49 protein-coding genes and 1 pseudogene (1 of these 50 cut by a window edge) are annotated in these 56,434 nt (G+C 71.1%); 30 read left to right on the plus strand and 20 right to left on the minus strand.

What is annotated here, in order from left to right:
• A pseudogene (locus AC067Z_RS24040) lies at positions 1-157 on the minus strand (sugar isomerase); the annotation flags it as partial.
• 286 nt (positions 158-443) lie between these two features.
• On the opposite strand from AC067Z_RS24040, the gene AC067Z_RS24045 reads away from it, so the two are divergent.
• Positions 444-1,244, plus strand: coding sequence for a DeoR/GlpR family DNA-binding transcription regulator (locus AC067Z_RS24045; protein WP_478791641.1), 801 nt, complete (start codon positions 444-446; stop codon positions 1,242-1,244).
• 58 nt (positions 1,245-1,302) lie between these two features.
• On the opposite strand, the gene AC067Z_RS24050 is transcribed toward AC067Z_RS24045, so the two are convergent.
• The 4 genes from AC067Z_RS24050 to AC067Z_RS24065 form a co-directional block, all read right to left on the minus strand.
• A complete protein-coding gene (locus tag AC067Z_RS24050; RefSeq protein WP_478791642.1) occupies positions 1,303-2,304 on the minus strand; it encodes an NEW3 domain-containing protein in 1,002 nt (333 codons plus the stop codon).
• A 49-nt stretch (positions 2,305-2,353) separates the two neighbouring features.
• Positions 2,354-3,799 carry a Gfo/Idh/MocA family protein gene (locus AC067Z_RS24055; protein ID WP_478791643.1) on the minus strand — a complete coding sequence of 482 codons (1,446 nt, stop codon included), beginning with the start codon at positions 3,797-3,799 and terminating at the stop codon, positions 2,354-2,356.
• Between the two features lie 267 nt (positions 3,800-4,066).
• Positions 4,067-6,280 (minus strand): alpha-N-acetylglucosaminidase, encoded by a 2,214-nt coding sequence (locus tag AC067Z_RS24060; RefSeq protein WP_478791644.1) that lies wholly within the window; start codon positions 6,278-6,280, stop codon positions 4,067-4,069.
• 134 nt (positions 6,281-6,414) lie between these two features.
• On the minus strand, positions 6,415-6,858 hold the full coding sequence (locus tag AC067Z_RS24065) for an SRPBCC family protein (protein WP_478791645.1): 444 nt from the start codon (positions 6,856-6,858) through the stop codon (positions 6,415-6,417).
• Between the two features lie 203 nt (positions 6,859-7,061).
• Here AC067Z_RS24065 and AC067Z_RS24070 point away from each other — a divergent pair, with 203 nt between their 5' ends.
• Positions 7,062-7,544, plus strand: coding sequence for an Lrp/AsnC family transcriptional regulator (locus tag AC067Z_RS24070; protein ID WP_478791837.1), 483 nt, complete (start codon positions 7,062-7,064; stop codon positions 7,542-7,544).
• Positions 7,545-7,569: 25 nt separating this feature from the next.
• Positions 7,570-8,265: an HAD family hydrolase gene (locus tag AC067Z_RS24075; protein ID WP_478791646.1), complete on the plus strand. Its 696-nt coding sequence runs from the start codon at positions 7,570-7,572 to the stop codon at positions 8,263-8,265.
• Positions 8,266-8,356: 91 nt separating this feature from the next.
• Here AC067Z_RS24075 and AC067Z_RS24080 read toward each other — a convergent pair whose 3' ends face one another.
• Both AC067Z_RS24080 and AC067Z_RS24085 read right to left on the minus strand, forming a co-directional pair.
• Entirely contained in the window at positions 8,357-9,586 is a 1,230-nt protein-coding gene (locus AC067Z_RS24080; RefSeq protein ID WP_478791647.1) for a PucR-like N-terminal domain-containing protein, read from the minus strand.
• A complete protein-coding gene (locus AC067Z_RS24085) occupies positions 9,583-9,735 on the minus strand; it encodes a hypothetical protein (RefSeq protein WP_478791648.1) in 153 nt (50 codons plus the stop codon). Before AC067Z_RS24085 ends, AC067Z_RS24080 begins: the two co-directional genes overlap by 4 nt.
• Before the next feature lie 185 nt (positions 9,736-9,920).
• Between AC067Z_RS24085 and pgfA the strand changes: the two genes are divergently transcribed.
• The 9 genes from pgfA (at position 9,921) to AC067Z_RS24130 (ending at position 21,214) form a co-directional block, all read left to right on the plus strand.
• Positions 9,921-10,904: a cell envelope lipid trafficking protein PgfA gene (gene pgfA, locus AC067Z_RS24090; RefSeq protein ID WP_478791649.1), complete on the plus strand. Its 984-nt coding sequence runs from the start codon at positions 9,921-9,923 to the stop codon at positions 10,902-10,904.
• Between the two features lie 190 nt (positions 10,905-11,094).
• The gene (locus AC067Z_RS24095; RefSeq protein WP_478791650.1) at positions 11,095-12,324 is read left to right on the plus strand and encodes a glycosyltransferase family 4 protein; all 1,230 of its coding nucleotides are present in this window, start codon (positions 11,095-11,097) and stop codon (positions 12,322-12,324) included.
• Positions 12,321-13,040 (plus strand): class I SAM-dependent methyltransferase, encoded by a 720-nt coding sequence (locus AC067Z_RS24100; protein WP_478791651.1) that lies wholly within the window; start codon positions 12,321-12,323, stop codon positions 13,038-13,040. Before AC067Z_RS24095 ends, AC067Z_RS24100 begins: the two co-directional genes overlap by 4 nt.
• Positions 13,037-17,281: an alpha-(1->3)-arabinofuranosyltransferase domain-containing protein gene (locus AC067Z_RS24105; protein ID WP_478791652.1), complete on the plus strand. Its 4,245-nt coding sequence runs from the start codon at positions 13,037-13,039 to the stop codon at positions 17,279-17,281. Before AC067Z_RS24100 ends, AC067Z_RS24105 begins: the two co-directional genes overlap by 4 nt.
• Complete coding sequence (locus AC067Z_RS24110; RefSeq protein WP_478791653.1) at positions 17,278-18,588, plus strand: condensation protein; 1,311 nt, start codon at positions 17,278-17,280, stop codon at positions 18,586-18,588. The genes AC067Z_RS24105 and AC067Z_RS24110 overlap by 4 nt, the downstream gene beginning before the upstream one ends.
• The gene (locus AC067Z_RS24115) at positions 18,585-19,304 is read left to right on the plus strand and encodes a class I SAM-dependent methyltransferase (RefSeq protein ID WP_478791654.1); all 720 of its coding nucleotides are present in this window, start codon (positions 18,585-18,587) and stop codon (positions 19,302-19,304) included. Before AC067Z_RS24110 ends, AC067Z_RS24115 begins: the two co-directional genes overlap by 4 nt.
• A gap of 4 nt (positions 19,305-19,308) precedes the next feature.
• Positions 19,309-20,217, plus strand: coding sequence for a hypothetical protein (locus AC067Z_RS24120; protein ID WP_478791655.1), 909 nt, complete (start codon positions 19,309-19,311; stop codon positions 20,215-20,217).
• Entirely contained in the window at positions 20,214-20,423 is a 210-nt protein-coding gene (locus AC067Z_RS24125; protein WP_478791656.1) for a Trm112 family protein, read from the plus strand. The genes AC067Z_RS24120 and AC067Z_RS24125 overlap by 4 nt, the downstream gene beginning before the upstream one ends.
• A complete protein-coding gene (locus AC067Z_RS24130; RefSeq protein ID WP_478791657.1) occupies positions 20,420-21,214 on the plus strand; it encodes an FkbM family methyltransferase in 795 nt (264 codons plus the stop codon). The genes AC067Z_RS24125 and AC067Z_RS24130 overlap by 4 nt, the downstream gene beginning before the upstream one ends.
• A 262-nt stretch (positions 21,215-21,476) precedes the next feature.
• Here AC067Z_RS24130 and AC067Z_RS24135 read toward each other — a convergent pair whose 3' ends face one another.
• Entirely contained in the window at positions 21,477-22,529 is a 1,053-nt protein-coding gene (locus AC067Z_RS24135; protein ID WP_478791658.1) for a zinc-binding dehydrogenase, read from the minus strand.
• A 187-nt stretch (positions 22,530-22,716) separates the two neighbouring features.
• Between AC067Z_RS24135 and AC067Z_RS24140 the strand changes: the two genes are divergently transcribed.
• From AC067Z_RS24140 to AC067Z_RS24150, 3 genes are all read left to right on the plus strand, one after another.
• Positions 22,717-23,427, plus strand: coding sequence for a TetR/AcrR family transcriptional regulator (locus AC067Z_RS24140; protein ID WP_478791659.1), 711 nt, complete (start codon positions 22,717-22,719; stop codon positions 23,425-23,427).
• A gap of 370 nt (positions 23,428-23,797) precedes the next feature.
• Positions 23,798-24,679, plus strand: a complete 882-nt coding sequence (locus AC067Z_RS24145; RefSeq protein WP_478791660.1) for an alpha/beta fold hydrolase — start codon at positions 23,798-23,800, stop codon at positions 24,677-24,679.
• A gap of 3 nt (positions 24,680-24,682) precedes the next feature.
• Positions 24,683-25,504 (plus strand): SCO6745 family protein, encoded by an 822-nt coding sequence (locus tag AC067Z_RS24150; protein ID WP_478791661.1) that lies wholly within the window; start codon positions 24,683-24,685, stop codon positions 25,502-25,504.
• 295 nt (positions 25,505-25,799) lie between these two features.
• Here the strand turns inward: AC067Z_RS24150 and AC067Z_RS24155 are convergent, their stop codons facing one another.
• On the minus strand, positions 25,800-26,093 hold the full coding sequence (locus tag AC067Z_RS24155) for a transposase family protein (protein WP_478791662.1): 294 nt from the start codon (positions 26,091-26,093) through the stop codon (positions 25,800-25,802).
• A 505-nt stretch (positions 26,094-26,598) separates the two neighbouring features.
• On the opposite strand from AC067Z_RS24155, the gene AC067Z_RS24160 reads away from it, so the two are divergent.
• On the plus strand, positions 26,599-27,783 hold the full coding sequence (locus AC067Z_RS24160; RefSeq protein ID WP_478791663.1) for a beta-ketoacyl-[acyl-carrier-protein] synthase family protein: 1,185 nt from the start codon (positions 26,599-26,601) through the stop codon (positions 27,781-27,783).
• A 165-nt stretch (positions 27,784-27,948) separates the two neighbouring features.
• On the opposite strand, the gene AC067Z_RS24165 is transcribed toward AC067Z_RS24160, so the two are convergent.
• Together AC067Z_RS24165 and AC067Z_RS24170 are read right to left on the minus strand one after the other, a co-directional pair.
• Positions 27,949-30,111: an ATP-binding SpoIIE family protein phosphatase gene (locus AC067Z_RS24165; RefSeq protein ID WP_478791664.1), complete on the minus strand. Its 2,163-nt coding sequence runs from the start codon at positions 30,109-30,111 to the stop codon at positions 27,949-27,951.
• A 272-nt stretch (positions 30,112-30,383) separates the two neighbouring features.
• Entirely contained in the window at positions 30,384-30,806 is a 423-nt protein-coding gene (locus AC067Z_RS24170; RefSeq protein WP_478791665.1) for a secondary thiamine-phosphate synthase enzyme YjbQ, read from the minus strand.
• A 97-nt stretch (positions 30,807-30,903) separates the two neighbouring features.
• Here AC067Z_RS24170 and AC067Z_RS24175 point away from each other — a divergent pair, with 97 nt between their 5' ends.
• Positions 30,904-32,022: an NAD(P)-binding domain-containing protein gene (locus AC067Z_RS24175; RefSeq protein ID WP_478791666.1), complete on the plus strand. Its 1,119-nt coding sequence runs from the start codon at positions 30,904-30,906 to the stop codon at positions 32,020-32,022.
• Between the two features lie 17 nt (positions 32,023-32,039).
• Here the strand turns inward: AC067Z_RS24175 and mltG are convergent, their stop codons facing one another.
• The 3 genes from mltG to AC067Z_RS24190 form a co-directional block, all read right to left on the minus strand.
• Positions 32,040-32,900 carry an endolytic transglycosylase MltG gene (gene mltG, locus AC067Z_RS24180; protein ID WP_478791667.1) on the minus strand — a complete coding sequence of 287 codons (861 nt, stop codon included), beginning with the start codon at positions 32,898-32,900 and terminating at the stop codon, positions 32,040-32,042.
• 382 nt (positions 32,901-33,282) lie between these two features.
• On the minus strand, positions 33,283-33,876 hold the full coding sequence (locus AC067Z_RS24185) for a hypothetical protein (RefSeq protein WP_478791668.1): 594 nt from the start codon (positions 33,874-33,876) through the stop codon (positions 33,283-33,285).
• Positions 33,877-33,946: 70 nt separating this feature from the next.
• Positions 33,947-35,773 carry an ABC transporter ATP-binding protein gene (locus tag AC067Z_RS24190; protein WP_478791669.1) on the minus strand — a complete coding sequence of 609 codons (1,827 nt, stop codon included), beginning with the start codon at positions 35,771-35,773 and terminating at the stop codon, positions 33,947-33,949.
• A gap of 92 nt (positions 35,774-35,865) precedes the next feature.
• Here AC067Z_RS24190 and AC067Z_RS24195 point away from each other — a divergent pair, with 92 nt between their 5' ends.
• From AC067Z_RS24195 to AC067Z_RS24205, 3 genes are all read left to right on the plus strand, one after another.
• Positions 35,866-36,312, plus strand: coding sequence for a MarR family winged helix-turn-helix transcriptional regulator (locus AC067Z_RS24195; RefSeq protein ID WP_478791670.1), 447 nt, complete (start codon positions 35,866-35,868; stop codon positions 36,310-36,312).
• A 152-nt stretch (positions 36,313-36,464) separates the two neighbouring features.
• Positions 36,465-38,267, plus strand: a complete 1,803-nt coding sequence (locus AC067Z_RS24200) for an ABC transporter transmembrane domain-containing protein (protein ID WP_478791671.1) — start codon at positions 36,465-36,467, stop codon at positions 38,265-38,267.
• Positions 38,264-40,045, plus strand: a complete 1,782-nt coding sequence (locus AC067Z_RS24205; RefSeq protein ID WP_478791672.1) for an ABC transporter ATP-binding protein — start codon at positions 38,264-38,266, stop codon at positions 40,043-40,045. Before AC067Z_RS24200 ends, AC067Z_RS24205 begins: the two co-directional genes overlap by 4 nt.
• Before the next feature lie 72 nt (positions 40,046-40,117).
• Here the strand turns inward: AC067Z_RS24205 and AC067Z_RS24210 are convergent, their stop codons facing one another.
• On the minus strand, positions 40,118-40,909 hold the full coding sequence (locus AC067Z_RS24210) for a metal-dependent hydrolase (RefSeq protein WP_478791673.1): 792 nt from the start codon (positions 40,907-40,909) through the stop codon (positions 40,118-40,120).
• Between the two features lie 121 nt (positions 40,910-41,030).
• Between AC067Z_RS24210 and AC067Z_RS24215 the strand changes: the two genes are divergently transcribed.
• From AC067Z_RS24215 to AC067Z_RS24225, 3 genes are all read left to right on the plus strand, one after another.
• A complete protein-coding gene (locus AC067Z_RS24215) occupies positions 41,031-43,544 on the plus strand; it encodes a DEAD/DEAH box helicase (RefSeq protein ID WP_478791674.1) in 2,514 nt (837 codons plus the stop codon).
• A gap of 26 nt (positions 43,545-43,570) precedes the next feature.
• Positions 43,571-44,443 carry an acyl-CoA thioesterase gene (locus AC067Z_RS24220; RefSeq protein WP_478791675.1) on the plus strand — a complete coding sequence of 291 codons (873 nt, stop codon included), beginning with the start codon at positions 43,571-43,573 and terminating at the stop codon, positions 44,441-44,443.
• Between the two features lie 86 nt (positions 44,444-44,529).
• Positions 44,530-45,015 (plus strand): glutathione peroxidase, encoded by a 486-nt coding sequence (locus tag AC067Z_RS24225; RefSeq protein WP_478791676.1) that lies wholly within the window; start codon positions 44,530-44,532, stop codon positions 45,013-45,015.
• A gap of 51 nt (positions 45,016-45,066) precedes the next feature.
• On the opposite strand, the gene AC067Z_RS24230 is transcribed toward AC067Z_RS24225, so the two are convergent.
• Complete coding sequence (locus AC067Z_RS24230) at positions 45,067-46,296, minus strand: acyl-CoA dehydrogenase family protein (RefSeq protein ID WP_478791677.1); 1,230 nt, start codon at positions 46,294-46,296, stop codon at positions 45,067-45,069.
• Positions 46,297-46,457: 161 nt separating this feature from the next.
• On the opposite strand from AC067Z_RS24230, the gene AC067Z_RS24235 reads away from it, so the two are divergent.
• The gene (locus AC067Z_RS24235) at positions 46,458-47,090 is read left to right on the plus strand and encodes a TetR/AcrR family transcriptional regulator (protein ID WP_478791678.1); all 633 of its coding nucleotides are present in this window, start codon (positions 46,458-46,460) and stop codon (positions 47,088-47,090) included.
• Between the two features lie 58 nt (positions 47,091-47,148).
• Here AC067Z_RS24235 and def read toward each other — a convergent pair whose 3' ends face one another.
• Positions 47,149-47,712: a peptide deformylase gene (gene def, locus AC067Z_RS24240; RefSeq protein ID WP_478791679.1), complete on the minus strand. Its 564-nt coding sequence runs from the start codon at positions 47,710-47,712 to the stop codon at positions 47,149-47,151.
• Between the two features lie 115 nt (positions 47,713-47,827).
• Here def and AC067Z_RS24245 point away from each other — a divergent pair, with 115 nt between their 5' ends.
• The 5 genes from AC067Z_RS24245 (at position 47,828) to AC067Z_RS24265 (ending at position 52,414) form a co-directional block, all read left to right on the plus strand.
• Positions 47,828-49,066: a MurT ligase domain-containing protein gene (locus AC067Z_RS24245; protein ID WP_478791680.1), complete on the plus strand. Its 1,239-nt coding sequence runs from the start codon at positions 47,828-47,830 to the stop codon at positions 49,064-49,066.
• Between the two features lie 30 nt (positions 49,067-49,096).
• Positions 49,097-49,828, plus strand: coding sequence for a type 1 glutamine amidotransferase (locus tag AC067Z_RS24250; RefSeq protein WP_478791681.1), 732 nt, complete (start codon positions 49,097-49,099; stop codon positions 49,826-49,828).
• 187 nt (positions 49,829-50,015) lie between these two features.
• The gene (locus AC067Z_RS24255; RefSeq protein ID WP_478791682.1) at positions 50,016-51,041 is read left to right on the plus strand and encodes a 6-phosphofructokinase; all 1,026 of its coding nucleotides are present in this window, start codon (positions 50,016-50,018) and stop codon (positions 51,039-51,041) included.
• A gap of 129 nt (positions 51,042-51,170) precedes the next feature.
• Entirely contained in the window at positions 51,171-52,121 is a 951-nt protein-coding gene (locus AC067Z_RS24260; RefSeq protein WP_478791683.1) for a cytochrome c oxidase assembly protein, read from the plus strand.
• Between the two features lie 134 nt (positions 52,122-52,255).
• A complete protein-coding gene (locus AC067Z_RS24265) occupies positions 52,256-52,414 on the plus strand; it encodes a hypothetical protein (RefSeq protein WP_478791684.1) in 159 nt (52 codons plus the stop codon).
• Between the two features lie 32 nt (positions 52,415-52,446).
• Here AC067Z_RS24265 and AC067Z_RS24270 read toward each other — a convergent pair whose 3' ends face one another.
• Positions 52,447-52,869, minus strand: a complete 423-nt coding sequence (locus AC067Z_RS24270; RefSeq protein ID WP_478791685.1) for an SSI family serine proteinase inhibitor — start codon at positions 52,867-52,869, stop codon at positions 52,447-52,449.
• Positions 52,870-53,045: 176 nt separating this feature from the next.
• Positions 53,046-53,396 carry a PRC-barrel domain containing protein gene (locus AC067Z_RS24275; RefSeq protein WP_478791686.1) on the minus strand — a complete coding sequence of 117 codons (351 nt, stop codon included), beginning with the start codon at positions 53,394-53,396 and terminating at the stop codon, positions 53,046-53,048.
• A gap of 186 nt (positions 53,397-53,582) precedes the next feature.
• On the opposite strand from AC067Z_RS24275, the gene AC067Z_RS24280 reads away from it, so the two are divergent.
• Positions 53,583-55,811 (plus strand): FUSC family protein, encoded by a 2,229-nt coding sequence (locus tag AC067Z_RS24280; RefSeq protein ID WP_478791687.1) that lies wholly within the window; start codon positions 53,583-53,585, stop codon positions 55,809-55,811.
• On the opposite strand, the gene AC067Z_RS24285 is transcribed toward AC067Z_RS24280, so the two are convergent.
• Positions 55,744-56,434 carry the 3' portion of a hypothetical protein gene (locus AC067Z_RS24285; protein WP_478791688.1) on the minus strand. 266 nt of this gene lie beyond the right edge of the window, so the window shows 691 of its 957 coding nt (coding positions 267-957); its start codon lies off the right edge, out of view; it ends in the stop codon at positions 55,744-55,746. The genes AC067Z_RS24280 and AC067Z_RS24285 overlap by 68 nt on opposite strands.

Below are 56,434 nucleotides of genomic sequence, written 5' to 3' on the forward strand. Positions count from 1 at the left end.
CCGCGTAGGACTGGGCCATGAACCAGGAAGTGCCGCAGCCGACGACCGCGACCCGCTCGCCCCGGCGGGGCAGAGCAGCAGTGTGCTGCGGAAGCGTCCTCGCAGCCTGCCGCCAGGAGGCGGGCTGCGAGGCGATCTCGGCCGCTGTGCGGGACATACCGGTGGTGGACATGGCTCGTACTCCTCGGGAAGGGTTCGGGCGGTGGGCCGTTGGCCGGCGGACGCTCCACATGAACGGCGACCGGAGCTCTCATTATGCTTGAATATGCTTGCACAGCGACATGTTCAAGCAGCTTTGAACATCACATTGTTTGTTCCCCGGGTACCCACGAGCGAAAACGGCCGGTCCGGGCACCGATCCGTGCCGCCACGTACGTGCTCCCGGTCGCGCAGCTATAGCGTGTCGCCAGTGCAGTGAACGATCCCCAAGAGGAGTGCGACGCATGTCGAAACATGAGCGGTGGAGCACGCTTTTGGAGCTGCTGGCCGCCGAGGGCCGGCTGGAGGTGGAGGAGGCCGCGGCGACGCTGCAGGTCTCGGCCGCCACGATCCGCAGGGACCTCGACGAGCTCGCCGAGCAGCAGATGCTCGTACGGACACGTGGTGGCGCGATCGCGCAAGGGGTCTCCTACGAGCTGCCGCTGCGGTACAAGTCCGCCCGGCACGCCTCCGAGAAGCAGCGGATCGCGGCGGCCGTGGCCGATCTGATCGGCGACGGGGAGGTGGTCGGGCTCAACGGGGGCACGACCACGACGGAGGTGGCACGCGCGCTGGCACTGCGGGCGGGCGGCGCACGCCGCGACGCGCCGGCCGGCGCCACCGCGCCCGTCCTGACCGTGGTCACCAACGCCCTCAACATCGCCGGAGAGCTTGCCGTACGGCCCCAGATCAAGATCGTGGTCACCGGGGGTGTCGCACGCCCGCAGACGTACGAACTGGTCGGGCCACTGACCATCGGCGTGCTGAACGAGGTGGTGCTCGACGTGGTCGTCCTGGGTGTCGACGGGATCGACCCGGATCTGGGGATCATGACGCACCAGGAGGACGAGGCCAGCATCAGCCGGCTGTTCACCGAGCGCGCGCGCCGTGTCGTCGTGGTCTCCGACTCGTCCAAGATGGGCAAACGGGCCTTCGCCAGGATCTGCGGTCTGGACCGGATCGACGTGCTCGTGACCGACTCGGCCATCTCCTCGGAGGACGTCGGCCGGCTCACCGACGCCGGCATCAAGGTGCACGCCGTCTGAAGCGGGCCGCCCCGGACCCATGGGAGTGTCCGGGGCGGCGGCGGGGTGTTGCGGCTGGTCAGGGGGCGACGGCCAGGCCGAAGAGGTGGATGTTGCCGTTGGACGGCAGCACCACGAAGTCGATCTGCCGGGCCGGATCGATGGGGACGGAGTGGGCGAAGACGCGGTAGGCGATGCCCGCGTTGCCGTACCCGCTCGGCCTGTTGCGTCCGTCGGTGGACTTCACCAGCGTCGCCCCGTGGGCATCGGCCGGATCGAACGACCAGTTGGGGAAGCCGATGGTTCCGATGGTGCTGGTGCCGTCCTTGTAGTACACGGTGGCGTTGCCCACGGCTCCGCTCGTGACGCCCGAACCGAGGAAGACCAGCTTGCTGCCCGAACCCGCGAGCGTGATCGCCTGGCCGCTGCCGGTCGCGTTGTCCTTGGTTCCTGCCGCGACGTCGGGCCAGGTCAGTTCCGCGCCGAGGGCGGTCACGCGCGCGCCGGGAGTGAGCCCGACGGCGGCGAGTTTCTGCGCGGAGAAGCTGTTGCCCTCGCCATCGTAGTCGCCCGGTGCGGTGTCGGACTCGTCGGTGATGGCCACGTTGTTGTAGGCGGCGGCCAGATTCGGCAGCGGGGTGCCGCTGCGCTCGGACCGGGTGCCCACGGCCGAGCCCTGGCCGTCCCCACCGCTGTAGGTCGCGGTCGCCGTGAACGTGCGCACCGTGAAGCCGCCGCGCCGTTCGGGCACCTGGATCCGGAACTCGGCTTCCGCGGCAGCGCCCTTGGCGAGGGAGCCGTCCACACTCCGGACGGAGGGCTGCACGGCCCATCCGACCGGTCCGGCGAAGGCGACCTTCAGTGAACGCATGCGCTCCGGGCCGGCGTTCCTGACGGTGACCTTCACCGTCGAGATGGCGGGGCCGTCGAGGTCGACGGCGGAGATGCTCACCTCGGTTCTCGCCGCGGGCTCGTCCGGGACGCCCGCCGGCGTTCCCGCGACCGCCTGCCCGGAGGCGAGAACGACCGCCACCGCCACGGCCATGGCTCTGAGAGAGGTGATCAGTCCGATGGGTCTCACTGTCCGCTCCTTCAAAAGAGATGCTGAACGGGGAAGTCCGCGGACGTCGTCAGGCGACCGGGGGCATGTCGGTCATGCGCGAGTCCAGGCCCATCCGCAGATTGACCCAGGAACCCCGCGTGAAGTCGGGTACGGCTACCGGACGACCGCCGACCGCCAGGGACTTGACGCTCAGCGGAACGGGCGCGCACCACGAGGCCGAGTCGTAGACGTCGATGTCCGGGACGAGCCCTGCGCGCATCAACTGGACGGTGCGCCACTGCAGGACGTAGTCCATGCCGCCGTGACCGCCGTTGTTCGCAGCGTCGTCACCGATCTTCTTCCACAGCCAGTGGTCGAACTCCTTGCGATAGGTGTCGAAGTCCCGCCAGGAGTGGCCGCCGTGGTCCGGTTCCACATAGATGCGTCCGCCGGTCGTCGAGGTGCCCGCGTAGTCCTCGAAGATGCCGCGGCTGCCGGCCAGGCTGTTGATCCGGCTGTACGGGCGGGGCGAACTCACGTCGTGCTCGGCCCTGATGACGCGGCCCTTGGCCGTGTCGATCAGGCAGGTGACGAGGTCACCGTTGATGTAGGTCTCCTGCCAGGACGGATGCGACTTCGGGACGAAACGCTCCCGGTAGTCGGCCAGCCCCTTGGGCTCGGTGGCGGTGGCACGCAGCACGGTCATCCGGTCGCCGCGGTTGATGTCCATGGCGGCGGCGACCGGCGCGAGACCGTGCATGGCGTAGAAGGACGCCGTGCTGCGGGTGTGCCACTTCCGTCGCCAGGCATCGGTGTAGTACGTGTCGGAGAACAGCAGTGCGCGCAGGTCGTGCAGGTAGCCGCCGTGGCCGTTGGTGACATCGCCGAAGAGTCCCTCGTGCGCCATCTTGAGCATGGCGAGCTCGTTGCGGCCGTAGCTGCAGTTCTCCGAGAGCATCAGATGACGGCGGGTCCGCTCGCAGGTGTCGACGAGGTCCCAGAGCTCGTCGAGCCCGGTGGCGATGGGCAGTTCGACGACGACGTGCTTGCCGGCGAGCAGGGCGGCCTTCCCCTGCTGGTAGTGGAACTCCCAGGGCGTGGCGATGTAGACGAGGTCGATGTCGTCGCGCTTCAGCATCTGCGCGAAGGAGTCGTCCGAGCCGCCGTACTCGGCGGGTCGCGGTTTGCCGATGGCGACCAGCCGGTCCGCGGTGCGCTTGGCACGATCGGCGCGGATGTCGCAGACGGCGGTGACGGTACAGCCCGGCACGACGGCCCAGCCCTCGCTCATGCCGTGGCCCCGGTTGCCCAGGCCGATGACGCCGACGCGAACCGTCCGGTGGACGTCGTACGGGACACCGATCATGGACTTCTGGCCCGGCCCGCGCCGGGGCTCGGCGGCCTCCGGCACGGCGGAGGCGCCGGCCGTCGCTGCGACGGCGCTCCCGGCGGCACCCATCCCGGCCGCGGCTGCGCCCGTGGCGAGGGCTCCGCCCAGGAGCAGGCGACGTGAGACTGCGGGCAATTCAGGCATGGGGCATCGCTCCTCGTACGTGTTCGGCATCCGGCGGGGACGACTCTGGCGGGACTGTCATGAGGATGTCAATAGGTGTTCGTAAGGGCCGGATTACAAACACAAACAAGCATTCCGCTGGCACAGATGAGCGCGGTGGGTGCGGTGGCACCGGAACGGCTCAGGCATCGCGGCGCGGATCGTGGCCGAGCGGCCGACACCTGCGGACACGCCAGGGCGGCGCGTCCGACAGATCAATGGCTCCGCCACGATGCGCTCGGACAGGGCCTAGGAAGCGTCCAGGGCGTCGCGCACCGCGACCGCCATTGCCACCGGATCCCCGGAAGCCGTCAGCGGATAGCCGGTGCGCTGCTGGTTCCAGGCGTTCTCGACCTCGAACCAGTCGATCGGCGCGGGCTCCTGCCCGGTGACAAGCGCCCTGTCCAGGGAGTCGAGGTACCTCGTCCAGCGCATGGCGTAGAAGTCCGAGACCAGCCCCGACCACTCGCGGTTCGCGTAGTCCCGCAGGCCGGCCTCGGAGCCCGGCCGGTGTCCCCATGTGGTCAGGATCGACCGGGCGTCGAACTCCGCCGCGGCCCTCTCCGCGTCCGTCGTCCCCCAGGACTTCGCGTCCTCGAGCCAGGGACCGAGCAGGAAGCGCGTGTCGGTGGCCAGCAGCCGGTCCAGCAGGGCGAGGGCGTCCTTCCATTCGGCGGCGCGCGTACGGAAGAGGGACAGGTCCTCGGCGTCGTAGGCCGCCTTGATCTGCGGGAGAAGGGCGCGGCTGCGGTTGGCGAGGGCCTGCCGAGCGATGTCCACCACGTCGAACCGGTAGGCGTCGGTGTTCCGCAGTGCCGGTGCGACCTGCAGCAGTTCGACGAGCGCCTGCTGCACGGTGGCGGCGTCGTAGCGCATCCCGCCGGGGCTCCAGCTCGCCGCCGACTTCGCCGACAGCTGCGGACGGGCGGTGAAGAGGCTGTCCTGCGGCTCGCTGTACCGGCCCGACGGGGTGCTGTACGGGCCGGTCCGCAGCAACTCCCACGCGCGGGCGGCGTGCGGGTCGGCGCCGCCGTAGCGCCGTTGCGCGAAGGCGGCGAACCATGACCGGTGGTCCAACGGGCCGGTGCGCCATGCCAGTTCGGTGAACAGCTCGTAGGCCGCCGGGTTGCCGCCGGTCCCCTCCGGCAGGTACGCGATGCCCTTGAGCGCGCTGCCCGGTCTGCTGCGCCACTGGTCGAACCGGTCCGCCCAGACGGCGGTGTTGGCCCCGACGGAGGTGTGTCCGCCGAAGTTGGGAATCGTGCCGAACGCGTAGGGCGTACCGTGCCAGGCCGTTTCGCGGTCCAGTCCGTCGTAGCGGTCGGACAGGCCGTCCACGATGAGAAGTCTGTTCTTGTCGACGGCGTCGATGAGCTGGGTGGAGGGGTTGTTCTGCCAGCCGAGCAGGGCCCAGACAGCGCCGGGGTGCGCCTCCTGCAGGGCGCTCATGACACCTTGCGCGGCATCACCGATGGGCACGTCGCCGGGTTTTCCGCCTTCGTGGAGCAGGTCCATCTTGTACATGGTGGAGCTGCCGAAGATCCTGCGCTGGTGACGGTAGAACGACTCGGCGACCTTCGGGAACATCTCGTTGCGCGGGTCGAGCCAGTCGGGCCGGGCGAAGCCGACCCAGTTGCCCTGCGGGATCACCCGGCCCCGGGGGTTCCTGGCGGTGAACTCCGGCGGGACGGTGCCGAAGTAGCCGGGGAGCACCGGGGTCATGCCGAGCAGGCGCAGCCGGTCGGCGATCCTGCGGCCGAGCGCCGCGCGTTCCTCGAGCAGCTGCCGGGACACCGGGCCGGCGAAGCCGGACATGTTCTGCATCAGCCACCACGGCTGGTGGGCGGGGCCGGGGATCCAGGAGCGCAGCTCCTGCTCGGTGTGGCCGAACTCCTGGAAGGTCTCGTAGTAGACGGCGTCAGCGCCCATCTGTACGAACACCTCGTTGACGCCGTGCAGGGCGAGGAGGTCGATCTGCTTCTCGTACGAGGCCCAGTCGCGGTAGGCGCCGGAGTAGCCGTCGTCGGTGTCGTTGAGGGCGAAACGGTGCGGTACGGAGGCGCTCCTGCGGACGGCGGCCGCGGGGGCGGGGAGCGTTCGGGGCAGCTTCGCGGTGCTGTCGCCGGGCCAGCCGATGTCGACCTCGGCCGTGTACTTCAGGTACCAGTTCACGCCGCTGAGGAGGACGGCCGGGCTGGTGCCCTCGACGCGTAACCTGCCCGCGCGGCCGGAGACGGTGAAGTAGTCGCCCGATGCGGGGCGGCTCACCGGGACGAGGGTGAACTGGGCCGCGTGGCGCGGCAGCAGTCTGGCGAGAGCGGCCTTCGCCGGTCCGGGGGCGAAGGCGGGCGAGCGGCCCGCGGGGGCCGCGGCGGCCGGCGGGGAGGGTAGGCCCAGGGCCGCGACGAGCACGGCGAGGGCGGTGGCGGCGCAGGCCGCGGCCATCGATCTGAGGCTTCTCATCGGCTACCTCGTCCGGGGAGGGATGCGTCAACGGAGCGTCCGTTGATGTGTTCCCCGTCAGGAGCATGCCAAGTAACTGTCCGCGCCGGGCGTCCCGCCGGCCCCCGGTGCCGGGGCGGCGTCGCCCCCAGGGGTCAGGAAGCCTCCACCGCGGTCTTGATCCGACCGCCGAAGGCAGGAGCGTCCTTGCGTGCGGCACCGAGGGCGAGCGGGGTGAGCAGCTTGCCCACGCCGTGTCCCTCCAGATTGTTGAACACCCTCAGCCGTGTCCTGCCCCCGCCCACGGGTTCGAGGTCGTAGCCTCCCTCGGTCGCCGTCACCAGGTTCTTGGACTGTTCCGTCCAGCGGATCTGCCGGGGCGGATCGAAGGCGCTGATCCGAAACTCCCGGCTGGTCGTCATCCCCGCGTCCTTGACCTTGCTTCGGTAGACGGTGCCGACGCCGGTGGGGCCGTCGGTGGTCTTCGCCATCTCCTGCACGCGCGGGCTGAACTTCCGGTCGTTGGTCCCGTCGGCGAGGAAGGCAAAGACCTCGTCGACCGGGCGGTCGATCTCCACCGTCGCCTCGAAAAGCCCCATGTTCGCTCCTCAGTGTCCGGGTCGCTCCGGCGCCGTGGCGCGCGGCATACCTTCAGGATCCCCGACGCACGTGCGGCGCACCTGTCGGAACCGGGCGCTGCTTCGGCCGCACAAAGCGGTCACCTGCCCACCCGTCGCGCCTTGCAGTGGGCCATTGGTACCGTCGCGGGGACCGATCGAGGACCACGGAGGGCGTGGCGACCATGGCGGTGGACGAGCTCGACACCCGGATCCTGAGGCTGCTGATCGAGCAGCCGCGTACATCCGTGCGCGAGTACGCCCGGATTCTCGGGATCGCGCGCGGCACACTGCAGGCGAGGATCGACCGCCTCGAGCGGGACGGGGTGATCACCGGGACCGGCCCCTACCTCTCCCCCGCGGCACTCGGTCATCCTGTGCTCGCCTTCGTCCACATCGAGGTCACCCAGGGGCATCTGGACGAGGTGGGCGACGCCCTCGCGGCAGTGCCCGAGATCGTCGAGGCGTTCTCGATCACCGGTGGCGGGGATCTGCTGACGAGGGTGGTGGCGCGGGACAACGGTCATCTGGAGGACGTCATCCAGCGGCTGATCAATCTGCCCGGTGTGGTGCGCACCCGCACGGAAATGGCGCTGCGCGAGCGGGTGCCGCACCGGCTGCTGCCACTGGTGGAGTCGGTGGGCAGGGCGGCCGGTTCCTCGCGCTGACCGCGGGCTTGGCATCCTGGACGCCATGAGCACAGCACACACCCCCGCGGTCGTCTTCGACCTCGACGGCACCCTCGTGGACAGCGAACCGAACTACTACGAGGCGGGGCGCAGGCTGTTGGCCTCGCACGGCGTGACCGGTTTCGGCTGGGACGCGCACACCGAGTTCATCGGCATCGGCACCCGCGAGACGCTGGAGATCCTGCGCGCCCGCTACGGCCTCGACGCACCGCTGGACGTGCTGCTGGCGGCCAACAACCACCTCTATCTCGAGCTGGCGCGCCGGTCGACCGACGTCTTTCCCGAGATGCGGAAGTTCGTGGAGCGCCTGGCCGCGGACGGAGTGCCGATGGCGGTGGCGTCGGGCTCGTCCCGGGCGGCGATCGAGGCGATCCTCGCGGGAACCGGCCTGGACTCCCACTTCCCGGTGACCGTCTCCGCGGAGGAGGTCGGCCGGGGCAAGCCGGAGCCGGACGTCTTCCTGGAGGCGGCCCGGCGGCTGGGCGCCGAACCCTCCGACTGCGTCGTCCTCGAGGACGCCGCCCCGGGAGCGGCCGCCGCCCGGGCGGCGGGCATGCGGTGCATCGCTGTCCCGTACGTAGCGGACACGGCGGACGACCCCGCGTTCCTGGCCGCGGAGCTGCTGTTCGCCGACGGGCAGCGGGAGTTCACGGCGCAGGCGGCGTACGAGTGGCTCATGAGCCGGCAGGGCCTGAGCTGACGTCGACGGGCACCGGACGAGCGGTCGAAGTCCCGGCGCCAAGCCGGGAGTTGCCCTCTGCCCCTGGTCCTCTCGACCGGTTCGCACCGCGTCACGTTCCCCCGTGCTGCGGTGGCTCGGTGCCGTCCGCGAGCAGGCCGCGGAGCCGCTGGGCGCGCAGCACCAACAGCATCTCGAAGCGGCGGTCGGGTTCGTCGATGGCGTTTCCCCACAGTTCTCGGATCTGACGCAAGCGGTAGCGGGCCGTCTGCGGATGGATGCCCAGGCGCTGGGCGACCTCCGGGGCGCCGCCGGAGGTCTCCATCCAGGCGAGCAGGGTCTCCGCGAGGCGGCGCGCCTGGGTGGGGCTCGCTCCGTCCAGGGGGGCAAGACAGCGGGGTGCCGCCGCGTCGATCAGCTCCTGGGACGGGAGCAGGACGAGCTCCTCGGTGCGTTCGCTGCAGTGCAGTACTTCGCCGCGGGGCAGCAGATCGCTCTCGATGAGGCGGACGGCCGTCTCCGCCCAGCGCAGGGATGTCGCGGCGGCTGCCAGCGGTACGGAGGGGCCGATCGCCCCGGACCACCCGGTGGTGGCGCGGCGCACCAGCTCGGAGCGGCCCGAGGTGTCCGGTTCGGGGATGACGATGCGGGGCTGCTCGCTCTCCATGTCGAGGAGGATGCCCTGTCCCACCGCGGGGGCGACGGCTTCTCTGGCCGGGCGTATGAGCACGCCCACGGCGATCGTCCGCGGAAGGTCCCAGCCGATGCGGGCGGCTCGTTCGCCGAGGGCGCCGACCGGGTCAGCACGGTGTTCCACCAGTAATCGGTCGATCAACTGGCGCTGCAGGCGCAGGCGTTCGCTCGCACGGCGGGCCGCCGCCTCGGCGTATCCCAGTACCGACTGCTCCACGAGCCCGTCCAGATACTCGAAGCCCGATTCGGCCAGTTCGTACATGGCGGGTGCGGCGATCTCGACCTGCTGACCGATCTCGGCGAACCGCCGCCAGGCGAGTCGGACACCGAGCCGATAGATCGCCTGCAGCGAGTCGAGGCTGCGCCCGTTCAGCCCCTCGCCCCGGCCGAACTCCTGGAACACCTCGGGGGGCACACGCGGATTGCCCGCCTTCGACGCGAGGTTGTGGACGAATCCCTCGATGGCGCGCCGGATGCCGACCAGCGCGATCGGTTCGCCGGACTCGTTCTCCACCAGCTTGAGGTGCGGGAAGTCGTGGCGTATCTGGCGGAGGATCGCCTGCGCCAGATCGCCGGCCTCCGACAGGGCGATGGCGGCGAACCGGTCCACCTGCCGCTGCGGGACCTCGCTCCACGCGGGGCTCGTCATCGTCGGGGCTGGGCGGTGTCGTAGCTGATCAGCGGGACGTTGGGCTGGTCTGGCGTGGCGTTGAGCAGTGCCACGATCCCGAAGGCCGTGCCCGCGGCGAGCGCGGCGGCAATCACCGCGGTGACGGCGGCGGCGAGAAGTCTGCGCATAGTCGGGTCAGCTCCTAGCTGGAGACGATCCCCACCCCTTGCCACCGGCCCCCACCGGTTGAACGCACAGTGTTGACAGGACATTGACAATCCGTCAAGAGGCCGCCTACTGTCGTGGCCCTCAAGGGCTGACCGGCCCGGGTCCGTGCATCTCCGTACGAGTCTGATGACACAGGAGTGCCCGGATGCGCCGCACCGCTTCACCCATGTCCCTCGCCCTCCTGGGCGTCGGCGTCTTTCTGCTCGTCCTCGCCCCACTGCTGGTCATGTACGTCGAACCGCAGGCCAAGCGCACCCCGATCGACGTCGACACCACCACCGTCTTCACCGGTACCGGGAGCTACTTCGACACGTCGAAGCTGAGGACCGTGCACGGGCAGACGCTCACGATCACCCGCCAGGTCCGCGGCGACGTCGCGGACAGTGTGAAGAGCGGCAGTGCGGTCTGGGACGTGTCCACCTCCGTCGACACCGACCGCACCCTGCCCGCGTCCGACACCCGGGACTCCCTGCAGTGGACGCTGGAACGCTGGGTGACGGACCGTGCCACGAACGAGCCTGTGCATTGCTGCCGTGAGTCGCCCGTCTTCGACGGCGAGGCGTACCTGAAGTTCCCCTTCGACGTCGAGCGGCGCGCCTATCGCTGGTGGGACGGCACGCTCGGGGCCGTCGTCCGGCTCCGCTACGCGGGCACGGCGACGGTCCAGGGGTACGAGGGGCTGCGGTTCACCGGCAGCGTGCCGCCGACGAGGACCGGGGTGCGCCAGGTACCGGGACGGCTCGTGGGGCGACCGAAGTCGCCGCAGGTGCTCGCCGAGGAGTGGTACGCCAACAGCGCGATCGAACTCGTGGTGGACCGGCGCACCGGCCGGATCGTCAACGCGGCCATCGGCCCGCGCAAGACGCTGCGCGCACCCGGTGCGGACAAGGACGCGGTCGTCCTGCTGGCGAGCGAGAAAATCGCCTTCACGCCACGTACTCAACGTCAGCAGGTGGCGCTGGCTTCGTCGGACAGCGACAAGCTCGCGCTGCTGGGGACCACCCTGCCCGCCGGCGCGGCCGTGTTCGGAGGGGTGCTCGCCCTCGCGGGCGGAGTGCTGGTCGCGCGGGGCCGCGAGAAGGAACCACTCCTTCCGGATGCTCACCCGATGACGAATCAGCCCGCCTGAGGCACGCAGAAGTTGTCAAACCGGTGAGTAGCCGTGTGTCGAACATGTGCCCAAACTGGCTGTCCCCACCAGAGCACGGCCCCTCCGGTCACCTTCCCCCGCACTTTCCCCCACCCCCCACATCACCCCCCCTTCCTCCCCCACATCTCGCCCGTCGACCTCCCGCACCCCGACACGAGTTGGAGCACGCATGCCCCAGCACGTACCTCCCCCACTGCTCGAAGCGGAACAGCACGCCCGTCAGCGGACGAGCCGCCCCGCCGCAGCCGCCCCGCACCGCGCCGGCCCGCCGCGGCGCATCGTCTTCCTCGCCCACCGCGACCTCGGCAACCCGGCCGCGGGCGGCTCCGAGCTCCTCATCGACCAACTGGCCCAGGGCCTCACCGCCGAAGGTCACGAGGTCACCCTGCTCTGCGGCGGCCCCGCCGCGCACCGGCCCTACCGGGTCGTGTCGGCGGGCGGCGCGCTGGGGCACTACGTCAGCGCCCGATCGGCCTTCGCCAGGCAGGTCGGCGAGTGCGACCTGCTCGTCGAGGTCTGCAACGGAATGCCCTACCTGGCCCCGCTGTGGCACCGCGGCACCACCCTGTGCCTGGTCAACCATGTGCACACCGAGCTGTGGGACATGCGCTTCCCGGCTCCGGTGGCACGGGCGGGGCGGTTGCTCGAACACTGGGCCCTGGCCCGGGCGCACCGCGGCAATCTGCTGGTCGCCGTCTCCCCGTCCACGGCAGGTGCCCTGCGGTCGATCGGCGTACCTGACCATCGGATCCGCGTGGTGCACAATGGAGTCCACGAACCGGGCCTGAAGAGCCCGCGTTCCGCGACGCCCCTGTTCCTGGCCCTGGGCCGGCTGGTCGACTACAAGCGCATCGACCTCCTGCTGCGGCTGTGGGAGCGGGTACGGCCCGTCACCGGCGGCCGACTCGTCATCGTCGGCGACGGTCCCGAACGGGAGCGGCTCGAACAACTCGCCGGCCCCGGCGTCGAGTTCACCGGCCATGTCGACGAAGCGGAGAAGCACCGGCTGCTGTGCGAGTCCTGGCTGCTGCTGCACCCCGCCGCCGTCGAGGGGTGGGGACTCGTCGTCACGGAGGCCGGGGCGCGGGGCACTCCCACGCTGGGCTTCGACGTACCCGGTCTGCGCGATTCCGTCGAGGACGGTGTGACCGGAGTACTCGCGCGCGGCGAGTCGTCGTTCGCGGCGGCCTGGTGCACGCTGGCGCTGGCCGGCGACCGGCGCGAGACGATGGGCAAGGCGGCGGCCGAACGGGCGGCGGCCTTCCACTGGAGCAGCACCGTACGGCAGTTCACGGCCGTGGCGGCCGAGGCGGTGGGCGGCGCCCCGGCGAGGGCCGAGGCCGATCGGGCCGACGGCATGCGGGCCGACGGCTCACGGACGAACGGCGCGCGCACGTGAAGGATCCCTCGTTCCGCCGCTCCCTGGCACTCTTCCGGGCGTTCGTGCACGAACAGGACGACCCCCACGCCGCCTACGGACTGCTGGCCCGCGACGCGGCCGACCAGGTGGAGCGGCATGTCGGGCTGAAGGGCCGCGTCGTCGTCGATGTCGGAGGTGGCCGCGGGTACTTCACCCGTGAGTTCCGCCGGCGCGGCGCCCATGGCTATCTGTTCGAGCCCGACCCTGCCGAGCTCGCCCCCCGACCGTCCGCGGGAACGGTCGTCGCCGACGGCTATCTGCTGCCCCTCGCCGAGGGCACCGCCGACGTGTGCTTCTCCTCCAACGTCCTGGAGCACGTCGCCGATCCGCGGACCTTCCTCAGCGAGATGGTGCGCGTCACCCGGCCCGGCGGTCTGATCTACGTGTCGTTCACCAACTGGCTCTCGCCGTGGGGCGGTCACGAGTGGGCGCCCTGGCACTACCTGGGCGCCGAGCGGGCCCGCGCGCGCTTCGAGCGCCGCACGGGGCGGCCCGCCAAGCACCGCCTCGGCGAGAACCTCTTCGCCGTGGGTGTCGGAGCGACCCTGCGCCACGTCAAGGGCCGCGGCGATGTGGAGATCGTGTCCGCGCGCTCGCGGTACTGGCCCGTCCTCCCGGAGATCGTCCCGCGCGTGCCGGGGCTGCGTGAGTTCGCCACGTGGAATCTCCTCCTCATCCTCCGGCGGTGTTCATGACCAGCGCTGTCCACGCACGACCGCCCGCGTCCCCCGCCCCGGCGGGCCCGGCGCCCGCCCAGCCGCCGCCACGGCGGTCCCGGCGGTGGCTGCTCGGCTTCTGGGCGGCGGTCTTCGTCGCATTCTGCGCGGTGTCGCCGGGGCGCATGACGTTCGAGACGAAGCTGGGCGTCGTCGCCGACCCCTGGCAGTTCATCCGTGATCTGGGCCGGTTGTGGCACGACAGGGCCGGCTTCGGCGGCATCGCCGACCAGTACGTGGGCTACGCCGTTCCGATGCTGCCCTTCCACGCCGTTGCCGATCTGGTGAGGCTGCCCGTGTGGCTCGCCGAACGGCTGTGGCTCTCGCTCGTGGTGAGCTGTGCGTTCTGGGGCGCGCTGCGGCTCGCCGAGAGGCTCGGCACCGGCCGCTCCCCGACCCGGCTGCTCGGCGCGGCCGGCTACGCCCTGTGGCCCACGTACACCATCGTCGTCGGCTCGACATCAGCCGCCGCCGTGCCGGGTGCCCTGCTGCCCTGGGTGCTGCTGCCGCTGACCGATCCGCGCACGAGCCCCCGGCTCGCCGCGGCGCGCTCCGCGCTGCTCGTCCCGCTGATGGGCGGCGTGAACGCCGCATCCACCCTCGCCTCGCTGCTGCCCGTCGGGCTGTATCTGCTGTCCCGGCCCGGCGGCCCCCGCAAGCGGGCACTCATCGCCTGGTGGACGCCGTGCGTGATCCTCGCGACGTCGTGGTGGATCGTCCCGCTGCTGCTGCTCGGCATCCACGGCGAGAACTTCATGCCGTACGTGGAGTCCTCGGCGACCACCACGGCCACCATGTCGGCGACCGAGGTACTGCGCGGCGCCGGGAACTGGGTGGGCTATCTGCATTTCGGCGAGGCCTGGCTGCCCGCCGGCTGGACCGTCGTGACGTCGGGCGTCGTGATCGTGGGTTCGGCGCTCGCCGCCGCCCTCGGTCTCGCCGGACTCGCACACCGCGATCTGCCCGAGCGGCGCTGGCTGGTGCTCACGGTGCTCACGGCCGCGCTCATCACGCTCGCCGGATACGGCGGCGCACTGGGCGGCCCCTTCCACTCCGTCGTACAGGACTGGCTGAACGGCCCCCTGGTGCCGTTCCGCAACATCTACAAGTTCCAGACGGGACTGGCCCTGGCCCTCGCCCTGGGCCTGATGCACGTCACCGCCGTGCTGCCCCGCCGCCTCCCGGCGCGTGCGCGCCGGTTCGCCCCGGCCGTGGCCGCCGCGCTCGTCCTGCCCGGACTGATGTGGCCGTACGTCAACGGCTCCGTCCTGCAGCCCGGTTCGTTCCGGAAGCTGCCCGCCTACTGGGAGACGACCGCGGACTGGCTGGCGGAGCACTCCCCCGACGACCGTGCGCTGGTCGTCCCCGCGACCGCGCACGGGATCTACACCTGGGGCTCCCCGATCGACCAGCCGCTGGACGTCCTCGCGCGGTCCCCCTGGGCGCAGCGCGACTACGTCCCGTTCGGCACGCCCGGAAACCGCCGCGCGATGGACGCGGTCGAGCAGGCGCTGACATCCGGCGGTGAGGTGCCCGGGCTGAGCGCGTACCTGCAACGCGCCGGACTGCACTACGTGGTGGTGCGCAACGACCTCGATCCGGACCAGCTGGGCCATGTCCCGACGACGACGGTCAAGCGCTCCCTCGAGGCATCGGGGTACCGGCGGGTCACCGGCTTCGGGCCGGTGCTGACCGGCGGGCGGATCGCGGACGACACCCCGGTGCAGGTCGAGGGTCTCTTCCCGCGCCAGCGCGCGGTGGAGATCTACCGGCCGCCCGCCGGAACCACCCGCCCCGGAAAGGCGCGTCTGACGCCCGTCTCGTCGACGGCGATGGTCAGCGGCGGGCCCGAGGCGCTGCTGCCCCTGTCCGCCGGCGGGGCACTGGCCGGGCGGGCCGCCGTGCTCGCGGGCGACGCCCGCCCCGGCGGGGATGCACCGTCGCTCTATGCGGCCGGGGACGGGATGCGCCGGGCCGACACCCGCTTCGGCCTGGTCCACTCCGGCACCTCGCACACCTACACGCGCGACGAGCGCAACGCGGCGGAGTCGGTGCAGGATCCGGGGGCCGAGCCGCGCCAGATCCTGCCCACGACGGGCAAGGAACACCAGACCACGGCAGTGCTGCGGGGCGCCGCCTCCGTCACCGCCTCCTCCATCGGGAACTGGCTGTTCCAACTGCCTCAGTACGAGCCCGTCAACGCCTTCGACGGCAACCCCGACACCGGCTGGGCGGAGGGCTCCCCCGGCTCGCCGAAGGGCGAATGGCTGCGGATCGGCTTCACCGGACCGACCCGGATCCCGGCGACGCTTCAGGTGACACCGCTGCCCAGCGCCGACGTCCGGGCGGCGCCGACGGTGGTGCGCGTCGAGACCGACCGCGGCAGCCGCGTGAGCCCGCTGCGACCGGACGGCACCGTCCAGCCCGTCGCAGCCCCCGAGGGGGACGCGGAGTGGCTGAAGGTGACGATCCTCGACGCGCAGCAGGGCCGACCCGGTCTGACCGGTGCCGGGTTCACCGAGATCTCGATCCCCGGGGTGCAGGTCACCCGGATGCTGGAACTTCCCGCCGACACGCCCCGGGACGGTGCCGACTCCGCCATGTACGCGCTGCGGCGGGGCAGCGACCCGGGCGGCCTGTCCGCAGTGCCCGCCGAGGTGGGGCTGCACCGGCAGTTCGACGCCGCCCGGTCCGGTGAGTACACGCTTCGTGCCACCGCCCGCCCCGTACCGGGCGAGGCGCTCGACGAGCTCCTGTTCGCCCTCACGGGCAAGCGCGAGAAGATCCTGGTGAGCGCGGACTCCACGGCGCGGCTGGGCACGAACCTGAGCCCGCGCAATCTGACCGACGGCGACCTGACGACCGCCTGGGTCGCCGGTGACCGGCCCGTACTGCACCTGACGTGGCCGAAGAGGACCGCAGTCGGCGAGATGGTGTTCGCGGCGGCCGGTGGCCTGTCGACGCGGCCGGAGCAGGTGCAGATCACCTCTCCCGACGGGACCGCGGTGGCGTCGGTGGACGAGAACGGCATGGCACGGTTCTCCCCCATCACCACCGACCGGATGGACATCACGATCTCCCGCGCCGCGGCGCTGACGCTCCACAACCCGGTCGCCGACGACCAGTTGCAGCTGCCCGTCGGGCTGAGCGAGGTGCACATCCCGGCGCTGGAGAAGTTCCGCGCCCCGCAGCCGGACCCCGGCAAGGAATTCACCCTGCCCTGCGGCAAGGGTCCCGTCGTGTCGGTCGACGGACAGTTCCTGGAGACCCGGGCCGAGGGGAAGGTCCGTGATCTGACCGAGCGGCGGCCCGTCGAGGTGTCGCTGTGCACGGACGGGAGCCGCGTTTCCCTCGACCGGACGACGCACACGGTCGAGGCGGGTGACACCGGTCCGCTGGCGGTGGACGGCATCACGCTGAGCACCGGCCCGACCCGGCCCGACACCGGCTCACCGCGCGAGGCCGGGGCCCTCTCGGGCGACGGCGACCGGCGGACGCTGCGGGTCGGCGCGGGAGAGGCGTCGTACCTGCAGATCCACGAGAACCACAACGCAGGCTGGAAAGCCGTGCTGAACGGCAGGGAACTGACACCGCTGCGGATCGACGGCTGGCAGCAGGCCTGGCTCGTCCCCGCGGGCGAAGGCGGCACAGTCACGCTGGAGTACGCGCCCTCGCACGTCTACCGGGCCGGCCTCGTCGGATCGGCGGCGCTGCTGGTCGTACTGGCGGGGCTCGCCCTCTTCCGGCGTCGCACGCTTCCTCCCGCGCCGGCCGGACCCGGTGCCCTGGGGGCCGCACAGGCCCTCGCCCCGCCCGGCCCGGGTCTGCTGCTGGGCACAGTGGCTCTGACGCTGGTGGGTGTCGTGGTCGCCGGGCCGGTGGCCGCCGTGATTCCCGTTCTCGCCGTGGTGGCGCACCTGCGCCCGGCCCTCCTCGGTCCGATCGCCTTCACGGCGATGGCCGGCGCCGGTGCCGCCGCGCTCGCCGGCAGCGGCGAGGCGGCGGCGCTGGGCAAGGGTGCGTACGGACCGGTGGCCCAATTCCTGGCGCTGACCGCGCTGTTCGCCGCGCTGGTGACGATCCGCCGCAAGCGCCGCGGCGCCACGCACCGGGCAGGCCCTCCCGCGCCCGGACCCCACCCGTCGGCCGACACGACCACCCGGGCAGCCGGGCAGCCGGAGCCGTATCCACCGCGCAGTATCGGAGGGAGTTCCCGATGACGACGACGGAGCAGCCGTCCTCGAACGGCACGAAGGTCCCGGGGACGCTGCCCCGGGTGGCGTTCCCGGTCGTCGACGAGGTGGCGCGGCACTGCACGGAGCCGGCCGAACCCAACACGGTGCATATCGAGATCCATCTGCCGGGCCGCATCGAACCGGCCAGGCTGGGCGAGGCGTTCACACGGGCACTCACGCAGTTCCCGAGGGCGCTGGTGCGCGAGAGCGCACGCGGCTGGTTCGCCCGGCGCTACGAGTGGGAGCTGACCGGCACGCCGGACACCGACGTCGTCACGTTCCCCCCGTGCGCGGCCGGGGCGCTCGCCCGTGCGCGTGAGCGTGCCCTCGCCGAGGCGCCGCCGCTGACGTCCTCCCCGCCGCTGCGGCTGGAGGTGGTCGAGGAACCCGGAGCCGACGGCTGTGTCCTGCTGTTCACCGTCAACCACACAGCGATGGACGGCCCGGCCTGTCTGCGGCTGGCGGCGACCGCCGCGGAGATCTACGGCGGACACAAGGCGCCGGCAGTTGCCGCGCCGGTCCGTCCGGTGGCCGATCCGGCTCCCCGGCCCGCCCGCACCTCCACGCTCGCCCGGCCGGCTCGGGTCGCGACGGGCACCCCGGGTCCGACCCCGGGCAATGCCATGCTCGTCGCCGAACTGCCCGTGCCCCGGCGGGACTCCACCGCCCCGTTCACCGTCAACGACCAGCTGATGGTGGCCACGGCACTGACCGTCGCCGACTGGAACCGGGCGCACGGCGCGCCCGACCGACCGCTGCGCATCACGATGCCCGTGGACGACCGCAGCCGCGGCCCCGAGATGCCGATGGGCAACGGGACCCGGCTGGTCGAGGTCGGGTTCACGGCCGCCGAGGCCGCGGGCGACACCGACCTGGCGGCGCTGCTGCGGCGTACGGCGGAACGCACCCGCGCCCTCAAGGCGCAGAGCCGGCCGCAACTCGGCCGTGGCGCTTCGCTGTTGACCGCGCCGGTGCTGCCCGTCGCGGTCAGGGCCGGGGTCACCCGGGGGCTGCGGCTGCTCGCCGCGCCGTGGACGTCGACGACACTGCTCAGCAACATCGGGCGGGTCCCCTATCCGCTGGACTTCGGCGAAGCGGGTCGCGCGTCCGCCGTCTGGTTCTCGGCGCCCGCGCGGATGCCGCGCGGGCTGACCGTCACCACGGCGTCGACGGGCGGGCGGCTGCATCTGGTGCTGCGCTGGTCACGCACCCTGCTCGGCGAGGACGACGGTGCCCGGCTGCAGGAGCTGTTCGCGGCACGGCTGGCCGCGACGGACGCGGATGCCCTGTGAGCGGCGTCGCGTCGCCGGGACTGCGCGACTTCTACGAGAACCCGGATGTGCCGGTGGCGTCGGGCGACGCACGTACCGTGCGTCAGGCGCGGCTGCTGGCCTCGGCGCTGGGCGCGCAGGGCGGGCTCGTGGTCGACGTCGGCTGCGGCGACGGCAGTGCGGCGGCGACGGCGGGGCCGATCCTCGCGGGGCACCGGATCGTCGGTGTCGACTGGTCCCAGGACGCCCTGCGCCGGGCACGTCCCCGTCTCACCGGGGTGGTGCGCGGCGAACTCGGTCAGGGCGGGCTGCCGTTCGCCGACGGCTGCGCCGATGCAGTGCTGTTCAGCGAGGTCATCGAGCATCTCGTCGACCCCGACGCCGCCCTGGACGAACTGCGGCGGATCCTGCGGCCGGGCGGCCATCTCATGCTGTCCACGCCGAATCTGGCCGCCTGGTACAACCGCGGTCTGCTGCTGGCCGGGCAGCAGCCGGTGTTCTCGGAGGTCAGTCTGCGGGGCATCCACGGACGGCCCGGTACACAGGTCGTCGGTCATCTGCGGCTCTACACGGCCCGTGCGCTGCGTTCCTTCCTTTCCTCCGCCGGATTCGCGGCGGTGAGGATCACGGGCGCGCCGTTCCACGGGGTACCTCGGGGGCTGCGGCTGCTGGACCGTGCGGCGTGCGCCGTGCCGTCCGCCGCGTCCATCCTGCTGGCCCACGGACGGCGGAGGTAGCGGTATGTGGTGGGGTGTCGGCGCCGCGCTGCTGGCCAACGCGCTGTACAGCGTGGGCTTCGTCCTGGAGAAACGGGCGTTGGGGAGGCTGCCGTCCCTGTCCGCCCGGCGGCCGCTGCGCGTGGTCGCGGTGCTGGTGACCAGTCCGCTGTGGATCGCCGGGTCGCTGGCGCTCGCCGCAGGCTTCGTCGCCCAACTGGTGGTCTACCGGGCGCTGCCGATCGCCGCGGCCCAGGGCATCTTCGTGTCCGGTCTCGTTCTGCTCCTGCTGCTGTCGTCAGCCGTCCTCGGCGAACAGCCCTCCGGACGCGAGCGGTACGCCCTCGGGGCCGTCCTCCTCGCCCTCCTGATGGTCGTCGCTTCGGTGCGCGAGGGTGAGGACGCAGTGAGTACCGGGGCCCCGTGGACGCTGGTCCTCCTCGTGTGCGTCCCGACGCTCGGTGCGGGGGTGTGGCTGTACGGCCGTGTCGAGCAGCTGGCGAAGAAGCGCCACCGGGTGCCGACGAACGGCATCGGCTACGGCGTTGCGGTCGGGCTGCTCTACGGCGTCAGCTCGCTGGCGATCAAGGGCGCGTCCGGCCGGCTGACCACCACGGGCGTCGGTGCGGCGGCCCGCTCGCTGTTCGGTTCGCCGTATCCGTATCTCCTGCTGTTCACTGCGGCAGCCGGTCTTGTCATGTCGCAGGCCGCGCTGCAGCGGTGCCGGGCGTCCCTCATCGTGCCCGTGTGCACGACCGTGACCTGCCTGTTCACGGCGGTGCTCGGGACGCTCACGTTCGGCGAGAGCCTGCCGGACGATCCACTGCTGCTGACCCTGCGGGTGGCCGGTACGGCGCTGGCGCTGTCCGTGCTGCTGGCCATGCCGCGCCACGACGCCCGACCCTCCGCAACCACACAGGGAGTTCCCTCATGAAGCCCGACGACCCGCTGCTCAGGATCCTGGCCTGCCCGCTCGACAAGGGGCCGTTGACCCTCCCGGCCGGGGAGGACGTCCTGTACAACCCCCGTCTGCAGCTGAGCTATCCCATTGTGGACGGCATACCGCAGCTGCTGCCCTCGTCGGGATGCAAGGTGTCGGCGGACGATCACGAGAGGTACCTGGGGACGGGCGGCGAGTGACCACGCTCGCGGCGGCGGTGGCCGCCCGGCTGCCCTCCCGGTGGGTCGGCTCCGCCGCCTGTGCCCTCTATCCGCGCTTCGAACCGGAGTTGGGCCGCCTGGCCGACTTCTGCCCGCCGGGCGGCACCGCCGTGGACATCGGCGGCTGGTACGGCCCCTGGTCGCGCCGTCTCGCGGCCCGCTGCGACCGTGTGGTCACGGTGGAGCCGGTGCCGCACCTGGCCGCACACCTGCGGGCGACGCTGCCGGGCAATGCCCGGGTGGTGCAGGCGGCGGCCTCGGACCGCGACGGCTCGGCCCGGCTGTGGTTCCCGGCGGGCGACCGCGGGGACCGCGGGGTCTCATCCCTGGCCCGCCGGGACATCCACGCACACGGTCTCGAGGTGCCGACACTCACCGTCGACGGCCTCGGCCTCGGCGAGGTCGCGTTCATGAAGGTGGACGTGGACGGCGCGGAGTTGGCTGCTCTGCTCGGCGCCGCGAGACTGCTGGCACGGGACCGTCCGGCATTGCTGATCGAGCTGGAGACCCGTATCCGCCCCATCGCCCCGGTCGTCGATCTGCTGGCCGGTCTCGGCTATCGGGGCTGGGTGCTGGACACCGGCGGATGGACCCCGCTGGACGGCTTCGACCTGCCTGCCCACCAGTCGAGGACGGAGCATTTCGTGCACCGTAGTGTGCTCCGCCGGGCCTTCGTGCCGCGCAGCGGCCGGTACATCAACTCGGTGCTGTTCCTGGGGCGGGGGCGGATACCCGGCAGCGTGCCACGGTGGTCCGGCGGGGTCCGCTGACGGTCGGGGCCCGCCAAGCCGTCCACGCCGCCCCAGACCACCCGGCACACAGCCGTACGCCGTGCACTCGCAGCAAGGTCGATCCCGACCGTCACCGCCTGTCGTTGCCTCATGCCGCGATCCTTCCGCCGACGCCCGTGGGCCACCGCACCCCCGCGCATCATCGATCGGAGGACCTCGGTGAAGATGTCCTCACCTGGGAGGAGACCCACCTCCCGCAGCGCCGACTGCCCCCTGCCATCCGCGGCAGAACCGAGGTGGGTCAACGGGCAGGGTCGAGGAGGATCTTGCGGACGCCGTCGGCGCGGCTGTTGAAGAGTTCGTAGGCCGTGGGGCCCTCGGAGAGGGCGAAGCGGTGGGAGACCACGACCCCCGGTGTGATCCGGCCGGCCTGGGTGAGGGCGATCAGGGCGGGAAGTTCGTAATGGGTCGAGCACAGCCCGATGGCGAACTCCAGCTCTTTGACCTGGGCCATTCCCATGTGGAAGGGAAAGGCCTTGCTGTTGCTGACCCCGATGACGCTGACCCGGCCGGCCTGCCGGACGGCTTTGAGGGCGAGTTCGATGGTGGCATCCGAGCCCACGGCCTCCACGACAGCATCCGGTCCGCGTCCTGCGGTCATCTCCCGTATGGCCGTCCGTGCATCCTCGCCCTCGACCGGTTCGACGCCCAGGGTGGCGGCGAAGGCACGACGCTCCGCGACCAGGTCCGCGCCCAGCACCCGGGCGGCGCCCATGGCGAAGGCCGATTGCGCGGCCATGAGACCGACCGGTCCGAGGCCGATGACCAGGACCGTTTCGCCGGGCTGGATGCGGGCGCGGCGGCAGCCGTACCAGGCCGTGGGGGCGTTGTCCGTCAGGACGATGGCGGCCTCGTCGGAGATGCCTTCGGGCAGGTGCACCAGGTTGGCCTCGGCATGGGGCACGCCCAGGGCTTGGGCCTGGCTACCCGGGAGCTTGGGGCTCACTCCGTAGCAGAGGTCCGTCGAGGATCGGGCGCGCTCGCACCTGGCGGTGAGCCCGGTCGCGCAGGTTCTGCACAGGGTGCAGCCGACTGAGGCGGGAACCAGGACTCGGTCGCCGGGCTTGAAGCCGGTGACCTGGTCGCCGGTGTCGAGGACCACCCCGACGCACTCGTGTCCCGGGGTGTAGCCGATCTCCGGGCTGAACCCGTTGCCGCCGTAGATGTGCAGGTCGCTGCCGCAGATACCGGCCGTGGTGACCTGAACGACGGCGTCGGTGGGGCTGGTGACGGCCGGGTCGGGGACGTCCCCGTAACGGATGTCGTGGCGGCCGTGGTAGGTCAGTGCCTTCATGGAATTCCTCCGTCCAGGCGCAGGGCGGCGCCGGTCCAGCACGAGCACGCCGGAGCGGTGAAGTACAGAGCATGGGGATCGGCCTCGAAATCGCAGGACACGGCACCCCCCTCCCACCCTAAGGCGCTTGGATCAATAATTAATGCGACCGTATCACTTTGCCAGGAGCCCACTACAATGAGCGTCTGTGACAGCACAAGAGACGCCCGACCAGGCCACATCGCCCGGGAGTCGGAGCCCCCGTGACACCCGTGGCACTCTCATCCGGGCCGCCGAGCGGTTGTTCGCGGCGAAGGGGGTCGACGGCGTCTCGCTCAGCGAGATCAAACGGGCCGCGGGCCAGCGCAACGCGATGGCCCTGCAGTACCACTTCGGCGACCGTGCGGGCCTGCTGCGGGCCGTGCTCGACAAGCACCTCCCTGCGGTGGACGCCGGCCGGGAGGTACTGCTGCAGCAGTACGAGGACAGCGGGAGCGCCGATCTTCGCTCCCTCGCGGGCGCACTGGTGCTGCCCGCCGCCGCGAAACTCGGCGATCCCGACGGCGGCCGCGAGTTCCTGCAGATCGTGGCCGAATTGCTCAACCGCCCCGAACCCCTGGTCGAGCTCGTCGTGACGGAGGGATCGAGCATCTACCCCTGGCGGCGCCTGGTGGAGGCTCTACTGCCACCCGAGTCGACCACGGTGCTCCACACCCGCTTCACCGCAATGCGCTTCTGCCACGCCGAACTCGCCACCCGTGCCGCCGCCCGCCCTCGCAGGGACGACCGGTTGTTCACCAGCCGGCTGGTCGACCTGGTCACCGCACTGCTGGCCGCACCGGTGTCCGAGCAGACCGCACGACTGCTGCACGAACGAGACCGGAGGGACCAGACCGGTCAGAAAGCCCCGGCTCGCTGACGGCCCGGTCGCTACGTGCGGCAAGCAAGTCCAGGGCCTGGAACCAGCGGTCCGGGCCATCGGGAGACAGCGTCAGTTCCAGGCGCCGGCCTGCGCGGGCCGACGTCGTTGCGGAACCGGCATCCCGCTCGCCGGGAGGCGGTCAAGGGTCGGCGCCGAGGATGCCGGGATCACCCCGCCGCTGAGGGCCTTGCTCGGGGCACGACCCGCAAGGGCGGGCCCCACGGGCCGGAATCCGCCACGCCTGGCGCGGCGCCAGGCCAAAGGTGCGCCGCGCGGCCGCAGTTGCGGGAAGGCGCGTGCCCTCGACCTTGACAATCCATGTCCACGACTGGAGGGTGACCGACCAGTCGGTATGAAGGAGGGGATCGTGACCGAGCTGAGGATCTCCACTGCTGCGGGCGTGTTCGACGCGATCACGGAGGGTCCACCCGAGGGCCGTCCGGTGCTGTTGCTGCACGGCTTCCCGCAGACGGGGCTGGTGTGGCAACGACAGATCGCGGCGTTGGCCACGCACGGCTACCGGGTGGTGGCACCCGACCAGCGCGGGTACTCCCCCGGGGCCCGCCCCGAGCGGCCCGCGGACTACCGCATGAACGTCCTGGTCGACGATGTGGTCGCGATCACGGAAGAACTGGGCTGGGGGTCGTTCGACCTGGTCGGCCATGACTGGGGAGGCGCGGTGGCGTGGTGGACCGCCGATGCCCACCCCGATCGCGTACGTACCCTGACAGTTGTCTCGACCCCGCACCCCGGCGCTCTGGCCACCACCCTGCGCACCGACCAGGACCAGCGCGAACGATCGCAGTACATGATCGCCTGGCGTGAAACGCCTGCGACCGAAGAGCGCATGCTCGCAGGAGATGCCGAGGCGCTTCGCGCCACTTACGCCGGAAAGGTCCCGCAGGGCAGTGCTGAGGCCTACGTGCGGCACCTGTCCCAGCCGGGTGCTCTCACCGCGGCGCTGAACTGGTACCGGGCCGGCCGCCCCGACGGTGTGATCGGCGTCATCGAGGTGCCCACGCTGTACGTCTGGAGCACGCGGGACAGCGCGTTCGGCCCGGCGGCCGCGCGGGAGACCGGGCAGTGGGTCAACGGACCGTACCGGTTCGAGACCCTCCAGGGCGTCAGCCACTGGGTCCCCGAGGAGGCGCCCGAGACGCTGAGCCGCCTGCTGCTCGAACATCTGCGAGCGCACGGCGAGCCCGGAACCACAGCCAATACCCCCTCTGTCGACTCTCAGAAGAGGTGACCCATGAAAGCAGCGCGAGCAGCCTGGCGCCGACTCGAGCCCGTACACGGCATGATCTACTTCGTCCCCGAGGCAGGGCGACGGTACGCGGACCTCGGACTGAGCGGACGCGCCGGGTACTTCGCCTCCCGGAGCGCCGCCTTCGGCCAGGCATCCGCTGAGCTGGTCATCTCGACCTTCTACAACTTCAACCCCGGTCGCGTACGGAAAGCGGTCGACGGGGTCTGGGACTCGACGACGCCGCAGCAGGTGCTGGACGCACGGCACGCCGCCGCGAGCGAGGCCCTGCGACGGGCCGGGATCCACGAACTCCCCGCTCTGGACGAGGCCCTGGCGCTGACCCGCAGGGCCGCCGAGGCAGCCTGCGAACACGCCCAGGGCCGCCCGCTGTTCGCCGCGCATGCCGCGCTGCCCTGGCCGCAGGAACCGGTCCTGCAGCTGTGGCACGCCCAGACGCTGCTCCGGGAGTTCCGTGGAGACGGCCATGTCGCGTGCTTGCTGAGCGAGGGCGTCGGGGGCTTGGAATCCCTGATTCTGCATGCTGCCACCGGTGAGGTTCCCGTCGACTTCCTCAAGGGAAGCCGCGCATGGCCCGAGGAGGAATGGGCCGACACCGAACAGCGCCTGCGCACGCGAGGTCTCCTCGACGGCGACTCCCTGAGCCCGGAAGGCGTACGCCTGCGCCGGCACATCGAGGACCGCACCGACCGCCTGGCCGTTCCCGCCTACGCTGCCCTGGGTGACGCCGGCTGCGAACGGCTCGCCGAACTCGCGAGCCCCTTCGGCCGCGCGGTCGTCGATGCCGGCCTCCTCGAACTCGGCTGACCTCCGCCCTTCACGCCCCCTCCGCATCGCGCCTGATCTGCTTGAACCGGGCGTCCATGACCTCGGAGAGGGCCTTGCCGCTCCCGCTGTTCGTCTTCCTTTTCTGACCAACCGCTCGGTTGCGGATCTCCCGGCGGTGGGGCGGTATTGCTTCCTGGCGTAGCGGGTTTCAGGGGTCGGCGCGGAATTCATCGGCGCCGGTTCAACTCATCCGACGCCGCCGAGGAGTCCGCTCCGACCAGGGCCAGAGCGAGTGGGCAGACGCCCCGGCTGTAGCCGGGCCCTGCCCCGCCAGTTACTCGCTGGGCCGCTCAGAGTGACGCGGCCGAGGACCTGCACGTTCGCGAATCCGGGGCCGCAACTGACCGCGACCGCCACGCAAGAGCAGCAGGCCGGGCTCGCGGTCGGCGAGCAGGCCGATAACCGCGGTCGTGCAGGTGTGTGCGGTGCAGACGGAGATGCCGAAGCCGGCCGCGATATGCGCGAGTTTGTCGTGCCGGCGCAGGTACACCACCCCGACCAGAGCACTCTGGTGCGGCAGGACAGGAAACCAACGATGCTCCTGTGCCGATGGGTTGAGACGACGCACACCTCCCTCGACGCACGGGAGCCCGTGCGTTGCGGACCCCTACTCGTCACCCGATCAGTGGCCACACTGAAAGAGCTCAGTGACTGCACCACTCGGCGAGAGCCATCCGCTGTCGCCCATCACATCGGAGAGCCTGCCGCTCGCGGCGAACCTCTTCCCTGTCGCGGAGCGTCTCTGCGGTCGAGTGGCCCATGCCGCCAGGTGGCGCCCCGCTCCGCCGGCAGTGGCCAGGCAGCCGTCCCGGTTGACGGTAGGTCAAGCAAGGCTTGCGGAACCGCTCTGAGCGCCCCTGTTTTTTCAGCGGTGTGTGCCGTGTCACGTATCTCAACGGCTGACTAAGTTGTCTACATCACAGCGGAAATGTCCATTTACCGCCCATGCTCGAAACGGTTACCGACTCCCGAAGTGGAGTCCATCGGCAACGCCTTGGGCGCGGAATCCCAAAGTGACCCATCACACAGCACTCGTGACATTCCTGCTTGTTCCCATGGAAAGGTGCACCATTATGGCCGCTTACCTCTGTCCTCCTGCCGTGATACACGGCGAGCACGACGTGGAGACCAGCCAGATCGTGGCGGAAGTGCGCGGCCGGCATCCGCACGCGGCGTGGGCGCCGCGGATCGACAGCATCGCGGCCAGCACGGGCATTGAGACCCGCGGGTGGATGCTGCCGCTGGAGACCGCCGTCGCGCCTGGCAACGGCGGCAGTCTGGGGGCTGTCGGCATCGAGGCGGCCCAAGAGGCGTTGGCGCTCGACGGGTTCACCCAGCAGGACGTGGACCGCGTGATCGCCGCACTTGACGCGATACCCGCACCACAGACCGTCCAGGAGCGCACCGCGCCGGCTTGGGCGGCCGTGCAGTCCTACGGGGAGCGTGCGGCACGGGGGGCCCTGCAGATCGCCGGGCTGGACGCCTCGGACATCGACTGCCTGATCACCAGTCACTCCACGACCCCGGCGCTGCCGGGTCTGGACATCGCCCTGGCCAACAAGATTCCGCTCCGCAACGACGTGATGCTGCTGCCGACCACGCAGTGGGCCTGTATCGCGGGGACCCGCTCCCTGGCGCTGGCGGCGGATCTCGTGGCCGCGGACCCCGACAGGGTGGTCCTGGTCGTGATCGCGGAGGCGCTGAGCACGACCTACCAGCCTGCGGACGACACTCTCGAATCCCTGATCGTCCGGTTGCTGTTCGCGGACACCGCGGTCGCCATGGTGGTCACGGGCCGCCCGAGGTGCGAGTCGGTACTGCGGCTGGACGCCGCCTGGCACCACACCCTGCCCGGCACCCAAAATCTGCACCGCCTGGATACGCGGTCGGACGGCAACCACTTCGTGATGGACCGGCGCGGGCCGCGCGCCGTTCAGGAGACGGTCACCGCGATGTGGGAGTGGCTGCGCGTCCGTTACCAGGACAACCCCGACTCCTGGCACCCCGACGTGCTGCTCGCGCACCCCGGCGGGACCCGGGTGCTGGAGTACATGGAGCAGACGATGCCCGACGCGTGGCCGTCGGGGCTGCTGGACTACAGCCGGGACAGCTACACCAGCGGCAACCGCGGAGGCGCCGCCGTGTTCGACATCATGCGGCGGGCGCACGACGCCGGGCAGAAGTCAGGCAATCGCGCCGTCCTGTACGCGGCGGCACCGGGCCTCACCGCCACCGCCCTGGAAGGCGAGTGGCTGTAGTGCGATCCCACGCCATGTACCAGCAAACGGGCCGCCCCCATCACCGGTCACGACACCGGTACCGCCGAGGGCACCGCCCGTAAGGTCGGTAGGGTCGGCTGACGCACGCCGACCGTACCTTCGCCGCACTCACATACGCCGGCCGAGCCCCGCGCCGCAGCCGCTTCACCTCTCGACTTCCGCCCAGACCACCTTGCCGGAGTCCGTCCACCGGACCCCCCACCGGGTGGTGAGCCTGTGCACGATGTGCAGGCCACGGCCGCCGTCGTCGAGGAGGCTGCCCCGGCTCAGACATGGCCTGCCGTTGCCGGTGTCGCCCACCTCGCACAGCAGGCCGTGACCCGCTCTGATCAGCCGTACCGTGATGGGACCGGCGGCGAAGCGCACGGCGTTCGTGACCAGCTCGCTGACCAGCAGCAGCACGTTGTCCCGGGTGTCGTCCCTGGCGCGCCATTCTTGCAGCAGCGCGGACACCTGCGAGCGGGCACGGGCGGGGGCGTCGTCGCGGGCGGGCAGTCGCCAGGTCGCGGTGTCCCCCTTGCGGTAGCCGATCATCCGCGCGAGCAGCAGGGTCACATCGTCGCGCTGGCGCGCAGGTGCCAACGCGGAGACGACGTGCCGTGCGGCCTGCTGCAGGGAATCCCAGGGGTGCACCCTGGACACGGCGTCCGCCAGCCTGACGATGCCCTCGTCGATCGACACGGCCGGATCCTCCACCAGGCCGTCGGTGAAGAGAGCGAGCAGGGATCCCGGGGGTGCGCCGAACGTGTGCACGTCGAACGGCTCCCGCAGCGCGAACTCGGCGCCCAGGCCGGGGTGAGGGCGGACCGGGAGCAGGCCCGCGTGCCCGTCCGGGGAGACCAGGACCGGGGGAAGGTGGCCGGCGCTGGACAGCGCCACATGGTGGCTGACCGGGTCGTAGAGGGCGATGCAGCAGGTCGACCCGAGGGCGCTGTAGCCGGCCGCCAGGCCGGACTCCGCGTCGTCCAGCATCGTCACGGTCTTGTCCAGGTGCTCCAGCACCTCGTCGGGCGCGAGCCCCGCGGACAGCAGCGCGCGGGCCTCCATGCTCAGTTGCCCCATGGTTGCCGCAGCGCCCAGGCCGTGCCCGACGACGTCACCGACCACCAGCGCGGTACGGCCGTCCGGCAGCGGAAAGCTGTTCACCCAGTCGCCGCCGACGCCCGCGCTGTCGGGCGTGGTGGGCTGGTAGACGCTGGCGATCTCAATGGTGTCGCCGCCGGTCCGGGGAAGCAGCCGCCGCTGCAACGCCAGCACCTGCGTGTGCTCGCGCTGGTGCTGACGGGCCAGGTCGACGTGATGGGCGGTCCTGGCAACCAGTTCCTGCAGGTCGAACAGCTCGCTGTCGCGGAAGGGACGGTCCGCCCGCCGCCAGACCTCCGCCACACCCAGCACGACGGACGGCGGGCCGTCCAAGACCAGCGGTATGCACGCCACACCCGCCGACCGGTCGCCGGGCACCAGGGCACGCATCACTCGCGGACTGCCGAGTACCCGCTCGACCGCCTCCCGGTCGGGTATGACGATGGCCTGCGGGGCGTCGTCCCGCAGGACAGCCTGCGCCAGCAGGCGACTCGCATCGCTGGGGAGATCGTCGCCCGGAGTCACGTAGCCCTCGGGCCACGCCCGGTCCGGCACCAAAGCCGCCCGCCGTAGCCGGATGCGCCCCTGCCCCTGCCTGGTGACTCCCTCGCCCGTCCACACGGCGAAGTCGAGGTCGACGGCGGCCACGTCTCCCCAAGCCAGCAGGGACTGTGCCAGCGACTGCGCGGTCTCGCCGATGTCCAGCGAGGTGCCGATCGCGGTCTCGGCGGCGTACAGGTGCAGCCTCCTGGCCATGGCGATCAAGGAGACGGTCAGGCCCTCGTGAGGCAGCACGGCAGGCAGGATGCTCATCGAGACCACCAGCTCCGACCCGTCGCCGCGCCGCAGGCGCTGGATCCGGGCGACGTGCGCCTCACCGGTCTCCAGGACCTGCCGCAACCGCCGTGTGACCGTCGGCACGTCCCCGGGGGGCAGGGAGTCGACGAAGGGACTCCCGGCCACGGCGTCCAAACCCGCGAATACAGGGGCGTCCAGATTGCAGCGGGTGATTCTCAGATCCCTGTCCAGGTTGACCGCGCCGAGAATCTGATCCTGACGGCCGGCTGCCGGGTTGTCGGGTACGCGAGGGCGGGTGATGCGGTCGCCCTGCGCGTCGGCGGGATCGGGGGCCGCTGCCGCTCCGCCGCGCGGGATGTAGCGCCCCAGGGCGCTACTGACCATGTCGAACGCCGAGGAGGACGAGGGAGAGGGTGTGGAGTCCATGCGGCTCTCTCAGCAGTCCCCGGCGCAGCGCCGGGGCCGTACTCGGACCCGTGCGACGGGGGCCCCGAGATCCCTGACCGCACACCTCATTGAATAACACCGTGGGTCGCTTCGCCCACACCAGCGGATCGCGCGGTGGATGCGGACGCAGTGGTCGCGCGGCAGCCGCAAGCTGGACCAGCCCGGCGGGTCGACCGGCGGCAGGGCCGACATGCGGGCCTTGTCCATTTCGATCCGGTCGGCCGGGCGGGCGTGCAGGGTGCGGAAGGCAGTCACGCCAGGAAGCTCAACCGGACCCGACGGTCCGTGTTACTGGTGTTCGTGTCGACGAGACAGACCGACTGCCAGGTGCCCAGCTCCAGGCGGCCGCCGATCACGGGGAGCGTCGCGTGCGGGGGCACGAACGCCGGCACCACGTGGTCCCTGCCGTGCCCGGGGCTGCCGTGGCGGTGCTGCCATCGCTCGTCCGCGGGCAGCAGGGTGTGCAGGGCTGCCAGCAGGTCGTCGTCGCTGCCCGCACCCGTCTCGATGATCGCGATGCCGGCAGTTGCGTGGGGCACGAAGACGTTGAGCAGTCCGTCCCGGCCGTCTGCGTGCTCCGTGAGGAACTGCTCGCAGGCGTGGGTGAGATCGGTGACACTCTCGTCGGATCCGGTGGTGAGGTTCAGCGTCGTGGTGGCGAAGGTTCCGGGCATGGCCCCATCCTCTCGTCCGTGGCCGCCGGGCGCGCGGCCGTACCGGCGTCGTCAGCGTGACGGGAAGATCCCGGACGACACCTCGGTTGGTAGAACCGTGAACAACTTTGGTGCGCACGACGTGGACGTGGTCGTCATCGGTGCCGGGCAGGCGGGGCTGTCCGCGGCCCACCATCTGCGGCGCAGCGGCATGGTGCCCGACCGGGACTTCGTGGTGCTGGACCACGCCCCGCGCCCGGGCGGCGCCTGGCAGTTCCGGTGGCCCTCGCTCACCTACGGCAAGGTCCACGGCATGCACTCCCTGCCCGGCATGGAACTGACCGGGGCCGACGACGGCCGGCCGTCGTCCGAAGTGATCGGCGCATACTTCGCGCAGTACGAGGAGCGATTCGACCTGCGGGTGCACCGGCCCGTGGAGGTCGCCGCGGTCCGCGAGGGCATGGGCGGCCGACTGGCCGTCGAGAGCTCGGAGGGCACCTGGCAGACGCGCGCCCTGATCAACGCGACCGGCACATGGGACCGTCCGTTCCGGCCGCGCTACCGCGGCCAGGAAACGTTCAGGGGAAGGCAACTGCACACCGCGGACTACCCGGGGCCGCAGGAGTTCGCCGGTCTGCGCGTCGTGGTGGTGGGCGGCGGGGCATCGGGGACGCAGCATCTGATGGAGATCGCAGAGGTCGCGGCGGAGACGACCTGGGTGACCCGGCGCCCGCCGGTCTTCCGCGAAGGCCCGTTCGACGAGGAGGCCGGGCGGGCGGCGGTCGCCCTGGTCGAGGAACGGGTACGGCGCGGGCTGCCGCCCCGGAGCGTGGTGTCGGTGACCGGGCTTCCGCTGACCGACGCCATCCGCAGGGCCCGCCAGTCGGGGGTGCTGAACCGGCTGCCGATGTTCGACCGGATCACGCCGACCGGTGTGGCCTGGGACGACGGCCGGGCGGTGGCGGCCGACGTGATCGTGTGGGCGACCGGGTTCCGCCCGGCGATCGACCATCTGTCGCCCTTGCGGCTTCGCGAGATGGGCGGCGGGATCCGGATGGACGGCACCCGCGCCGTACGGGACGAGCGCGTCCATCTCGTCGGGTACGGCCCGTCGGCGTCCACGATCGGCGCCAACCGCGCAGGGCGGGCCGCCGTGCGCGACATCCGGCGGCTGACGGCCCGTGATCCGGCGCCGGACCGTGCAACGGCTTCGGACCCCGCACCGGCACTGGTCTGAGACCCGGCGGAACCGGGTCAGCCGGTCGCTCCCGCCTCGGCGCGCCGGGCGTTGAACTCCTCGACATTGCGCTCGTGTTCGGCGTAGTCGCTGGTGAAACGTGTGTCACCCGGTCCGACCGTCACGAAGTACAGCCAGTCGCCCGCGGGTGGATCCACCGCCGCGCGCATCGCCTCCTCGCCCGGATTGCCGATGGGCGTCGGCGGCAGGCCCATGCGCTCGTAGGTGTTGTAGGGGCTGTCGAGACGTGTGTCCTCCGCCGTGGTGTCCAGTGTGCTGCGCCCCAGCGCGTAGTTGAGGGTCGAGTCCATCTGCAGCGGCATGCCCTCCGCCAGGCGGTTGCGGACGACCCTGGCCACCTTGCCCATGTCCGGCGCCGTGTCCGCCTCGGCCTGCACGATGCTCGCGATGCTCACCACGTCGTACGCGCTCAGCCCTTCGCTGCTCGCGCTGTCGGCGATCACCTCGGCGCCGAACCGCTGATTGGCGGTGTTGACCATGAAACTGAGCAGGCTTGCAGAAGTGGTGCTCTCGTCGATCGGATACGTGGCGGGGAAGAGATAGCCCTCGGGGTTTCTTTTGGCGTCGGGCGGAAGGCTGAGCCGGGCCTTGGCGGCGGCGTTCTTCGTGGTGCCGGGTTTCTGCTTGAGCGCCTTGTCGACCGCGGCGTACACCTGACCGGCGCGCCATCCCTCGGGGATCACAAGGGTCACCGGCGCGGGCGGCCGGGGCTTGGGAGCCTTGTCCTCGGTCAGCAGGAACGGCAGCGTCGCGGCTGCCGCCGCGACCGCGACAGCGCCGACGACCAGCAGAATGCGGCCGCGCCGGGTGAGGCGGAGCCTCCGCCCGGACCGGGCCGACGAGGGCGTATTCGTCATACAGTCACGCTAACCCCGCACGCGGCAGCACCCCTGCACCAGCCGCGCCGCGACACGGGCGACCAGGCGGCACAGGTGTCACGAACAAACGAACGCTCGACCGGTTGTTCGCCGGAACGTGTGATCGCAGCCGTTTTTGTCGTTCAACTCCCCTGTGCCATCGGATGCTTACTGTGCGCACGAGGCGGGCTGCAGACCGCGACCGCGCAGTCCCACATCAGCTCCAGGCACAAGGAGAACGCACCACCATGGACCTCATCACCAACCTGCTCGCCGGCGTCGTCCACTTCGTGGGTTGGCTCGTCTGACGATCGTTCACGAAAGGCGCCGCCGCTCCCCGTCCCACGGGAACGGCGGCGCCGTCGTGCGTGCGCGGCGCGGCTCAGCGGGTGAACGGCGGCAGCGCGGCGAACTCCGGCGCCACCTCTACCGCTTCGGCCAGCGCGAGGAGCGTCCGCCGCACCCGGCTCAGCGGATGATCGGGGAACTGCGGGTCCCACTGGGCGTGATCCGCGGCGTGGAACGGCAGGCCACCCTGCACCTCGGGCGCATACGGATGGGGCCGGAAGTACGTGTCGTGACCCACCTGGGCCATGACCATCGCCTCGCGCATCCCGGTCATCCCCCGCTCGGGCGCCTGGATCTTCACAACGGTGCTGCAGTTGGCGCGCGGCACGGTGAAGCTGCCGATGAACACCTGTCCGCTGGGCTGCCCGGGGAGGGGCAGCTTCAGTATCTGCCGCAGCGCGGGCAGTTCACCGAGCGTCTTGACGGAGGCCTCGATCAGTCCGCCTCCCGCTTCGGCCGTGTATCGCGTGAGCGCGGCCCGCAGTGCGGGGCCGTCGTCGAGGGACGCGGGCAGATCCGGCGTCAGATCGAAGAAGTGGAGCGACAGGATGTCGCCGTCGTCGTTCGCCCAAACGTCATGGTCGACAGTCCGGAAACCCGGCAGGTCGACACCCAGAAGTGGTCTCATGGGCGGCGATCATGCCGTATGCGGCCGGCGCCGCGGGCATCCGGGCCCGTCCGTCGGTGCCCTGCGCCGATCAGGTCGCGTCGACGCTCACGGCGGCCGTGGGCTGCAGTTGCGCGTCCCTTCGGACCAGAGCGGCATAGCGGCCGTCCCTGTCGAGCAGTTCCTCGTGCGTGCCGCGCTCGGCCATACGTCCTGCTTCCAGGACGACGATCTGATCGGCGTCCCGCACGGTGGAGAGCCGATGGGCGATGGTGATGGTCGTGCGTCCCGCCGACAGTGCGTCGATGGCCTGCTGCACCGCGTGCTCGGTGCGGGTGTCCAGGGCGCTGGTCGCCTCGTCGAGAATCAGCACCGGCGGATCGCGCAGGATCGTGCGGGCGATCGCGAGCCGCTGCTTCTCGCCTCCGGAGAAGCGGTATCCGCGCTCGCCGACGAGGGTGGCGTATCCGTCTGGCAGGGAAGCGATGTGGTCGTGGATCTGGGCGGCGCGTGCCGCGGCCTCGATCTCCTCGTCCGTCGCGTCCGGCTTGGCGAAGCGCAGATTGTCGGCCACGGAGGCGTGGAAGAGGTACGTCTCCTGGGACACGACGCCGACGGCTCGGGCCAGCGTGTCGAAGTCGAGGTCCCGGACATCGACACCGTCGATCGTCACCCGGCCGCCCGTGACGTCGTAGAGCCGGGGCACGAGATAGCTGAGCGTGGATTTGCCGGAGCCGGTGGGGCCGACGACGGCGAGGGAGCCGCCCGCGGGCACGGTGATGTCGATTCCGTCCAGCGTCAGGCGCTTCTGCTGCGCCTCGTAGGCGAAGTCGACGTTCTCGAAGCGCACCTCGCCGCTCACCTTGTCCAGGACCGCCGGCGTCGCGGGCTCGGTGATGTCGACGGGCAGGTCGAGGTACTCGAAGATCCGCTGGAACAGCGCGAGCGAGGTCTGCATCTGCACGCCGGTGGAGAGGAGGCTCACGGCCGGGCGGAACAGGCCCTGCTGGAGCGAGACGAAGGCGACGAGCGTGCCGATGGAGATCGTGGATCCGCCCGGTTGCAGCGCGAGACCGGCCGCCCAGTAGATCAGTGCGGGCATCGCGGCCATGACGATCCCGATCGTGGACATCCGCCATCGCCCGGCCATGCTGGAGCGCACCTCGAGATCGACCAGCCGCTCGGACTCGTCGGCGAAGGAGCGGGTCAGGGAGTCGGCGCGGCCCATGGTGCGGCCGAGCAGGATTCCGCTGACCGACAGCGACTCGGTGACCGTGGCGGCCATCGCGGCCATCTGCTTCTGGCGCTGCGTGGTGATCTTCTTGCGCTCGCGTCCGACACGGCGGCTGATCCAGACGAACAGCGGCAGCAGGAGCAGCGAGACGACAGTGAGCCGCCAGTCCAGTGCGAGCATCGCGACGATCGAGGCGACCACGGCGGTGAGGTTGGAGACCAGCGACGTGGCGGTGGAGGTGACCGTCGCCTGCATGCCGCCGATGTCGTTGGCGATGCGGGACTGGACCTCACCCGTTCGGGTCCTGGTGAAGAACGCGAGGGGCATCCGCTGCAGCTGGGCGTAGACCGCGGTGCGCAGGTCGTGCATCACCCGCTGGCCGACGGTGGTGGAGATCAGGGTCTGGAGCACGCCGAAGACGCTGGTCACGACGGCTGTGGCGATCATGCCGAGCACGAGCAGACTGAGCAGCCCGGTGCGTCCCTGCGGGATCGCGGTGTCGAGAATCTCGCGAAGCAGGAACGGCGAGGCCACGGAGACCAGCGACGACGCGCCGACGAGGAGCCCTACGACGGCGAGCCTGCCGCGGTACGGCCGGAAGAGACGCAGGATGCGGCGCACATCGGCGGGCGGCTGGCCGGGTTCCCGGGGCGGTGGGGTCCATGTGGGTTGATCGGGGCGCAATGCACTCCTTGGTCAGGGGACGGACGGTTTTCGCGAGCCTAGCTCACTGTTACCTGTATTCACAATGAACGAGGTCCTGTTATTGTTCCCGCATGAGCACCCCTGACGCCGACGGCCTGCTCGCCGAGCAGTTGCTGCGGCTGACCCGTCGGCTCCACCGCAGCCAGAAGCGCCAGTTGGAGTCCGCCGGCGTCGCGATCACCCCGGCGCAGTCCCGCCTGCTGCGGACGCTCGCACACTACGACCGGCCACCGCGCATGGCCGACCTCGCGGAGCGCCTGGAAGTGGTCCCGCGGGCCGTGACCAGTCTCGTCGACGGGCTGGAGGCGAGCGACTGCGTACGCCGCGTCCCCGATCCCACGAACCGCAGAGTGACCCGGATCGAGCTCACGGACACCGGCCGGGCGACACTCCGCTCCCTGCGTGACGCGCGCCGGGCGGCGGCGGAGGACATACTCTCGCCGCTCTCGCCCGGGCAGCGGGAGGAGTTGGGCGCCCTGCTCTCCGCTCTTGTCGACGGTCCCGGCCCGCGCTGCTGACGTCACGGGTGCGGGGCGTGTGACGCCGGAGGCCGAATGGTCACGGGCCTGCGGATGGTGTGTCCTGGTGCACAAAAATCAATTGCCGCACCCGGCCTCGAACCGCGAACCTTGCACGGTTTGCTCCATTCTTCGACGAGTCATGGGACGTCATGCAGATTCGCGATCTTCCGTATCCCGACCCAGGAGAACCCGACGTCCGGACCGGCACCCGTTTTCTGCTCTGGCTGGGCCGCAACCAGCTGGGCGGGCAGATCAAGGCCCTGTGCTGGGGGCTGCTGCACTTCGTGGCCGTGATGGCCCTGCCGTACGGCGTCGGTCTGTCCGTGCAGGCCGTCGTCGAGGAGTCCGGCACCGGACTCGCCCGCGCGGGCGGCCTCATCGCGCTCGCCACGGCCGGTATCGCCTTCGGCGACACGATGCTGCACCGCACGGCCGTCACCAACTGGATCACCGCCGCCGCACGCACCCAGCAGCTGCTGGCCCGGCGCACCGCTCAGCTCGGCTCGGCACTCACCCGAAGGGTCGCCGCGGGCGAGGTCGTCGCGGTCTCCACCGGGGACGTCGAGAAGATCGGCTGGTTCGTCGAAGCGGTCTCCCGATTCCTCGCCGCCGCCGTCACCGTCGTGCTCGTCTGCGTGGGCCTGCTGGTCTACCAGCCGGCGCTCGGCGTACTGGTCGCCATCGGTGTGCCCGTCCTCGCGATGGGCGTACTGCCCCTGCTGCCGCGTGCGACCCGTCTCGCCGACGCCCAGCGCGAGAAGGCGGGAAAGGCCACGGAACTGGCCTCCGACACCGTCGCCGGCCTACGGGTCCTGCGCGGCATCGGCGGCGAGGAACTGTTCCTCACCCGCTATCGACGCGCTTCGCAGGAGGTGCGCCGCGCCGCCGTCCGCAGTGCCCGGATGTGGTCGCTGATCGCCGCCGTCCAGGTGCTGCTTCCGGGGCTGCTGATCATCGGCGTGGTCTGGCACGGCGTCGGGCTCGTCGTCGGCGGCCGCATCGAGGTCGGCGAACTCGTCACCGTCTACAGCGCGGTGATGCTGCTCGCCTATCCGCTGCGGCACTTCGAGGAGATCGCCATGGCGTACTCCTTCTCCCGCCCCTCGGCCCGCCGGGCCGCGAAGGTGCTGGCGCTGCAGCGTGCGACCGACGGGTCCGGCGGCACGGACACCGTTCCGGCAGGCGACCTGTACGACCCGGCCACCGGACTGCACGCGCCGGCCGGTTGCCTGACCGCCGTGGTCTGCGGCGACCCGGACGCGGCAGGACAGCTGGCCGAGCGGCTCGGCGGCCACCCGGCGGAGGCCGACGGCCTGCCGTCCGCACTGCTCGGCGGAGTGGCCCTGGACGAACTGTCGCTGGACACGGCACGCGCCGCCGTGCTCGTCCAGGACAAGGATCCGGTGCTGCTGTCCGGGACTCTGACCGAACTGCTGGACGTGCCCGCCTCCGGCGCAGTGTCCGCGGCCGACGCGCTGGCCGCTGCCGAGTGCGGCGACGTGCTGACGGCGCTGGCGCAGGCGGCACTCGACGGCGACCCGATGCAGGCGCCGATCACCGAGCGCGGCCGGTCGCTCTCCGGCGGCCAGCGGCAACGTCTTGCACTGGCCCGGTCGCTGGTCACGGCGCCCGAGGTCCTGGTGCTCGACGAGCCGACGTCGGCCGTCGACTCGCACACGGAGGCACGGATCGCCGAGGGGCTGCGGTCGCTCCGGTCGGGGCGTACGACGGTCGTCTTCACGTCCTCACCGCTGCTGCTCGACCGTGCCGACCGCGTCGTCCTCGTCCACGAGGGCGGGGTCGCCGCCGTCGGAGTGCACCGCGAACTGCTCCGCAAGGAGCCGCAGTACCGAGCCGTCGTCACCCGCGAGACCGAGGAGGAGCAGCTCTCCACGGTGCGGGCGGAGCACGACGGCCGCACCACCAGGATCGACATCGAGGAGACGGCATGATCGGCATGGCGCCACCGGAGTACGATCCGGCGGCCCCCCGGACGGCGACCACCCTGCCGGTGGGCTCGCCCGCGACCGTTCGGGCGTATGTTGCCGAGCTGACGCGGCGCCACCGCCGCGCCTTCGCGATGCTCATCGCGGTCAACACGGTGGCCGTGGTGGCGTCGATGGCCGGGCCGTGGCTGCTCGGTTCGCTCGTCGAACGGGCCACAGACGGTGCCCGTGATCTCCATCTGGAGCGTACGGCCGGGCTGTTCGCGGTCGCGCTGGTCGTCCAGGCCGTGTTCGTACGGATGGTGCGGCTGCGCGGCGCGATGCTCGGCGAGCGGATGCTGGCCGACCTCCGCGAGGACTTCCTCGTCCGGTCGGTCGGACTGCCGCCGGGCGTGCTGGAGCGCGCGGGTACGGGCGATCTGCTGTCCCGTATCACCACGGACATCGACCGGCTGGCGAACGCGATGCGCGAGGCGGTGCCGCAGCTGACGATCGGCGTCTTCTGGATCGTGCTGCTGCTCGGCGGGCTCGCCGTGACCGCGCCGCCGCTGGCGCCCGCCGTGCTGATCGCGGTGCCCGTGCTGGTCATCGGCTGCCGCTGGTACTTCAAACGGGCTCCGTCCGCGTACCGCTCCGAGGCCGCCGGGTACGCGGCCGTCGCCACCGTGCTCGCCGAGACCGTCGACGCCGGCCGCACCGTGGAGGCCCACCGCCTCGGCGCGCGGCGCGTCGCTCTGTCGGACCGGCGGATCAAGGAGTGGACGGCGTGGGAGCGCTACACGCTCTATCTGCGGTCGGTGCTCTTCCCGGTCATCAACGTCACGCATGCCACCGTGCTCGGTTCCGTCCTGATGGTCGGCGGTGTGTTCGTGCTGCAGGGCTGGATCGGCATCGGCCAGCTGACCACGGGTGCGCTGATCGCGCAGATGATGGTCGATCCGGTGAATCTGATCCTGCGCTGGTACGACGAGCTCCAGGTCGCCCAGGTGTCCCTGGGGCGGCTCGTGGGCGTGCGCGAGATCGAGCCGGACGCGGGCGATGCGACGGTCCGTCCTGACGGGCGGGACGTCCGGGCGGACGGTGTGCACTTCGGGTACCGCGAGGGCGTCGACGTCCTGCACCGCGTCTCCATGGAGGTCCCGCCCGGCACCCGGCTGGCGCTCGTCGGCCCGTCCGGTGCGGGCAAGTCCACGCTGGGCCGGCTGCTCGCGGGGATCTACGCACCGCGGTCCGGCCGGGTCACTCTCGGCGCGGCGGAGCTGTCCCGTATGCCGGCGGAGCGGGTGCGCGAGCACGTGGCGCTGGTCAACCAGGAGCACCACGTCTTCGTGGGTTCGCTGCGCGACAACCTGCTGCTCGCACGGTCCGGGGCGACGGACGCGGAGTTGTGGGCGGCGCTGGGGGCGGTGGACGCGGACGGCTGGTCCCGCGGCATGGACGACGGCCTCGACACCGAGGTCGGCTCGGGCGGTGTGTCCCTCACACCGGCGCAGGCCCAGCAGATCGCCCTGGCCCGCCTGGTCCTGGCGGACCCGCACACGCTGGTCCTCGACGAGGCGACATCGCTCCTGGATCCGCGGGCGGCCCGCCATCTGGAGCGCTCGTTGTCACGAGTCCTCGACGGGCGCACGGTGGTGGCGATCGCGCACCGCCTGCACACCGCGCACGACGCGGACGTGATCGCGGTCGTCGAGGACGGCCGGATCAGCGAGCTGGGCAGCCATGACGAGCTGGTGTCGGCGGAGGGGGCGTACGCGGCGCTGTGGCGCTCCTGGCACGGATAGTGCGTTCGCGCTCCTGGACCGGTCCGCACGGGCCGGTCCAGGAGGCGTCGCGCCGGCAGTGCGCCGCCACCGTCAGATGAAGTTCAGCGCCGCCGCGCCGCCCACGCCCCCCAGCAGCATGAAGACGGGCATCAGCACCTTCAGCTCCACCCAGCTGCCCGCCCGGAAACGCATCGCCTTGGGCGGGCCCACCGGGTACCACCGCTTGCGTCCCACCGGGATGGGCCACAGGATCGGGCAGCCCGAGACAGTCAGCGCGTCGCCGATGTCGTGCACCAGGGCGCCGAGCACGATCGGCAGCCCCAGCCACAGGTACTCCTGGCCGGGCGCCGTGAACAGCCAGTCCGCACCGTTGCCCGGCTTGTCGAGCACACCTGCCAGGATCCATGCGCTGGTCGCGCCCAGCAGCCACACCAGCACGTCGCTGGAGACGCGGGCGGCCCGCCACAGCAGGCCCTCGACGGCGAGGACCATGTGCACGAAGAGGATCGCGAGGACCGCCCACCGGCCGCCGAGTATCGCGACGGCCGAGGCGCCGCCGCCGATCAGGACCGCCCACAGCCAGGTGTGCGTCAGTGTCCGGTGGCCGCCGGTCCTGCGCTTGTCCCCCGGCTTCTTCGTCGCTTTGTAGACCGCGTACGACAGCTTGTCGACGATCTCGCACAGTCCGCGCGAGATCGGCCCGAAGGCCCGGGAGATCGTCGCCGCCTTGTGGTCGAGGTCCGGCGCGAGCGCCGCGCCGGCGCATATCAGCGCTCCGACGACGAGCACCGGCCATGGCATCGGATGGCCGGCGGCGGCTGTCGCCGCGCCCACCCCCAGCCAGGCAGCTGCTCCTGACAGAGAGTGCGCCGGTCCCATCATGTGCGTTTCCCGCCCCATTGTTCTTGTGCCGAACCCCAGTTGACAGGGCAGCGTATCGGTAGCGATCTTCGCCGCGACCTCCGGTTCCCTCATCCGGGCGGAAGGCAGGCAAGATGGGGGCGTGACCCTTATCGATCAGCTGCCGCCCGAAGCCGACCCCGATGCCCTCTTCGATGCCTTCTCCTCGTGGGCCGAGGAGCGGGGTATCACGCTCTACCCGGCTCAGGAGGAGGCCCTGATCGAGGTGGTCTCGGGGGCGAACGTCATCCTGTCGACGCCCACCGGATCGGGAAAGAGCCTGGTCGCCGCAGGTGCGCATTTCGCGGCGTTGGCCAAGGACCAGGTCACGTTCTACACCGCGCCGATCAAGGCGCTGGTGTCGGAGAAGTTCTTCGATCTGTGCAAGCTGTTCGGCACGGAGAACGTCGGCATGCTGACCGGCGACGCGTCGGTCAACGCCGACGCCCCCGTCATCTGCTGCACCGCCGAGGTGCTGGCGTCGATCGCGCTGCGCGACGGCAGGAACGCCGACATCGGCCAGGTCGTGATGGACGAGTTCCACTTCTATGCGGAGCCGGATCGCGGCTGGGCGTGGCAGATCCCGCTGCTGGAACTGCCGCAGGCGCAGTTCGTCCTGATGTCGGCGACGCTCGGCGACGTGTCGATGTTCGAGAAGGATCTGACCCGTCGCACGGGCAGGCCCACCTCGGTCGTGCGGTCGGCGACGCGGCCGGTCCCGCTGTCGTACGACTACGAGCTCACGCCGATCACGGAGACGCTGACCGAGCTGCTGGAGACGAAGCAGGCGCCGGTCTACATCGTGCACTTCACGCAGGCGCAGGCGGTCGAGCGGGCGCAGTCGCTGATGAGCATCAACATGTGCTCCCGCGAGGAGAAGGACAAGATCGCCGAGCTGATCGGCAACTTCCGCTTCACCACCAAGTTCGGCAAGAACCTGTCCCGTTATGTGCGGCACGGCATCGGGGTGCACCACGCGGGCATGCTGCCGAAGTACCGCAGGCTCGTCGAGAAGCTCGCGCAGGCGGGCCTGTTGAAGGTCATCTGCGGCACGGACACACTGGGCGTCGGCGTCAATGTCCCCATCCGCACGGTGCTGTTCACCGCGCTCACCAAGTACGACGGCACCCGGGTGCGGACGCTGCGGGCCCGAGAGTTCCACCAGATCGCGGGGCGGGCGGGGCGTGCCGGTTTCGACACCGCCGGTTTCGTCGTCGCGCAGGCGCCCGAGCATGTCATCGAGAACGAGAAGGCACTCGCGAAGGCGGGTGACGACCCGAAGAAGCGCCGCAAGGTGGTCAGGAAGAAGGCGCCCGAGGGCTTCGTCGCCTGGTCGGACAGTACGTTCGAGAAGCTGATCGCCTCCGAGCCCGAGCCGCTGACCTCCCGTTTCCGGGTCACCAACATCATGCTGCTCTCGGTGATCGCCCGACCGGGCAACGCCTTCGAGGCCATGCGCCGGCTGCTGGAGGACAACCACGAGCCGCGCAAGGCGCAGCTGCGCCACATCCGCCGGGCCATTGCCATCTACCGGTCGCTGCTCGACGGCGGAGTGGTGGAGCAGTTGGAGAAGCCCGACGCGGAGGGTCGCACCATCCGGCTCACCGTCGACCTCCAGCAGGACTTCGCGCTCAACCAGCCGCTGTCGACGTTCGCCCTCGCCGCCTTCGACCTGCTGGACCCGGAGTCCCCGTCGTACGCCCTGGACATGGTCTCCGTCGTCGAGTCGACGCTCGACGATCCGCGTCAGATCCTCGCCGCCATGCAGAACAAGGCGCGCGGTGAGGCGGTCGGCAGGATGAAGGCGGACGGCGTCGAGTACGAGGAGCGTATGGAGCGGCTCCAGGACATCTCGTACCCGAAGCCGCTGGAGGAGCTGCTGTGGCACGCGTACAACGTCTACAAGAAGTCGCACCCCTGGGTCGGTGACCACCCGGTCTCGCCGAAATCCGTCATCCGCGACATGTACGAACGGGCGCTGACCTTCACGGAGTTCACCTCCTGGTACGAGCTCGCGCGCACCGAGGGCATCGTGCTGCGCTACCTGGCGAGTGCGTACAAGGCGCTCGACCACACCATCCCCGACGACCTCAAGACCGAGGACCTGGAGGATCTGATCGCCTGGCTGGGCGAGATGGTGCGCCAGGTCGACTCCAGCCTGCTGGACGAGTGGGAGCAGCTGGCCAACCCGGAGGTGGAGACCGCCGAGGAGGCTCAGGAGAAGGCCGACCAGGTCAAGCCGGTCACGGCCAACGCGCGCGCCTTCCGTGTCCTGGTCCGCAACGCCATGTTCCGCCGCGTGGAGCTGGCGGCCCTCGACCAGGTCGGCGAACTGGGTGAGATGGACGCCGAGTCCGGCTGGGACGAGGACGCGTGGGGCGAGGCGATGGACGCGTACTGGGACGAGTACGACGACCTGGGTACGGGTCCTGACGCCCGCGGTCCGAAGCTCCTCGCGATCGAGGAGGACGCCGAGCACGGCCTGTGGCGCGTGCGTCAGACCTTCGCGGACCCCAACGGCGACCATGACTGGGGCATCAGTGCGGAGGTCGACCTCGCGGCCTCGGACGAGGAAGGCCGGGCGGTCGTGCGTGTCACCTCCGTCGGACAGCTCTGACCAGGAATCCCGAGAGGATCTCACCGATGACGAACCCGGCCGAGCGGCTGGTCGATCTGCTCGATCTGGAGCAGATCGAGGTCAACATCTTCCGCGGGCGCAGCCCCAACGAGTCCTTGCAGCGTGTCTTCGGCGGTCAGGTGGCGGGCCAGGCCCTGGTGGCGGCCGGCCGGACGACCGACGGCGAGCGCCCGGTGCACTCGCTTCACGCCTACTTCCTGCGTCCGGGCATCCCCGGGGTGCCGATCGTCTACCAGGTGGAGCGGGTGCGGGACGGGCGCTCGTTCACGACACGCCGGACGACCGCCATTCAGCAAGGTAAGACAATCTTCAACCTGACGGCGTCCTTCCACCGTCCGGAGGCCGGCAGCATCGAGCACCAGCTGCCGCCACGGCTGGAGTTCCCCGACCCCGAGTCACTGCCCAATCTGGCCACCGAGATCCGCGAACACCTGGGCGCGCTGCCGGAGTCGCTGGAGCGTATGGCGCGCCGGCAGCCGTTCGACATCCGCTATGTGGACCGGCTGCGCTGGACACAGGAGCAGATCAAGGACGCGGATCCGCGCAGTGCGGTGTGGATGCGGGCAGTGGGCCCGCTGGGCGACGATCCGCTGGTGCACACCTGCGCGCTCACGTATGCGAGCGACATGACGCTGCTGGACGCGGTCCGCATCCCCGTCGAGCCGCTGTGGGGTCCGCGCGGCTTCGACATGGCGTCGCTGGACCATGCGATGTGGTTCCACCGCCCGTTCCGGGCCGACGAGTGGTTCCTGTACGACCAGGAGTCACCGATCTCCACGGGCGGGCGCGGCCTCGCCCGCGGCAGGATCTACAACCGGGCCGGCGAGCTCCTGGTGTCGGTGGTGCAGGAAGGGCTGTTCCGCAGGCTGGACGGCTGAACCGCGTCGCCCTGCGCCCGACGGCCACGGCTGCCGCACGGACTGATAGGAATCGGATGAACCCCACAGGCAAGAAGGAGCCCCATATGTCCCTGCACGACATCCCGCTGCGCACGCTTTCCGGTGACGAGACGTCGCTCCGCGACCATCACGGCAAGGCCGTGCTCGTGGTGAACGTGGCATCCAAGTGCGGCCTGACGCCGCAGTACGAGGGGCTCGAACGACTGCAGAAGCTGTACGGCGAGCGCGGATTCACGGTGCTCGGTGTGCCGTGCAACCAGTTCGCGGGGCAGGAGCCCGGCAGCGCGGAGGAGATCGGCGCCTTCTGCTCGGCGACGTACGGAGTCACGTTCCCGATGCTGGAGAAGACCGAGGTGAACGGGGCCGACCGGCACCCGCTCTACACGGAGCTGACCAAGGTCGCGGACGCCGACGGCGAGGCCGGCGACGTCCAGTGGAACTTCGAGAAGTTCCTGATCTCGCCGCAGGGTGAGGTCACCCGCTTCCGGCCGCGCACGGAACCGGAGGCACCCGAGGTCGTGGCCGCCATCGAGGCGCAGCTGTCGGCATGACGGCCGCAGGCCCCTTCCGCCCGCGGCGGAAGGGGCCTGCGCACGCTCCGGTCAGCGGATCGGCATGCCCGAGAGGGTGCGGGCGATGACGAGGCGCTGGATCTCGCTCGTGCCCTCGAAGATCGTGTAGATCGCGGCGTCGCGGTGCATGCGCTCCACCGGGTACTCACGGGTGAAGCCGTTGCCGCCGAGGATCTGGATGGCCTGGGCGGTGACCTTCTTCGCTGTCTCGCTGGCGAACAGCTTCGACATGGAGCCCTCGGCCGAGGTGAACGGCTTGCCGACGGTCGCCATCCAGGAGGCGCGCCAGACCAGCAGCCGTGCCGCGTCGATCTGGGTGCGCATGTCGGCGAGCTGGAAGGCGACGCCCTGGTTGTCGATGATCGGGCGGCCGAACTGCTCGCGCGTCTTCGCGTACTCCAGCGCCTCCTCGTACGCGGCACGGGCGGTGCCCACCGCCATCGCACCGACGGCCGGGCGGGACGCCTCGAAGGTGGCCATCGCCGCGTTCTTGACCCTCTCGCCGCCGCCCGCCTTCGCACGCTCGCGGGCCTTCGCCAGTCGCTCGTCGAGCTTCTCCTTGCCGCCGAGCAGGCAGTGGCCGGGGACGCGGGCGTCCTCCAGCACGACCTCGGCGGTGTGCGAGGCGCGGATCCCGTGCTTCTTGAACTTCTGCCCCTGGGAGAGGCCGGGGGTCCCCGGGGGAACGATGAAGGAGGCGTGCCCCTTGGAGCCGAGCCCGGGGTCGACGGACGCGACGACGACATGGACGTTGGCGATGCCGCCGTTGGTCGCCCAGGTCTTGGTGCCGTTGAGGACCCATTCGTCCTTGGCCTCGTCGTACACCGCACGGGTCCGCATCGCCGACACGTCGCTGCCGGCGTCGGGCTCGGAGGAGCAGAAAGCGGCGACCTTCACATCGTTCGCGTCGCCGTACATCTGCGGGATCCAGGTGCCGATCTGCTCCTCGGTGCCGTTGGCGATCACGCCGACTGCCGCGAGACCGGTCCCGACGATCGACAGGGCGATGCCCGCGTCGCCCCAGAACAGCTCCTCCATCGTCATCGGGATGCCGAGGCCGGTGGGGTCGAAGAACTGTTGCGCGTAGAAGTCCAGGGAGTAGATTCCGAGCTTCGCCGCCTCCTGGATGACGGGCCAGGGGGTCTCCTCGCGCTCGTCCCATTCCGCGGCCGCCGGGCGCATCACATCCTTGGCAAAGCCGTTCAGCCAATCACGGACCTGCTTCTGGTCCTCATTGAGATCGAGCGTGAACTCGGCCATGTCCCCTCCAGCCCTACGGCGCCCACCAGCGCGTTACTTGCGGTAACCGAAGTCTGTTACCGGGTAGTAGCCCGTGTCAACCGAGGCCACCGGATCACAGGTCGGAGAAGGGGGTGTTACCTTGCGCGTCACGCAATCGCAAGGGCGGGGAGAGACGAATCATGGAGACCACACATCACCGGTCGGGGGACCAGCGGCGACGGGAGCTGCTCGAAGCAGCAGACCGGGTGGTGCTCCGCGACGGACCGCAGGCCTCCATGAACGCCATCGCCGCGGAAGCGGGCATCACCAAGCCGATCCTCTACCGGCACTTCGGGGACAAGGGCGGGCTCTACCGTGCACTGGCCAAGCGTCACACCGATGCGCTGCTGAGGGCGTTGCAGGTGGCGGTGGACGCGGACGTCGACCGCCGGCAGCGGGTGGCGGGCACGCTGGACACGTACCTCGCCGCGATCGAGGCGCGTCCGCAGGTGTACCGGTTCCTGATGCACCCGGCCGAGGACAACCAGCCCTCGGAGCAGGCCTTCGACGTCGGCCGTCACTCCGCGCCGCTGCTGCGCCGCCTCGGCGAGGAGCTGGGCAAGGTGATCGCCGACCGCGTCGACCTCGGCCCCGGCGGGGACCTGGTGGCCCGGGTGTGGGGCCACGGCGTGATCGGCATGATGCACGCGGCCGGCGACTGGTGGCTGGGCGAACGCCCGTGCTCGCGAAGCGAGTTGGTGGAGAGCCTGACGGACCTGCTGTGCGGGCGCCTCTTCGAGGCGGAGGACCGGGCGGACGGCCCGGGGTTCTGAGGGGTCGGCGAAGGCACAGGGGGTTGGAGGCGCGGGCCGGTGCGACCGGCGAACACCGTCACCGCACCCGCGCCACCCCCGCCTGAGTCCCCCACGGCGCCCTTCGCACCCCGCGCGCCGCCCGCCCGCGACGCCACCCCGTGAGGCGGTCCGTGTACACCGTCCCCTCCAGGTGGTCGCACTCGTGCTGCAGGCACCGCGCGAAGAAGCCCGTGCCCTCCACCCGGACCGGTTCGCCCGTCAGCGTCACGCCCTCGACGACCGCGCGGTCGAAGCGTTCCGTGGCCGATTCCAGTCCCGGCAGCGACAGACAGCCCTCCGGGCCGCGGACCGTCACACCGTCCGCCTCCACCAGGCGCGGGTTGACGACATGTCCGAGGTGGCGGACGTCCTCGTCGTCGGGGCAGTCGTAGACGAAGACGCGCAGCGGGACGCCGACCTGGTTCGCCGCGAGGCCGACACCCTGCGCCGCGTACATCGTCGCGAACATGTCCTCGACAAGCCGGGCCAGGGAGGGGCCGAAGTCGGTGACGGGCTCGCAGGGAGCGTGCAGAGCCGGGGCGCCGAGCAGGCTCATGGGCCTGACGAGTCCGGAACTGCCGGGGATGGGCCGGTTTCGCATGGCGTCAGCGTACGTTCCCCCGTGACCTCCACGTTTTCCGACGGTGCCGCGGTACGGGGTCCCGACCGGACCTCGATAGGCTGACTCCCGACCGATGCAAGGAGGATCAAGGACGATGTCAGGCAACTCGGAGCCCCTGACGCCGCGTGCCAAGCTGGCCGTGACGGCAGGCAAGGCCGCAGCAGCGGTGTCCCGCGCCGCCGGACGCGGCAGCGGATCGGTGATCGGCGGCCGGGTGGCGCTCAAGCTCGACCCCGATCTGCTGGGACGGCTCGCGCAGCACCTGGACGTGGTCCTCGTGTCGGCGACCAACGGCAAGACCACCACCACGAGGCTGATCGCGGAGGCGCTTGGCGCCAGCGGCCCGGTCGTCTCCAACGCGCTCGGCGCCAACATGCCGGCAGGCATCACCTCCGCGCTGGCGGGCGGTTCGGACGCCAGGTTCGGCGTGATCGAGGTGGACGAAAAGTACCTCGCCGGTGTGGCGCGGGACGTGACCCCGAAGGCGATCGCGCTGCTCAACCTCTCGCGCGACCAGCTGGACCGTGCCGCCGAGACCCGGATGCTGGCCGAGAAGTGGCGTGAGGGCCTCTCGGGCTCGAAGGCCACCGTCATCGCCAACGCCGACGATCCGCTCGTCGTCTGGGCCGCCTCCTCCTCCCCCAACGTCGTGTGGGTGGCCGCCGGCCAGGAGTGGAAGGACGACGCCTGGTCCTGCCCGTCCTGCGGCGGTGTGATGCAGCGCCCCGGGGACGACTGGTTCTGCGGCGAGTGCGGTTTCCGCCGCCCGGCCCCCAGCTGGGTGCTCAGCGGCGACCACGTGCTGGACCCGCACGGCTCCGCGTGGCCGATCCACCTCCAGCTGCCCGGGCGCGCCAACAAGGCGAACGCCGCCACGTCGGCCGCGGTCGCCGCGTGCTTCGGTGTGCCGCCGCAGGTCGCCCTGGAGCGCATGTACCAGGTACAGGCCGTCGCGGGCCGGTACGACGTCGTCTCCTTCCTCGGCCGTGACGTCCGCCTGCTGCTGGCGAAGAACCCGGCCGGCTGGCTGGAGACGTTCTCGCTGATCGACCCGCCGCCGACCCCGGTGATCCTCTCCGTCAACGCCCGGGGCGCGGACGGCACGGACACCTCCTGGCTGTGGGACGTCGACTACACCCGGCTCGCCGGCCACCCGATCTTCGTGATCGGCGACCGCAGGCTCGACCTCGCGGTCCGCCTCGAGGTCGCGGGTCTGGACTTCCGGGTGTGCGAGTCCGTCGACGAGGCCGTGCAGTCGGCCCCGCCCGGCCGGATCGAGCTGATCGCCAACTACACCGCCTTCCAGGACGTACGCCGCCGCGTCGGCAACTGAGCAGCGGACGGACGAAAAGGACCTATGAGAATGAGTGACAGCAGCCTCCGTCTGGTGTGGGTCTACCCGGACCTGCTCAGCACCTACGGTGACCAGGGCAACGCGCTCGTCGTCGAACGCCGCGCCCGCCAGCGCGGACTCGGCGTGCAGCGTGTCGACGTGCGCAGCGACCAGCCGGTGCCCACGTCCGGTGACATCTATCTGATCGGCGGCGGCGAGGACCGCCCGCAGCGGCTCGCGGCCGAGCGGCTGCGCCGCGACGGCGGTCTGAGCCGGGCGGCGTCCAACGGCGCGATCATCTTCTCGGTCTGCGCCGGCTACCAGATCCTCGGCCACGAGTTCATCAACGACCTCGGTGAGCGCGAGCCGGGCCTCGGGCTGATCGACGTCGTCTCCACGCGCGGCGAGGGCGAGCGCTGTGTGGGCGACGTACTGGCCGACATCGACCCGCAGTTGGGGCTGCCCCAGCTGACGGGCTTCGAGAACCACCAGGGCATCACGCATCTCGGCCCGACGGCTCGGCCGTTCGCCCGCACGGTCCTCGGCCGGGGCAACGGCACGGGTGACGGCACCGAGGGCGCTTACAACGACACGGTGTTCGGCACCTACATGCACGGTCCCGTGATGGCACGCAACCCGCAGATCGCGGACCTGCTGCTGAAGCTGGCCCTCGATGTGAACGCGCTGCCGCCGACCGACGACCGGTGGTACGAGGCGCTGCGCGCGGAGCGGATCGCCGCCGCCACGGCCCAACCCGCCTGAGGCCCTTTCCGCTCAGGCGAGCGCACCTTCTGACGGGCCCTTCGCTCAGCCGAGCGGGGGGCTTTCGTCGTGGTCCCACCAGTCGGACGCCCGTTTCTGACCCGCCACTGTGCGCCGGTAGGGTGGCGGGGATCCAACCGGACGACGTGGTCCGGGAGTCGGCCCACGTTGTAAAGGTTCTCGGGCTATGCGCATTGGTGTGCTCACCTCCGGCGGCGACTGCCCCGGTCTGAACGCCGTCATCCGTTCCGTCGTGCACCGTGCCGTCGTCGACCACGGCGACGAGGTCATCGGGTTCCACGACGGCTGGAAGGGCCTCCTGGAGTGCGACTACCGCAAGCTCGACCTCGACGCGGTGGGCGGCATCCTCGCCCGGGGCGGCACGATCCTCGGTTCCTCCCGCGTCCAGCCGGCGCATCTGCGCGACGGTGTGGAGCGGGCCAAGGGCCACGTCGCCGACCTCGGTCTCGACGCGATCATCCCGATCGGCGGTGAGGGCACGCTCAAGGCGGCGAACCTGCTGTCCGAGGCCGGGCTGCCGATCGTGGGAGTGCCGAAGACGATCGACAACGACATCGCGTCGACCGACGTCACCTTCGGCTTCGACACGGCCGTCGGGGTCGCGACCGAGGCGCTCGACCGGCTGAAGACGACCGCCGAGTCGCACCAGCGGGTGCTGATCGTGGAGGTCATGGGCCGGCACACCGGCTGGATCGCACTGCACTCGGGCATGGCGGCGGGTGCGCACGCGATCGTCGTCCCTGAGCGGCCGTTCGACATCGGCGAGCTGACCGCACGGGTCGGCGAGCGTTTCTCGGCGGGCAAGAAGTTCGCCATCGTCGTCGTGGCCGAGGGCGCGAAGCCCCGCGAGGGCACGATGCGCTGGAACGAGGGCGGCAAGGACATCTACGGGCACGAGCGCTTCGTGGGTGTGGCGACGCAGCTCTCCGTCGAGCTGGAGCAGCGGCTCGGCAAGGAGGCCCGTGCGGTGATCCTCGGCCACGTCCAGCGCGGCGGTACGCCGACCGCCTACGACCGTGTGCTCGCGACGCGCTTCGGCTGGCACGCCGTGGAGGCGGCGCACCGCGGCGAGTTCGGGATGCTGACGGCGCTGCGCGGCACGGACATCGTGATGGTGCCGCTCGCCGAGGCGACCAGCACGCTGAAGACGGTCCCGGCGGAGCGCTACGCCGAGGCGGAGTGCGTCCTCTGACCACCGTTGCCGAATGCGTACGGAAGTGAAGGAACTGCCCCCGGTCGCGGCTGCGACCGGGGGCAGTTCTAGTCTGGTGCGGCAAGCGGACAACCCGTACGAATCAGGAAGCCCTCCGGGAGTGCACAGATGGATCACAGCGGGCACGGCACGACGATGGATCTGCCGCCGTTCACGCTGGGGCGGGGGCTCGAGTTCTCACCGGACGCCTTCTTCCTCATCGGCTGCCTGCTGGCACTCGGGTTCTACGGCTGGGGCGTCCTGCGGCTGCGCGGACGGGGTGACAGCTGGCCGGTGCACCGCACGGTGCTGTTCACCGTCGGAGTGCTGAGCATCGCGCTGGTGATGTGCACCGGGCTGAACGACTACGGCATGGTCATGTTCAGCGTGCACATGGTGCAGCACATGGTGATCAGCATGGTGTCGCCGATCCTGCTGCTGCTGGGCGCGCCGGTGACCCTTGCACTGCGCGCGCTGCCGGTCGCGGGCCGGGGCCGCAAGGGGCCGCGCGAACTGCTGCTGATGCTGCTCCACAGCCGCTACATGCGCATCGTCACGCATCCGGTGTTCACGATTCCGCTGTTCATCGCGAGCCTGTACGGGCTGTACTTCACGCCGCTGTTCGACTTCCTGATGGAGTCGAAGCCGGGCCACATCGCGATGATGGTCCACTTCCTGGCGGTGGGACTGGTGTTCTTCTGGCCGATCATGGGTGTGGACCCGGGGCCGCACCGGCCGGGCTATGTGATGCGGATGCTGGAGCTGTTCGCGGGCATGCCGTTCCACGCGTTCTTCGGGATCGCGCTGATGATGGCGACGCAGCCGATGGTGAAGGCGTACGAGAACCCGCCCGCGTCACTCGGCATCGACGCGCTCACGGACCAGAACGCCGCGGGCGGCATCGCGTGGGCGTTCAGCGAGATCCCCTCGGTGCTGGTGCTGATCGCGCTGGTCTTCCAGTGGTACCGGTCCGACCAGCGGCTGGCCAAGCGGCGCGACCGGGCGGCCGACCGCGACGGCGACAAGGAGCTCGAGGCGTACAACGCGTACCTGGCCTCGCTCCAGGCGCGCAGCCGCTAGAGTCCTTCGTTCGGATCCGGCCCGACCCGAACGAGCGGCCCCGGCCTCGCGCGGTGCTCACCCGGCAGTAGCGCAACGGGCCGCACAGGGGCGACCATGGTCCTCGACGGTCCCGCCGTCGAAGGAGGGCGCGCATGTCCAGTTCGACGAAGGTCATGGGGGTGCTGACCGTCGGGTCCCTCGTGGTCGTGACGGCGTACACGGCGGCACTGGGCGGCAGCGGCTGGCTGTGGTTCGGCTGGGTGGTGCTCGGCCTGGTGACCATCGGGGTGGTCGCCTCGCGCAGCACCTGAGCCGCCCGCTTCCCGCGGTGGCCGCGGCGCGGTCAGAAGCGGAACACGGCTCCGGTCGAGACGGCCAGATCGCAGGCGTTCGGGAACGTCTTGTGCCACGCGGTCGGTCTGCCACGCCACGCACCGGTGGCGCTCACCGTGACCGGGTTGTACTGCTTCGTGCACGGATGCGGCTCGACCGGCAGCTGGTCCAGGTCACCCCGCGCCTCGTCGAGGGCCGCGCACGCCCCCACGGCGTCCGGGTGCGGTCCGCCCGGCTCGGGACTGCACAACAGCAGCACACCGCGGACCCAGGTGTTCTCCGCACCCGACACGGTCAGGAACAGTCCGCGCGGCGGTGCCGGCTGCGCCTCCCGCTCCGGCGCCGGGGACGCCACGGCGGGTACGGCGGCCGACGGGACGGCCGCGGCGACGGCGAGAAGTGCCGCTGCGACAAGGGCTGCGGTGCGGTGCATGCGGTGCTCCTGGCGGGGAAGCCGGCACGCGGCCGGCACGGGCGGGGCGAGCCATAGAGCACCGCTCCGGGCGGCGCGCCGCAATGCGCCGCGCCGCCCGCTGGTACGGTCGGGTGCTCCGGATTGCCCCGTACGGCCCCCGTCGGCTTGCCGAACCGCATGCCGTGCCGTGCACGTCACATGTGCCGGTTCGCGTAGTAGTACTCGATGAGCTGGAGGTAGGCGGTGTCCGCTTCGTGCTTGCCGCTCTCGAACGGCGGGGACTCCTTCACCTCGGCCTTGGTGCACGACACGTGCACGACCTCTTTCTCGGTGTCGATCCGGTCCACCAGCCCGGCCGGCAGCAGCACGCGACGGCCCAGGATCCACGGTCCGGTGTCCACGACGACGTACGACCTGCCCACGTCCTCGGTGTGCCGGTCGATCCTGCCGATCGAACCGTCGGACGCCTCGACCGAGAATCCGGCGAGCTGTGCACCCGGCACATGGGCTGCGGTCTCGGGATAGCCCCAGATGTCGGCTCCCATGGTGGCCTCCTCACCTGCCCCGATGGCCCCCGTTCGACACGATTCGGGTACCCGTGAGCAACTGCCCCATTACCGCCCCGCCCTGCCGACCGCCCCTTGCGAACCGACAATGGGGAGGAGGAACGCGGGTGGGAGGCGCGGCCGGGGGCACGTGCGGACCGCGCGGCGGCGAAAAGGAGCGTGCCCATGCCGGCACCCCGGTCCGCCTCGCAGCGGGCGCAGACGGTGCACCGAGCGGTGCGGGTGACCCTGGCGGCTTCCGCCGGGTTCTATTCGCTCGTGTACGCACTGCACGAGCCCGTGATGGCGCTGTACGCGCTCTTCGGTGCGGTCTCGCTCGGCATGCTCGCCCCGATCCCCGGCTCCGGGCGGCAACGCTCACGGGTCATCCTGCAGGCGCTCCCGGTCGGGCTGGCCCTGGTCGCCCTCGGCACCGTGCTCGCGGTCAGCACGGCGGCCGCCGTGGCCGGGATGCTGGTCGTCGGCTTCATGCTCGCCTTCGCCGCGGCGGGCGGCTCCCGGTCGGCGGGCGCTGCCCCGGGGCTCCAGCTCTTCTACATCCTCGCCTGCTTCCCCCCGTACGCTCCTGACACCCTCCCGCAGCGAATGGCCGGTCTCGCCCTGGGCGTGGGGCTGCTCGCCCTCTGCGAGGTCTTCGTCCTGCCCGCCCCGAGGGCGACCAGCTACCGGTCGCGACTCGCGGACGCGGTCTCGGTCGCCGGAAGCGCCGTCGCGGAGGCGGCTGCCGCGGGTGCTCCTGCCCGGTCGTCGGACGACCTACGCGCCACCAGCCGCGCCCTGCGGCTGTCCTTCCTGCCGCCTGCGGAACGTCCGGCCGGGCCGGGTCGCGCCGACCGCGCCATGGCCCAGGCCGGTGCCGGTGCCCGGCGGCTGCTGGAACAGCTGGCGCGGCTGGCCGAGGCGCCGCCCCGGGACGAGCGTGCCCGCACCGATCCGGCGTCGGCGTCACTGCTGCGACAGGTCGCGGCGGAGTGCGCGGCCACGGCCGACGCCCTGCGCGCAGAGCACCCGGTCGATCGGCCGCGCTCCCTGGAACCGGCAATCCTCGATTTTCACGCGGCACGCAAGCGAGCGGCGGCAGGGGACGCGGGGCCGCCTCCGGTGCCGGTGCTGCGTCATCAGTCGGGTGTCCTGGCACTCGCGGACTCGGCTCTCGTCGTGCGGACCGCGGCCGCGGTCGGCATCGACGGCCGCCGCACCCCGCCGATCCCCCCACGGGGACTGTTCTGGTACACCGAGGCGTCCACCCTCCGGCTGTGGTGGCGGCGGCTGGCGGGCAACGCGACGCTGCGTTCGGTCGTCCTGCAGAACGCCCTCCGCACGGCCGTCGGACTGGGCGCCGCCCGGCTCGTGGCGGGCTCGCTCGATCTGACCCATGGTTTCTGGGTGCTGCTCGCCGTACTCACCCTGGGGCGTACGACCGCGGGTGCGACGTGGGTGGCCGTACGCCAAGCGGTCGTCGGCACTCTCCTCGGCGCGGTGGCGGCGGGTGTGCTGCTGTTCGTCGCAGGACACGATCTTGATGTCTATGCCGCGCTGCTCGCGCCGGCCATGCTCGCCGCGTTCACCCTGGGGCCACTCGCCGGGATCGCGTGGGGGCAGGGTTTGTTCACGCTCGTCGTCTCGTCCGCATTCGCTCAGCTCGCTCCCGCGTCCTGGCAGATCGCGGAGGCCCGGGTGCTGGACGTCGTCGTCGGGTCCACGATCGGGCTGCTCTGCGGGGTGCTCGCCTGGCCGGCCGGAGCCGGCCGGGAGGTGCGCCGCAGCATGGGCAGGCTGCTGGGCTCGGCGGCCCCGCTCGTCACGGCCACGGTCGACGCGGTGCTCACCCCGGCGCGGAGTCGGCCGCCCGTCCCCGGGTCGGCCGTTCCGGACGCCGTCCCACCCGTGCCGGGCACCGGGCCCACGCTGCACAATCTGTGGCTGGCGGAGGCGGCGTACGCGCAGTACCGCAGCGAACCGGGCGGACAAGCGGGTGCCCAGATCGACTGGCATGCGGTGCTCCTCGCCTCCCACCACGTGATGTTCGGCGTGCACTGGCTCCCGCGGTTCGACCGGACGGCGGCCGCCGTCCCGGCCGACGCCGCGTGGTGGGCCCGCACCACCGCGGGCCGCCTCGTCGAGGCGACGGAGGGTGCGGCCGCGTCGTGCACCGGGGAGCGGTTGCCGCCCGCGGAGCCCGTGGCGCCCGTGCGGCTGCCGCCCGGGATGGCGGACGACAGCCCCGAACTGCCGGTGCTCGTCGACCTCGAGTGCTGGATGAACGGCCTCGCCGTCGATCTGGCGCGCATCGAGAGCACGTACGCGGTCTCCGCCGACCGGCCACTCAGTGCCGGTGACCGTCGTCCGCCGGGGCGGGCGGTTGTCCGGCTGCGCCCCCGGCGTGCACGGTGAAGGCGGCGGTGCGGACCTTGCCCTCGTGTCGGAAGTCGAGGAAGAGGCGGTACGCGCCCTTGCTCGGCGCGGTCGCGGTGAACGAGATTTCAGGACCGGGCCTCGTCCGGCCGTCACCGGGCTCGCCGTTCGGATGGACATGCAGATACGCGAGGTCACCGGAGCGCAGCGCGACGAGGTGTCCGTACGCCCCCAGGTACGGCTGCAGATCGGTGACCGGCCTGCCGTGCTTGGCGACGGCGAGCTTCAGCTCGCTGCCCGCACCGGGGCGCAGCGAACCCTTGAGCGTCACCTCGTAGCCGTCGACCGTCACAGTCGCGTCGGGGGCAGGGAGCGGATCGGGAGCGGCGGGACCGGAGACGGCCAGGTCGGCGCCGAGCGTGAGGCCGCGGGCGCCCTTCGTTTCCGGGGTGAAGTCGGCGAAGACCCGGTAGCCGCCGGCCTTGGGCAGGGTGACGGGCGTGGACCACGTCCCGTCGGCTGCGCGGACCGGATGCAGATGCCGATATGTCGTCAGATCACGTGAGGCCACGATGAGATGCAGCTCTTTGTCGTGCTCCTGACGGAAGGCGGTGACGTTGCGGCCGGTGCGCTCGTCCACCACGGCGAAGCTCAGCTCGCCC

This window comes from Streptomyces sp. NPDC043812 (assembly GCF_056436245.1).

Excerpts from the sequence above, each read along its gene's own strand:
- AC067Z_RS24045 (WP_478791641.1), top strand. The coding sequence starts at position 444 with ATGTCGAAACATGAGCGGTGGAGCACGCTTTTGGAGCTGCTGGCCGCC.
- AC067Z_RS24055 (WP_478791643.1), bottom strand. The coding sequence starts at position 3,799 with ATGCCTGAATTGCCCGCAGTCTCACGTCGCCTGCTCCTGGGCGGAGCC.
- AC067Z_RS24060 (WP_478791644.1), bottom strand. The coding sequence starts at position 6,280 with ATGAGAAGCCTCAGATCGATGGCCGCGGCCTGCGCCGCCACCGCCCTC.
- AC067Z_RS24065 (WP_478791645.1), bottom strand. The coding sequence starts at position 6,858 with ATGGGGCTTTTCGAGGCGACGGTGGAGATCGACCGCCCGGTCGACGAG.
- AC067Z_RS24070 (WP_478791837.1), top strand. The coding sequence starts at position 7,062 with ATGGCGGTGGACGAGCTCGACACCCGGATCCTGAGGCTGCTGATCGAG.
- AC067Z_RS24075 (WP_478791646.1), top strand. The coding sequence starts at position 7,570 with ATGAGCACAGCACACACCCCCGCGGTCGTCTTCGACCTCGACGGCACC.
- AC067Z_RS24080 (WP_478791647.1), bottom strand. The coding sequence starts at position 9,586 with ATGACGAGCCCCGCGTGGAGCGAGGTCCCGCAGCGGCAGGTGGACCGG.
- AC067Z_RS24085 (WP_478791648.1), bottom strand. The coding sequence starts at position 9,735 with ATGCGCAGACTTCTCGCCGCCGCCGTCACCGCGGTGATTGCCGCCGCG.
- pgfA (WP_478791649.1), top strand. The coding sequence starts at position 9,921 with ATGCGCCGCACCGCTTCACCCATGTCCCTCGCCCTCCTGGGCGTCGGC.
- AC067Z_RS24095 (WP_478791650.1), top strand. The coding sequence starts at position 11,095 with ATGCCCCAGCACGTACCTCCCCCACTGCTCGAAGCGGAACAGCACGCC.
- AC067Z_RS24105 (WP_478791652.1), top strand. The coding sequence starts at position 13,037 with ATGACCAGCGCTGTCCACGCACGACCGCCCGCGTCCCCCGCCCCGGCG.
- AC067Z_RS24110 (WP_478791653.1), top strand. The coding sequence starts at position 17,278 with ATGACGACGACGGAGCAGCCGTCCTCGAACGGCACGAAGGTCCCGGGG.
- AC067Z_RS24120 (WP_478791655.1), top strand. The coding sequence starts at position 19,309 with ATGTGGTGGGGTGTCGGCGCCGCGCTGCTGGCCAACGCGCTGTACAGC.
- AC067Z_RS24125 (WP_478791656.1), top strand. The coding sequence starts at position 20,214 with ATGAAGCCCGACGACCCGCTGCTCAGGATCCTGGCCTGCCCGCTCGAC.
- AC067Z_RS24135 (WP_478791658.1), bottom strand. The coding sequence starts at position 22,529 with ATGAAGGCACTGACCTACCACGGCCGCCACGACATCCGTTACGGGGAC.
- AC067Z_RS24150 (WP_478791661.1), top strand. The coding sequence starts at position 24,683 with ATGAAAGCAGCGCGAGCAGCCTGGCGCCGACTCGAGCCCGTACACGGC.
- AC067Z_RS24160 (WP_478791663.1), top strand. The coding sequence starts at position 26,599 with ATGGCCGCTTACCTCTGTCCTCCTGCCGTGATACACGGCGAGCACGAC.
- AC067Z_RS24165 (WP_478791664.1), bottom strand. The coding sequence starts at position 30,111 with ATGGACTCCACACCCTCTCCCTCGTCCTCCTCGGCGTTCGACATGGTC.
- AC067Z_RS24170 (WP_478791665.1), bottom strand. The coding sequence starts at position 30,806 with ATGCCCGGAACCTTCGCCACCACGACGCTGAACCTCACCACCGGATCC.
- mltG (WP_478791667.1), bottom strand. The coding sequence starts at position 32,900 with ATGACGAATACGCCCTCGTCGGCCCGGTCCGGGCGGAGGCTCCGCCTC.
- AC067Z_RS24185 (WP_478791668.1), bottom strand. The coding sequence starts at position 33,876 with ATGAGACCACTTCTGGGTGTCGACCTGCCGGGTTTCCGGACTGTCGAC.
- AC067Z_RS24195 (WP_478791670.1), top strand. The coding sequence starts at position 35,866 with ATGAGCACCCCTGACGCCGACGGCCTGCTCGCCGAGCAGTTGCTGCGG.
- AC067Z_RS24200 (WP_478791671.1), top strand. The coding sequence starts at position 36,465 with ATGCAGATTCGCGATCTTCCGTATCCCGACCCAGGAGAACCCGACGTC.
- AC067Z_RS24205 (WP_478791672.1), top strand. The coding sequence starts at position 38,264 with ATGATCGGCATGGCGCCACCGGAGTACGATCCGGCGGCCCCCCGGACG.
- AC067Z_RS24210 (WP_478791673.1), bottom strand. The coding sequence starts at position 40,909 with ATGATGGGACCGGCGCACTCTCTGTCAGGAGCAGCTGCCTGGCTGGGG.
- AC067Z_RS24220 (WP_478791675.1), top strand. The coding sequence starts at position 43,571 with ATGACGAACCCGGCCGAGCGGCTGGTCGATCTGCTCGATCTGGAGCAG.
- AC067Z_RS24225 (WP_478791676.1), top strand. The coding sequence starts at position 44,530 with ATGTCCCTGCACGACATCCCGCTGCGCACGCTTTCCGGTGACGAGACG.
- AC067Z_RS24230 (WP_478791677.1), bottom strand. The coding sequence starts at position 46,296 with ATGGCCGAGTTCACGCTCGATCTCAATGAGGACCAGAAGCAGGTCCGT.
- AC067Z_RS24235 (WP_478791678.1), top strand. The coding sequence starts at position 46,458 with ATGGAGACCACACATCACCGGTCGGGGGACCAGCGGCGACGGGAGCTG.
- def (WP_478791679.1), bottom strand. The coding sequence starts at position 47,712 with ATGCGAAACCGGCCCATCCCCGGCAGTTCCGGACTCGTCAGGCCCATG.
- AC067Z_RS24245 (WP_478791680.1), top strand. The coding sequence starts at position 47,828 with ATGTCAGGCAACTCGGAGCCCCTGACGCCGCGTGCCAAGCTGGCCGTG.
- AC067Z_RS24250 (WP_478791681.1), top strand. The coding sequence starts at position 49,097 with ATGAGTGACAGCAGCCTCCGTCTGGTGTGGGTCTACCCGGACCTGCTC.
- AC067Z_RS24255 (WP_478791682.1), top strand. The coding sequence starts at position 50,016 with ATGCGCATTGGTGTGCTCACCTCCGGCGGCGACTGCCCCGGTCTGAAC.
- AC067Z_RS24260 (WP_478791683.1), top strand. The coding sequence starts at position 51,171 with ATGGATCACAGCGGGCACGGCACGACGATGGATCTGCCGCCGTTCACG.
- AC067Z_RS24265 (WP_478791684.1), top strand. The coding sequence starts at position 52,256 with ATGTCCAGTTCGACGAAGGTCATGGGGGTGCTGACCGTCGGGTCCCTC.
- AC067Z_RS24270 (WP_478791685.1), bottom strand. The coding sequence starts at position 52,869 with ATGCACCGCACCGCAGCCCTTGTCGCAGCGGCACTTCTCGCCGTCGCC.
- AC067Z_RS24275 (WP_478791686.1), bottom strand. The coding sequence starts at position 53,396 with ATGGGAGCCGACATCTGGGGCTATCCCGAGACCGCAGCCCATGTGCCG.
- AC067Z_RS24280 (WP_478791687.1), top strand. The coding sequence starts at position 53,583 with ATGCCGGCACCCCGGTCCGCCTCGCAGCGGGCGCAGACGGTGCACCGA.